Source organism: Streptomyces sp. NPDC059875, assembly GCF_042731085.1.
Classification (GTDB): domain Bacteria; phylum Actinomycetota; class Actinomycetes; order Streptomycetales; family Streptomycetaceae; genus Streptomyces.
Map to the genome: position 1 here is coordinate 1 of NZ_JBHWJZ010000021.1, position 57,671 is coordinate 57,671.

39 protein-coding genes, 1 tRNA gene and 9 pseudogenes (1 of these 49 running past the window's edge) are annotated in these 57,671 nt (G+C 70.3%); 28 read left to right on the forward strand and 21 right to left on the reverse strand.

From position 1 onward, the window contains the following. Positions 1-277: 277 nt before the first annotated feature. Together ACFV9D_RS24245 and ACFV9D_RS24250 are read left to right on the forward strand one after the other, a co-directional pair. Positions 278-412: pseudogene (locus tag ACFV9D_RS24245) on the forward strand (IS110 family transposase); the annotation flags it as partial. Positions 413-859: 447 nt separating this feature from the next. After that, a pseudogene (locus ACFV9D_RS24250) lies at positions 860-1,618 on the forward strand (DUF817 domain-containing protein); the annotation flags it as partial. Between the two features lie 294 nt (positions 1,619-1,912). Here ACFV9D_RS24250 and ACFV9D_RS24255 read toward each other — a convergent pair. Next, positions 1,913-2,317 (reverse strand): annotated as a pseudogene (locus ACFV9D_RS24255) (hypothetical protein); the annotation flags it as partial. A gap of 499 nt (positions 2,318-2,816) precedes the next feature. Here ACFV9D_RS24255 and ACFV9D_RS24260 point away from each other — a divergent pair. Then, on the forward strand, positions 2,817-3,431 hold the full coding sequence (locus tag ACFV9D_RS24260) for a GNAT family N-acetyltransferase (RefSeq protein ID WP_385149912.1): 615 nt from the start codon (positions 2,817-2,819) through the stop codon (positions 3,429-3,431). Positions 3,432-3,615: 184 nt separating this feature from the next. Here ACFV9D_RS24260 and ACFV9D_RS24265 read toward each other — a convergent pair whose 3' ends face one another. Continuing rightward, positions 3,616-3,762, reverse strand: a complete 147-nt coding sequence (locus ACFV9D_RS24265) for a hypothetical protein (protein ID WP_385149915.1) — start codon at positions 3,760-3,762, stop codon at positions 3,616-3,618. 278 nt (positions 3,763-4,040) lie between these two features. Here ACFV9D_RS24265 and ACFV9D_RS24270 point away from each other — a divergent pair. Continuing rightward, a tRNA-Met gene (locus tag ACFV9D_RS24270) sits at positions 4,041-4,114 on the forward strand. Positions 4,115-4,798: 684 nt separating this feature from the next. Then, positions 4,799-5,998: a S1 family peptidase gene (locus ACFV9D_RS24275; RefSeq protein ID WP_385149918.1), complete on the forward strand. Its 1,200-nt coding sequence runs from the start codon at positions 4,799-4,801 to the stop codon at positions 5,996-5,998. A 554-nt stretch (positions 5,999-6,552) separates the two neighbouring features. On the opposite strand, the gene ACFV9D_RS24280 is transcribed toward ACFV9D_RS24275, so the two are convergent. Both ACFV9D_RS24280 and ACFV9D_RS24285 read right to left on the reverse strand, forming a co-directional pair. Continuing rightward, entirely contained in the window at positions 6,553-7,479 is a 927-nt protein-coding gene (locus tag ACFV9D_RS24280) for an IS5 family transposase (protein WP_385149920.1), read from the reverse strand. Between the two features lie 453 nt (positions 7,480-7,932). Next, entirely contained in the window at positions 7,933-8,733 is an 801-nt protein-coding gene (locus ACFV9D_RS24285; protein WP_385149923.1) for a maleylpyruvate isomerase family mycothiol-dependent enzyme, read from the reverse strand. Between the two features lie 356 nt (positions 8,734-9,089). Between ACFV9D_RS24285 and ACFV9D_RS24290 the strand changes: the two genes are divergently transcribed. The 3 genes from ACFV9D_RS24290 to ACFV9D_RS24300 all read left to right on the forward strand — a co-directional run bounded on the left by ACFV9D_RS24290 (position 9,090) and on the right by ACFV9D_RS24300 (position 11,690). Further along, positions 9,090-9,530, forward strand: a complete 441-nt coding sequence (locus ACFV9D_RS24290) for a hypothetical protein (protein WP_385149926.1) — start codon at positions 9,090-9,092, stop codon at positions 9,528-9,530. Positions 9,531-9,784: 254 nt separating this feature from the next. After that, positions 9,785-10,354: a hypothetical protein gene (locus ACFV9D_RS24295; protein ID WP_385149929.1), complete on the forward strand. Its 570-nt coding sequence runs from the start codon at positions 9,785-9,787 to the stop codon at positions 10,352-10,354. A 577-nt stretch (positions 10,355-10,931) separates the two neighbouring features. Beyond that, a complete protein-coding gene (locus tag ACFV9D_RS24300) occupies positions 10,932-11,690 on the forward strand; it encodes a MerR family transcriptional regulator (protein WP_385149931.1) in 759 nt (252 codons plus the stop codon). Between the two features lie 356 nt (positions 11,691-12,046). Here the strand turns inward: ACFV9D_RS24300 and ACFV9D_RS24305 are convergent. The 3 genes and pseudogenes from ACFV9D_RS24305 to ACFV9D_RS24315 all read right to left on the reverse strand — a co-directional run. Continuing rightward, positions 12,047-12,316, reverse strand: a pseudogene (locus ACFV9D_RS24305) (serine/threonine protein phosphatase); the annotation flags it as partial. Between the two features lie 204 nt (positions 12,317-12,520). Beyond that, positions 12,521-12,982 carry a hypothetical protein gene (locus ACFV9D_RS24310; protein WP_385149934.1) on the reverse strand — a complete coding sequence of 154 codons (462 nt, stop codon included), beginning with the start codon at positions 12,980-12,982 and terminating at the stop codon, positions 12,521-12,523. Positions 12,983-13,075: 93 nt separating this feature from the next. After that, positions 13,076-13,540, reverse strand: a complete 465-nt coding sequence (locus ACFV9D_RS24315) for a DUF6086 family protein (protein WP_385149937.1) — start codon at positions 13,538-13,540, stop codon at positions 13,076-13,078. Between the two features lie 48 nt (positions 13,541-13,588). On the opposite strand from ACFV9D_RS24315, the gene ACFV9D_RS24320 reads away from it, so the two are divergent. Then, the gene (locus ACFV9D_RS24320; RefSeq protein WP_385149940.1) at positions 13,589-14,227 is read left to right on the forward strand and encodes a DUF6292 family protein; all 639 of its coding nucleotides are present in this window, start codon (positions 13,589-13,591) and stop codon (positions 14,225-14,227) included. 77 nt (positions 14,228-14,304) lie between these two features. Here ACFV9D_RS24320 and ACFV9D_RS24325 read toward each other — a convergent pair whose 3' ends face one another. Further along, positions 14,305-14,487: a hypothetical protein gene (locus tag ACFV9D_RS24325; RefSeq protein ID WP_385149943.1), complete on the reverse strand. Its 183-nt coding sequence runs from the start codon at positions 14,485-14,487 to the stop codon at positions 14,305-14,307. Between the two features lie 611 nt (positions 14,488-15,098). Here ACFV9D_RS24325 and ACFV9D_RS24330 point away from each other — a divergent pair. Beyond that, positions 15,099-16,327: pseudogene (locus ACFV9D_RS24330) on the forward strand (RNA-guided endonuclease InsQ/TnpB family protein). 489 nt (positions 16,328-16,816) lie between these two features. Here ACFV9D_RS24330 and ACFV9D_RS24335 read toward each other — a convergent pair. After that, entirely contained in the window at positions 16,817-17,353 is a 537-nt protein-coding gene (locus tag ACFV9D_RS24335; protein WP_385149946.1) for a hypothetical protein, read from the reverse strand. A 195-nt stretch (positions 17,354-17,548) separates the two neighbouring features. Here ACFV9D_RS24335 and ACFV9D_RS24340 point away from each other — a divergent pair. Further along, a pseudogene (locus tag ACFV9D_RS24340) lies at positions 17,549-17,812 on the forward strand (Ku protein); the annotation flags it as partial. Positions 17,813-17,906: 94 nt separating this feature from the next. After that, positions 17,907-18,485, forward strand: coding sequence for a Ku protein (locus ACFV9D_RS24345; RefSeq protein WP_385149949.1), 579 nt, complete (start codon positions 17,907-17,909; stop codon positions 18,483-18,485). 383 nt (positions 18,486-18,868) lie between these two features. Here the strand turns inward: ACFV9D_RS24345 and ACFV9D_RS24350 are convergent, their stop codons facing one another. Beyond that, entirely contained in the window at positions 18,869-20,524 is a 1,656-nt protein-coding gene (locus ACFV9D_RS24350; RefSeq protein ID WP_385149952.1) for a hypothetical protein, read from the reverse strand. Between ACFV9D_RS24350 and ACFV9D_RS24355 the strand changes: the two genes are divergently transcribed. Beyond that, positions 20,523-20,699, forward strand: coding sequence for a hypothetical protein (locus ACFV9D_RS24355; RefSeq protein ID WP_385149955.1), 177 nt, complete (start codon positions 20,523-20,525; stop codon positions 20,697-20,699). The two genes, ACFV9D_RS24350 and ACFV9D_RS24355, sit on opposite strands and share 2 nt — an antisense overlap. 19 nt (positions 20,700-20,718) lie before the next feature. Here ACFV9D_RS24355 and ACFV9D_RS24360 read toward each other — a convergent pair whose 3' ends face one another. Then, a complete protein-coding gene (locus ACFV9D_RS24360) occupies positions 20,719-21,654 on the reverse strand; it encodes a hypothetical protein (protein WP_385149958.1) in 936 nt (311 codons plus the stop codon). Positions 21,655-21,657: 3 nt separating this feature from the next. Next, positions 21,658-22,026, reverse strand: coding sequence for a hypothetical protein (locus ACFV9D_RS24365; protein WP_385149960.1), 369 nt, complete (start codon positions 22,024-22,026; stop codon positions 21,658-21,660). A 59-nt stretch (positions 22,027-22,085) separates the two neighbouring features. On the opposite strand from ACFV9D_RS24365, the gene ACFV9D_RS24370 reads away from it, so the two are divergent. The 4 genes from ACFV9D_RS24370 (at position 22,086) to ACFV9D_RS24385 (ending at position 31,730) form a co-directional block, all read left to right on the forward strand. Then, positions 22,086-25,970, forward strand: a complete 3,885-nt coding sequence (locus ACFV9D_RS24370) for a CHAT domain-containing protein (protein WP_385149963.1) — start codon at positions 22,086-22,088, stop codon at positions 25,968-25,970. Between the two features lie 375 nt (positions 25,971-26,345). Continuing rightward, positions 26,346-26,531 (forward strand): cold shock domain-containing protein, encoded by a 186-nt coding sequence (locus ACFV9D_RS24375; RefSeq protein ID WP_385149966.1) that lies wholly within the window; start codon positions 26,346-26,348, stop codon positions 26,529-26,531. Between the two features lie 907 nt (positions 26,532-27,438). Next, positions 27,439-31,278: a glycosyl hydrolase gene (locus tag ACFV9D_RS24380; protein WP_385149969.1), complete on the forward strand. Its 3,840-nt coding sequence runs from the start codon at positions 27,439-27,441 to the stop codon at positions 31,276-31,278. 44 nt (positions 31,279-31,322) lie between these two features. Then, positions 31,323-31,730 (forward strand): TSUP family transporter, encoded by a 408-nt coding sequence (locus tag ACFV9D_RS24385; RefSeq protein ID WP_385149972.1) that lies wholly within the window; start codon positions 31,323-31,325, stop codon positions 31,728-31,730. 410 nt (positions 31,731-32,140) lie between these two features. Here ACFV9D_RS24385 and ACFV9D_RS24390 read toward each other — a convergent pair whose 3' ends face one another. Then, the gene (locus ACFV9D_RS24390) at positions 32,141-33,292 is read right to left on the reverse strand and encodes a hypothetical protein (protein WP_385149975.1); all 1,152 of its coding nucleotides are present in this window, start codon (positions 33,290-33,292) and stop codon (positions 32,141-32,143) included. Positions 33,293-33,327: 35 nt separating this feature from the next. On the opposite strand from ACFV9D_RS24390, the pseudogene ACFV9D_RS24395 reads away from it, so the two are divergent. After that, positions 33,328-33,474, forward strand: a pseudogene (locus ACFV9D_RS24395) (hypothetical protein); the annotation flags it as partial. A gap of 303 nt (positions 33,475-33,777) precedes the next feature. Here ACFV9D_RS24395 and ACFV9D_RS24400 read toward each other — a convergent pair. Next, entirely contained in the window at positions 33,778-34,263 is a 486-nt protein-coding gene (locus ACFV9D_RS24400; RefSeq protein ID WP_385149978.1) for a DUF4265 domain-containing protein, read from the reverse strand. 128 nt (positions 34,264-34,391) lie between these two features. Here ACFV9D_RS24400 and ACFV9D_RS24405 point away from each other — a divergent pair, with 128 nt between their 5' ends. Both ACFV9D_RS24405 and ACFV9D_RS24410 read left to right on the forward strand, forming a co-directional pair. Further along, a complete protein-coding gene (locus tag ACFV9D_RS24405; protein ID WP_385149981.1) occupies positions 34,392-35,897 on the forward strand; it encodes a PE-PGRS family protein in 1,506 nt (501 codons plus the stop codon). An 89-nt stretch (positions 35,898-35,986) separates the two neighbouring features. Next, positions 35,987-36,502, forward strand: coding sequence for a hypothetical protein (locus tag ACFV9D_RS24410; protein ID WP_385149984.1), 516 nt, complete (start codon positions 35,987-35,989; stop codon positions 36,500-36,502). 390 nt (positions 36,503-36,892) lie between these two features. Here the strand turns inward: ACFV9D_RS24410 and ACFV9D_RS24415 are convergent, their stop codons facing one another. Together ACFV9D_RS24415 and ACFV9D_RS24420 are read right to left on the reverse strand one after the other, a co-directional pair. Further along, positions 36,893-37,537, reverse strand: coding sequence for a DUF1843 domain-containing protein (locus ACFV9D_RS24415; RefSeq protein ID WP_385149987.1), 645 nt, complete (start codon positions 37,535-37,537; stop codon positions 36,893-36,895). Beyond that, positions 37,420-38,361, reverse strand: coding sequence for a radical SAM/SPASM domain-containing protein (locus ACFV9D_RS24420; protein ID WP_385149989.1), 942 nt, complete (start codon positions 38,359-38,361; stop codon positions 37,420-37,422). The genes ACFV9D_RS24415 and ACFV9D_RS24420 overlap by 118 nt, the downstream gene beginning before the upstream one ends. Positions 38,362-38,996: 635 nt before the next feature. On the opposite strand from ACFV9D_RS24420, the pseudogene ACFV9D_RS24425 reads away from it, so the two are divergent. Beyond that, a pseudogene (locus ACFV9D_RS24425) lies at positions 38,997-39,092 on the forward strand (RacP protein); the annotation flags it as partial. Positions 39,093-39,840: 748 nt separating this feature from the next. Further along, positions 39,841-41,010, forward strand: coding sequence for a hypothetical protein (locus tag ACFV9D_RS24430; protein WP_385149992.1), 1,170 nt, complete (start codon positions 39,841-39,843; stop codon positions 41,008-41,010). 373 nt (positions 41,011-41,383) lie between these two features. Here the strand turns inward: ACFV9D_RS24430 and ACFV9D_RS24435 are convergent. The 3 genes and pseudogenes from ACFV9D_RS24435 to ACFV9D_RS24445 all read right to left on the reverse strand — a co-directional run. Further along, a pseudogene (locus tag ACFV9D_RS24435) lies at positions 41,384-41,832 on the reverse strand (transposase); the annotation flags it as partial. Positions 41,833-42,457: 625 nt separating this feature from the next. Continuing rightward, positions 42,458-44,143 carry a DUF4157 domain-containing protein gene (locus ACFV9D_RS24440; protein ID WP_385149995.1) on the reverse strand — a complete coding sequence of 562 codons (1,686 nt, stop codon included), beginning with the start codon at positions 44,141-44,143 and terminating at the stop codon, positions 42,458-42,460. A gap of 67 nt (positions 44,144-44,210) precedes the next feature. Next, positions 44,211-44,561 (reverse strand): hypothetical protein, encoded by a 351-nt coding sequence (locus ACFV9D_RS24445; RefSeq protein ID WP_385149998.1) that lies wholly within the window; start codon positions 44,559-44,561, stop codon positions 44,211-44,213. A gap of 237 nt (positions 44,562-44,798) precedes the next feature. On the opposite strand from ACFV9D_RS24445, the gene ACFV9D_RS24450 reads away from it, so the two are divergent. From ACFV9D_RS24450 to ACFV9D_RS24475, 6 genes are all read left to right on the forward strand, one after another. Beyond that, positions 44,799-46,349, forward strand: a complete 1,551-nt coding sequence (locus ACFV9D_RS24450) for a phage tail sheath family protein (protein ID WP_385150001.1) — start codon at positions 44,799-44,801, stop codon at positions 46,347-46,349. Positions 46,350-46,372: 23 nt separating this feature from the next. Next, positions 46,373-46,894 (forward strand): phage tail protein, encoded by a 522-nt coding sequence (locus tag ACFV9D_RS24455; protein WP_385150004.1) that lies wholly within the window; start codon positions 46,373-46,375, stop codon positions 46,892-46,894. After that, positions 46,891-47,688 carry a hypothetical protein gene (locus ACFV9D_RS24460; protein WP_385150007.1) on the forward strand — a complete coding sequence of 266 codons (798 nt, stop codon included), beginning with the start codon at positions 46,891-46,893 and terminating at the stop codon, positions 47,686-47,688. Before ACFV9D_RS24455 ends, ACFV9D_RS24460 begins: the two co-directional genes overlap by 4 nt. Before the next feature lie 638 nt (positions 47,689-48,326). Beyond that, positions 48,327-49,397: a hypothetical protein gene (locus tag ACFV9D_RS24465; RefSeq protein ID WP_385150010.1), complete on the forward strand. Its 1,071-nt coding sequence runs from the start codon at positions 48,327-48,329 to the stop codon at positions 49,395-49,397. Continuing rightward, the gene (locus ACFV9D_RS24470) at positions 49,394-50,653 is read left to right on the forward strand and encodes a DUF4255 domain-containing protein (RefSeq protein WP_385150013.1); all 1,260 of its coding nucleotides are present in this window, start codon (positions 49,394-49,396) and stop codon (positions 50,651-50,653) included. The genes ACFV9D_RS24465 and ACFV9D_RS24470 overlap by 4 nt, the downstream gene beginning before the upstream one ends. Then, positions 50,650-52,638 (forward strand): ATP-binding protein, encoded by a 1,989-nt coding sequence (locus ACFV9D_RS24475; RefSeq protein ID WP_385150016.1) that lies wholly within the window; start codon positions 50,650-50,652, stop codon positions 52,636-52,638. Before ACFV9D_RS24470 ends, ACFV9D_RS24475 begins: the two co-directional genes overlap by 4 nt. A gap of 12 nt (positions 52,639-52,650) precedes the next feature. On the opposite strand, the gene ACFV9D_RS24480 is transcribed toward ACFV9D_RS24475, so the two are convergent. After that, complete coding sequence (locus ACFV9D_RS24480; protein ID WP_385150019.1) at positions 52,651-56,217, reverse strand: DUF6519 domain-containing protein; 3,567 nt, start codon at positions 56,215-56,217, stop codon at positions 52,651-52,653. 5 nt (positions 56,218-56,222) lie between these two features. Beyond that, positions 56,223-57,671, reverse strand: partial view of a phage tail protein gene (locus tag ACFV9D_RS24485; RefSeq protein WP_385150022.1) — the 3' portion only. It continues 825 nt past the right edge of the window; only the last 1,449 of its 2,274 coding nucleotides appear in the window; its start codon lies beyond the right edge, outside the window; the stop codon is at positions 56,223-56,225.

Genomic DNA, 57,671 nt, shown 5'->3' on the forward strand with positions numbered 1-57,671 from the left:
CGGAGCGATCAACGCCCACGACTCATCCGTCAGTTCATGTCGACGCACCACGAATAGAGCAACGAGCCGACGACTTTACGGACATGGCCTAGGGGTGCCGTCGGCCCGAGCCTGCTTCTCGACCATGGCGGTGTGCATCCCGTGCGTGCCCATGCTGACGTGCCCAGCCTGCGCCCACGTGGCGCCCGCCGGCCGAACTCGTCCCGGGCGGGCGTACCCGCCGACGGTCCCAACTACGTAGCTCTCCGGGATGGATCCAGCCGTAGTCGGCGCAACGCCCGTTTGTCGACACCCTGCCGTTCCAACTCTGCTGGAGCGGTTCGGGTCCCCGGCCCAGATCCGCAAGGCCGGCAGGCGCCGACTGGTCACGCTGTTACGGCGGAAAGGCCCGAGGATGGCCGAGCGGCTGGTCGGCGCCCCGGAATCACACCCGGCCAGCTTGACCAAACACAGTAGGGGCCCCCGCCCACGCGCCGATGAGCCCGGCGATCCCCTCGGCCCGTGCGTATGTCGTCCGAGGTCGGATCGGGTGACCAGGGGAGAGGCGGGGCCGGGGATGGTGCGTGCGCGTGATCGGAATCTCTCGGGACTGCTGTGTCGATCGGTCCACCGGTTGGTCGACGCACCGGTGGGAACGGCCAGCCGGCTTCTCGGGCGGCATGACGCCTTCCGGTGAATCCGCCCCGTTGGGATCGGCCGGCACCAGAGGGGCCTCGCCTGCATCAGCGTCAGCCTGCGCGTCGGTGGGGGCAGGCAGCATCTGATGCTCGCGGCGCGCACACTGCGGAGGCCGGGCCGTACGCGAGGTTCTGGGAAGGCTGATGGAACCAACCTTCGCCGGTCGGGAGTCTGCTCGGTCATGACCTTCAAGCGGATCGCCCATGGCTGCGCCCAGTTCTGGCGCTTCGGGCTCAGCCAGGTGCGGGCTGTCGCCTTCGCCGTCGTCCTTGTCGGTGGCATCGGCGCCTCGCGGCTGCTTCCCGGCGATCTGCCGGTAGCGCGCTACGACCTGCTCCTGCTCTACGGCGTGGCACTTACTGTCCTGGCCCGTAAAGTCGGATGGGACGGCCCCCGGGACACCGCCGTGATCCTGGGCTGCCACCTCGTGGGCTTGCTCTTCGAGCTTGTCAAAGTGCGTATGGGCTCGTGGAGCTACCCGGAGGACGCCATTTCCAAGATCGCGGGAGTTCCTCTCTACGGCGGATTCCTCTACAGCGCCGTGGGCAGTTACTGCTGCCGGGCGTGGAAGATCATGGATCTGTCGCTGACCGGGTACCGACCGCGGCTGATGGCCGCCCTCGCGGCCGCGGTGTACCTGAACTTCTTCACCCACCACTGGCTGCCGGACGCACGGCTGCTGCTGGCCCTGCTGCTGCTCGCCGCGATGGCCGGCACCTGGGTCCGCTTCACGGTGGGCGCCTCCTGTCACCGGATGCCGTTGGCCATGGCCTTCGCGTTGATCGGGTTCTTCCTGTGGGTCGCGGAGAACGCGGCTACCTACGTCGGTGCCTGGAGCTACCCCCACCAACTCGACGGCTGGCAACCCGTTCCGCTCACCAAGTTCGGCGCCTGGGCTCTCTTGATCAGCGTCACCTTCGTCCTGGTCGCGCGTACCCGGGGCACGCCGGATCAGCGCGACCGGGTGGCTCCCGACGAGGGGACACCGAGTGCTGCGGGGAAAGGCCGGGTCCAGTGGGTTCTGCGGGACACCGATCGCGCGTCACGCGTGCGGCGGCCGCCGGCGCCGCCCCCTACTGTCACTGGTTCGGCCGTGAGGGCCTCGGGCGCCCCGGCGGCGCCTGTTGAAGCGGCGGGAGGAGCATTCCACGGCCCGACCGGCGGCGGCTACCCTGCGGGCGGCCGTCCGTGAAAGGGGCGACCTAGGACGCCGTTCAGGGAGCGGCCGCGACCTCGCGCCAGCCCCCGTTTGCCCGCGGACGGGAATCAGGGTGCCGTCCACGATCCACAGCCGTTCGACGGCGTCGGCGGGCCGGGAGGCCGGCTCGAGGGCGGGGAGGGGACGCGAGCGATGACCCGGCACATGGTCGCGGGGGAGCAGCCGAGTAGGGGCGCGAGTGCCTCATGGCGAGGTTCGTGCGGTGGTAGACGGCCACCAGCAGCACCCGCTCGGCCGGCCGCGGCACCCACTCGGCCACCAGCGGCATCCGGTCGGCCGGCGGCAGGCTACGGACGGCCGCCGCCGGGCACATTCCCGCCCCGCTCACGCCCCACCTTTCAGCAGCGGCTCGAGCTGCCGCGTCCGCGGCCGGGTGAACGTCTCCACCTGCAATAGCTCAGCTCTCAACACCCCATCCATACACGGGAAATGCCCACCTCGCAGCGTCTGCAGCACGCATTGGGTTCCGGGCTGATGGGGCCCTACGTTTTTTTCCCGGGTCGATCGAGCCACTCGTAAGGTTCTGTCACCCAGGGGTGCCGAGTATGGCTTTGATGGCGCTGCCGTTCCTGTGGCTGAAAGAGCTTGGCCGCTTGGTGCCCCGCGACGACTCGACCGCTGATTGGGATGTGCGACCAGATCGCTGAGTAGGGCCACGACGGCGAGGTCGTCTGCGGGACCACGTACGGAACGAAGCTCTTTGAATTTCCCCACCCCGTACACAGGGACTCCCCAGACCCGCTCACCTTGGTTCCCCACTCACAGCGCCGCCGAAGGCGCCCTTGACGGCTCGGCCGATGGTGTCCCGCCGGGTGGTGTAGGCCGTGAGGATCTGCACAACTGGTCTGGCATGGGCGAGCACCGCAGGGCCCGACATAACCGATCGACCCCCTGATCTTGATCGGGTTGGCTAGATGGCATGCCTGAGCTGCGAACCGATCGTCTTCTGCTCCGCCAGTGGCGGGAGTCCGACCTCGAACCGTGGGCGGCTATGAACGCCGATCCTGAAGTACGAGAACACCTGGGGGAACTGCTGACACGGGAGCAAAGCGATGCCGCGGTGGCACTCATGCAGGCCGAGTTCGACGAGCGAGGTTTTGGGTGGTGGGCGCTCGAAGCACGGGAGACTGGTGAGTTCGTCGGCCGCGCCGGATTGGACGAGGTGGGCGAGGACATGCCGTTCGCGGGGGTGGATATCGGGTGGCGGTTGACGCGTTCGGCGTGGGGTCACGGTTACGCCACTGAGGCCGCCCTGGCCTGCCTGGCTTTCGGCTTCGAGGCACTCGGGCTGCGGGAAGTGGTTGCGTCGACGACCGTCGACAACCTTCGTTCCCAGGCAGTGATGCGCCGGATCGGCATGACCCGGGACCCGGCCGACGACTTCGAGGATCCGAGCGTGCCCGAAGGACCGCTTCGCCAGTGTGTGCTGTACCGGACCCCCGCAGAAATGGTCACGGCCTACACCACGCGGCGGAACACGACCCTCGGCACGGCCCGCACACTTCACGAGCGGGCGGCCCCGACCCGTCGTTGATCGCGTAACTGTCTGGGTAGCGAAGAGCGGACCTGGTGATTTTCAAGAATTCCCATCAGGGCAAGGTCCGGGGTTCGCCGGTGGGCGTGATCGGGGCAAGACGATGGCGATCCTGGGCAAGCTCTCCCCGTGCGGGGGGTTTGCCCTGGCCGCGCCGGGTCGGCCGCTGGGCTGGACGCCGCGATCAGTACAGCCCGGCCGCGGTGACGGAGGAGCGGTGCGCGGCTTTGAGACGGGACAGACGGTCGTACGGCGCGAGGTTCACCGCGGCGGCCGCGTGTACCGCACCCCGGGTCCGGGTCGTCGTGAGCGGCGCCAACTGATCCACCATGTCGGCTGGCAGCTCGCGCTGCTTGGCGAGAGCCTGCCCGTAGTCCGGGATGTGCTGGAGCGGCGAAGATCCGCCGTGCCGTCCCCGGCTCCGCCGCCGTCCTCCCTCCGGCTATGCCCACTCCATCTCGAGCGAGGCACCGGCTGCTCGGGCGGGCGGACGACGAAGCTTCCGAGTCGGCCGATGGCCACGCCTGCTGCAGCCGGCAGTGGGCCGCCCGCGAGGCTTGTGCGGAAAATCCTTCGCTCGGGGCGGTGTTGGCGTCTTACTGTGGAGGTCGCCGGGTGGAGCAGGTCGGTAGCTCGCTGGGCTCATAACCCAGAGGTCGCGGGTTCGAATCCCGCCTCGGCCACGAAGAGTCGGGCCCGTCGCGCATGGTGCGGCGGGCCCGACCATGTACTGAGGGTGGGCGTTGGCAGTGGCCCCCGCCTGGTCACGCGCACTCAGCACATGGAGGTGCCCTGTTCGAGGCGCTGGGGGAGTAGGTCTCGCGCGAGTTCGGCCTGGCTGCGCCCCCGTGCCGACATCGACAGACTCCCACCCAAGGTCACCCGCACGGAACAGCGCAACGTGGACCTGGCAGCGTCCCTGGGAAGGGCGGGAGGCCGAGCCGGCAGCTGCCCCAGAAGCCGACCGCCAACTGACCCGGGCCCTCAGGCTGGCGCGAGTGAACAGCTTCAGCCACAGCGCCCCCGCGCGATCTGCGGCGCAGCGGTGACGTGGTGCGGCGCGGAGGTATCTCCGCGACCTTCGGCTCGGGTTGAAGGTTCGCCGTCGGCGTTGAGCGAGGCCGTCATGCCGAAGATCGGCAAGCAGCGTCCCCCTTCGGGCGACGGTGCGGTGCGTGGCGGAAGAGGCCGAGGACCGGCAGGAGTGAGTACCGCCGGCGCGCCTGCGCGGGGAGGAGGGGTGAAGTACGGCCTGCGCGCGAGAGTTTGAACGGATCCTTCGCGTCATCCGTATGGAAGGCCGGACGCGTCCCCTGGTCGCCCCGTCGGCGGCGATCGTAGTCCGTACCCCCACAGGAGGCGAAGAGTTGAGTCACAGGCGAATACCCAAGCGGAATGCGGTTCTGGCGGGGGCCGGGGCGGTGGGCATTGTCGCGACGGCGATCCTGCTGCCACAGGCCAATGCCTCGCAGGACGGTGCGGGGGAGCGGTCGGGCTCGCCGAGAGCGATGAGTGCCCCGGCGGCCGCGGAACTGATTCAACAGCTGGGCGGGCAGCTCGGTGACTCCTACGGTGGCGCGTACTACGACGCGGACAGGCAACAGCTCGTCGTCAATGTCGCCGGTGGTGACACCAGTGCCAGCGCCGAGGTCGAGAAAGCCGGCGCTGTTGCGCACCGCGTCCAGAACAGTCTCTCGGTCCTCGCCTCGGCGATGAACTCTCTGAGCGACAAGGCATCGGTTCCTGGCACCGCGTGGGCCATCGATCCCAGGACGAACGCGATCGTGGTCACCGCGGACCGTACGGTCAGCGGTGAGCGTTGGGACACGGTCGAGAGTACTGTCCGCTCGCTGGGCGATGGCGTCGCCCGCATCCAGAAGTCCAGGGGCGAGTTCAAGCCCTTCATCGAGGGCGGCGACGCCATTTTCGGCGGCGGTGCCCGCTGCTCGCTCGGCTTCAACGTCACCACCCAGGACGGCCGTCCCGGCTTCCTCACGGCGGGACACTGCGGCGTCGCAGCCGAGCAATGGTCGGAGCAACAGAACGGCCAGCCGATCGGTACCGTGCAGGAGGCCGTGTTCCCCGGTGAGGGCGACTTCGCACTCGTGACCTACGACGACCCGAACACCCAGGCCCTGAGCGCTGTGGACACCGGCGACGGCCAGATCGTGGAGATCGCACAGGCGGCCGACGCGGCGGTCGGCCAGCAGGTCTTCCGCATGGGCAGTACGACAGGTCTGCGCAACGGTCAGGTGACCGGTCTCAACGCCACCGTGAACTATCCCGAGGGCACGGTCTCCGGGCTCATCCAGACCGATGTCTGCGCGGAGCCCGGTGACAGTGGCGGCGCCCTGTTCACCCGGGACGGAACCGCCGTCGGCCTCACCTCGGGTGGCAGCGGCGACTGCACCCTGGGCGGCGAGACATTCTTCCAGCCGGTGACCACCGCCCTGGAGGCCGTCGGAGCCCGGATCGGCACGGGTGCCGCCGGTGACGCGGCCGCTGACAACGGCAGCGTCGATGACAACAGCGGTGCCGGCGGCGGTGACAGCGAGGAAGGGTGGTGACGGGAACAGCACCGGCTGACGCTCGCTGAGAGAGCGGCCCTGGGCATACGTCGCATGTTCAGGGCCGCAGCCGTGCCCATGCGCCTCGATCGACGCGGAACCCACGGCGGTCGTCTTCGCCGGCCTGCCGTGCACGACCGGGGCAGCCGCAGGGTGACCCGACGGGCGGGTCAGGGCACGCGCTCGCCGCACCGGCACTCGTCGGGATTTCGGCCGCGGGCAGTGCGACCTTGGTCCGGCTCTGGGTTCCGTCGTCGAACGGGACTCGACGTCGGGTGCGGCTCTTCCTGGCGGCCGCAGAGTCCTATGGCCTCGCGGTCGTCCGATGCAGATCGAGCTTCTTAGGGCTCAAGTTCGACTGCCGGGAGCCGGGAGCGGGGAGCCGGGAGCCGGGAGTGGTGGATCCTGCCGTGTCCGTTGATGTGACGCCTTGACAGCAGCGGAGAGCCGCCTGGCCGGTCCGACTACCCGGCGGGGAGGCAGCTCTCCGCTGTGCCCGTGTGTGACGGCGGGCTCCGTCCAACCCTTACCGCGACTCCGCCTCGCAGACCCGCTCAGTGGCGCGTCCCGCTACCGGAAGTCGTCCCGCACGCGCCGGGTGGGGTGAGGCCAAGGCGGAAGGGGAGGTGCCGGAGCCGCAGTTGCTCCCCATGGTCAATGGCGGTGTGAGCGAGGCCGTGCCTCGCCTTGCCGACATGGAGGCGGATGTGACGTGCCTCGTCGAGTCGAACCCGGAGGCGCTGCTCCATGCGCGCTTCCTGGCGCCGGAGTACAACACGTGGCTGCCATGGCGCAACTCCCTGACCCGTTCCGGCGGCACCCCGGACCCCCAAGAGCCGGCCGTCCCCTCCCGGGAGGGGGTCTCTCCACTTGGGCAGCACGACGAAGCCGCGCATGTCGTCGCTGCGTTTGACGATGGCGAGGACCAGGGCGAGGGCCGCGAGGCAGTACTCGACGAGGCTGCTGGTGTATCCGCCGTCGGCCCAGACCAGGGCCAGCAGGTGGTGCGCGGCAGTGACCTGGGTGAGCAGTACCTGGGCCGCGGCGCGGTCGCCCACATCCGCTGCGGTGACCATCACCGCGAGCAGCAGGCCAAGGGTGTCGACCACGACGTGCCGCTTGCGCCCGTTGATCAGCTTGCCGCCGTCGAAGCCGCGGCTGTCAGAGCCGACGACCGCGTCCGCTTTGACCGACTGCGAGTCGATCACGCCCGCGCCCGGCTCCGAGTCCCGCCCGGCCCGCTCGCGGACCAGGCGGCGGAGCCGGTCGTGGAACTCGCGAACCAGATCGTGGTTGCGCCAGCGCCGGAAGAACGCGTAGACCCGGTCCCACGGTGGGAAGTCGGCAGGCATGGCCCGCCACTTCGTGCCGGTGTCGACCAGGTAGCGGATCGCGTCCAGCATCGCGCGGTGGCAATAAGCCTCCGGTTGCCCGCCCCGGCCCCGCAGCCAGCCCGGCACCGGCAGCAGTGGCCGGACCACCGCTCACTCGGCGTCCGACATGTCGGTGGGATACCGACGCTCGCGCGCCCCGTGGTCTCTGGCGTTCCCGAACCTGTGAGCCAGACAGTCACACGCGAGAGTGGCTGAAGTGGACCCCACTCCCGCGTTGCCGTAGAAATGCGACAACAGGGCCTCCTGGACCGCACGTTGGATTCGACACCCTTCGAGCTACCAAGAGGCGCTGCTCTCATGCACGGCAGCCGCCGCAGTCACCCGATCGACTGACTTCTCGACGAGAGCGGGACGACGGCAGTCGCGTTGCTTCTCGTGATCGCTGGGACGGACAAATTCGCACTGCCATCCAGGTAGACGGTCGGCTTGGTGACGCCCCGAGGCCGCTTCGCGGGTTTGAGCCCGGTGCCGCGACTGACGAACCTGGCGAAGAGTCGTGTCCTACCGGCTCGAGGCGCGGCCAACCGCCCCCGCTACGTCCTACTTCTCCTCCGGCTCCCAGGCGCGGAGCAGGTCGAGCAGCCCTGCGTCTCCGTCAACGTGCAAGGAGTCGGCCTGGATCCGGTCGTACAGGTAGAGGACCAGCTCGCTGGCCGTGCCGTGGACGGAGGCGCCGGCTGCGTCCGAGTCTTCGCCGGTCGCGGCGGTGGGCGCGGGGATGCGGGTGATGCGTGCGCCGTCGCCGTCGACGGTGAGGCGCCAGGAGCGGCCCTCGGCGGCGTGGAAGGCGAAGGCCGTGGGCTTGTGCGGCCAGGCACTCGGCGTTGCGCAGACGGTGAACAGGAACTCCTCCACACCGTCGAGTGCCAGCTCGACCGGCAGCGGCTGCGGGGAGCCCCCGGCGAGCTGGGCGTCGTAAGTGTGCACCGCGGTCTCCTGGACCCGGTGCCGGGCGGTGCCGCCGGCGGTCTGCGGTGACTGCGACGCGGGCCACCACGTCCAGCAACCGCTCTCCGGTCCCGCCGCGCGCAGGGCGCCCAGCAGAAGCTGCGTCGACGCGTCCAGCCAGGCCAGCAGGGCCTCACGCTCCTGCGGCACTTCCAGCGCGGCGCGCGCGGCGACGGCCTCGGCCGGGGGAGCGTCGGCAGACCCCGCGCCTACGATGGCGGCCCAGAAACGGTCTCCCCCACCCAGGTGCTTCACCAGATCGAACAGCGTCCACCCGGGGCAGGTCGGCACCTGCGCGTCGAGACCGGGCGCGGCGGCGACCACGGCGCGGAAGGCGGTCGACCGTTCATCGATCAGTCGCAACAGGTCAGGGAACCCGAGATTCTTTTCCACGCCGGATGTCTATCACCGTGCTCCGGTGATCGGACAGCGATTTTCGCAGTCGCCGCCGGTTGGCCATTGCGGACGTCCTCGCCTCCCACCGCTCGGGTAACAAGCTGCGCACTGCTGCGAGGACGCTGGTGGTGGCGGTACGCCAGGCGTCGTGCCTGTGGGTGCTCTGGCCTCGCCGTGCGGCCGGGCACCTCGGCGACGTGACGTCCACCCGGTGCGCGCGGTCATGCTGCCACTCGATGTGATGGACGCGGAGGTCACGACGGCGGGGGAGGACCGGTCGGGTCGGGAGTTCAGGTGACTCCCGTTCGACCAGCGCTCCTCAAGTTCGGAACAACAACAGCCACTTAGTCGCTATGACGGCTCTGGCCGTCTTGTCCACGGCTCTGATCGGGGCCGGTTCAGCAGACATACCGGCACCAGTAGTCCGTCCGGGCAACGCCGTCCCTAAGGAGGTCCTGGTACGCCAGCACCAGCTGGACGCCATCGCCAACAAGATCACGCAGAACCGCCCCGAGCATGAGCGGCACCGCCTGCCCGGGTACGCGGGAATCATCGTCGACGCGGACCACGGTCAGCTGAACGTCTACTGGAAGGGCCAGGTTCCGCAACGGGTCCGCACCCTGGCAGCGCAGGCACCCCAGGGACTGAAGGTCAGCCTCCACCCTGCTCGCTATTCGGCTGCCGAAGTCTCGGCCGCCCAGAAGAGGTTGCTCAGAAACGGCGACGGTCGCGGCGGCGGTTCACTTGCCGGTGGCCGGAAATGGACCCGCCTGGCTACGTCCCCCCACAGGTGACGGCTTAGTCATCGGATACGAGCCCGAAGCGGGGATTGCCGGATCCGAGCAGAAGCGTGTGGCGTCGGACGTCGCAGCCGAGGCTGAGAAGGCTACCGGCGTAGCCGTAACAGCCGTGCCCACGGAGCGGGCGCAGATCTCCGCCCGACAGGACGACTATTCACCGTGGTGGGGCGGCGCAGGTCTCATAAAACCCCGACCGTACATTCTGCAGCAGCGGATTCAGCGTGCTGTTCCTCTCAGGAGCCGCGGGCATGCTGACGGCGGCGCACTGCGGAATGGACGGGGAGTTCAAAGCCAGGACCGGCGAACGCATAGGCGACGCGATCCTCAAGAGGCGTGACCTCGATATCACCGTCATCGGCGTGGACGGTGCGGTGGGCGGCTACTACTACGACGGCCCGTGGAACACCGACAACGGCAAGCACGTTGTCGGTTGGAACACCAACTACATCGGCGACTATGTGTGCACCTCCGGCGCCATGTCGGGAGTCCACTGCAACAACAAGGTCAGCTCGATCGAGGACTCGATCATCCAGGACGACGGCACCAAGGTCGGTCCAGTCGTGTTCGCGCAACGCACGAATTTGCAAGATGTCTCCCATTCCAAGGGGGACAGTGGCGGCCCCGTCGTCACCAGTCCGGACGGGACGTACGGCTTCGACATGGAGGCCCGCGGAATCATCAGTGTCGGCCGCGGCGAACCCGTCGTATGTATCCCGAACGAGACCGTGGACCCCACGGTCAGATGCTTCGGCACCGTCGGCTACATCCCCATGGGCACGATCATCAACACCTTCGGGATCAGGCTGGCCACCGAGTAGGCGCCGCGTCCGTTGGCGGTGCTGGGCGATGTCCGGGTGATTGACTGGTTCCGGTCGGGGTTGGGCGGCTTGCGGGTGACGCTGGCGTGGCCGGCCGGTCTGCGGAGTCGGAGGGTGGGGTGGTCCGGCACGGGGTGCCGTACTCCGCTCCGGGGGAGGGCTGCTGGTGCGAGCGACACGACTGCGGCGGCCTGGTCCCGGTGTCCTGGTGTGAGGAGCACGGGGACGCGGCCGGCCCGGTGATGGAGTGGCATCCCGGTGGCGGAATCCGCTGCATCGAGCTCGCTTGCACCTGAGTGTCGGACGGCCCGGAAGCGGTGGGAGGGCCGCCGTGGCTCTGCTCATGAGAGACGACAGCATTTCTACGGGGATTCGGGCGGCACCGGGGCTCTGGGCAGGGTCCAGATGTTCACGTGTTTCGCAGCGGGCGGAGGCCATTCCGCCTGGGGTGTAGACCGTGCCTGTTCGATTGCGAGGATCTTGGGTCTCAGGGTTGAAGTTGCCGTTGCGGCAGCTCCTACCGTCGTGACCAGGGCCGGAGACACCGGCCCGGCGACACACACGTGCAGGAGTCGTGATGGACTGGCCGATTGCGGAGGTGGCCCGGATGTCGGGCGTTACCGCCCGGACACTGCGCCACTACGACGAGACAGGGCTGCTGCCGCCTGCTCGAATCGGCGCCAATGGGCGCCGCTACTACGAGGAGCGCCAGCTCCTGCGGCTGCAACAGATCCTCGTGTTGCGGGCGCTGGGCGTCGGGCTGCCGGAAATCGGCCGGATCCTGTCTGAACAGGTCGACGAGGTGGATGCCCTGCGGGGCCACCACCAGCGCCTCCTCGCGGAACGGGACCGGCTCGACGCACTGGCCGACACCGTTTCCCGCACGATCGCCGAACTGGAGCAGTCCAGAAAGGACGGCAACCCCATGACCATCAACCGACCGGAGAACCTCTTCGAGGGCGTGACGCCCTCCCAGTACGAGGAGAACATGCGCGACTTCCCCGAACTCGCCGAAGAGGTCGGACGACGCGCCGTCGCGATGAGCCAGGCCGACGCCGACGCCGCGCACCGTGAGCGCACCGCGCAGATGATCCGGCTGGCTGAACTCATGGCCGCAGGCCACCCGGCCGACGCCGACCCGGTCCAGGCCGAGATCGACGCCCAGTACCGGGCACTGACCGAACTGCGCGCTGTCTCCGCCGAGGACTACCGGGCCATCGGACGCTCCATCGTCGACAACGAGACCTGGCGCGCCGCATACGAGGCCATCGTTCCTGGCCTGGCCGCGTACCAGCGCGACGCCATCGAGGCCTACGCCACCACCCGGCTGAACTGAGACACGGCGCAACCGCCATCGAGGGAGGACCGCGATGGCGGTTGCGCCGCGTCACGGCGTGCCGGCGAGCGTGTGGTGTTGCGCCTGCGGGTCCGCCGGTTCACCTGCGCGGACACCTCTTGCGGGCAGCAGACCTTCGTTGAACAGGTACCTGGACTGACTCGCCGTCATGCCCAGCGGACTGAACGACTGCGTGCAGCCTTGAGCGAGGTGGGTCTTGCTTTGGCCGGCCGCGCTGGAGCCCGTCATGCAGACGTCTTCGGCATCTCCGTGAGCCGCAGCACGGTGCTTCGGCTCGTCGATGCGATGCCTGACCCTCAGCCGTCGGCCCTGCGGGTGGTGGGTATCGACGAGTACGCGATGTGCAAGTGGTTCGGCTCGAAGCCGGGCCGCTCGGGACGGCGGAGGAAGACCGCGGCGCCGATCACCCGGCGGCGGCCCCGCAGCGGGGCGAGGATCGCCCGGTGCCCGCCGGGCAGCACGTGCTCGTGCCCGAGCAGCTCGGGCAGCGCGGCACGGGCGGCGGCGGAGTCGCCGAAGACCGGCCGCACCCCGCGCAGCACCTCGGCGAGCGCGCCGCCGGAGCGGACCTCGCACAGTTCGGCGGCCGGGGTCGGGTCGGGATCGGGGACGAGGATCAGCTCCTCGCCCTCCACGTCCCAACGAGGTATCAAGCGCGTGGTGTTGACAGTGGTGGGGTACCGAAGAGGCCGAACGCCGCCGCTCTACCGCGAGGGAACGGACAAGCTCGCCCTCGCCTACCAGGCCGCACTCCGCCTCGCCGCCATCCTCATCTGGGCACGGCAGTGAGGATGAAGAGACGGCGCCTTTCAGTCGTAGAAGAAGAGCTCAAGGTCCTCGATGGACCCCGGCCCGGTGAGGAAGCCCTCAGCCTTCGCGACCTCGTCTTCTGGTGGCAGTTCGCCCTTCATGAGCTGCTGCATCCAGATTTCTCCTTGCTCGCCGACCGCGTAGATGCCAGACAGCAACTCGGTCATGCCGGCAGGGTGCGGCGGGTTGTGCCCGGCGACCGGTTGGAGCACCCAGCCGCCTGACCGGGCCGCGAGCCGCAGCACCCCGGCCCAGTTCGCGATCCTCCCGATGCGTACGTGCCACGAGTCCTCGGTGAACGGGGCCATCCGCCCACCATGAAGAGGGTTCGTGGCGGCGCCGATGTCCTCGATCACTTGCCGTTCCACGACGTCACGGACCCAGCGCCCCTCCTGCGCTTCTTCGATGGCGGCCTCCCACCACCTCCACCCGCCGTCGAGTCGGTCCGCGAATGTGTCCATGTGGAGAGGCTTCCATGCACGATGCCGCAAGCATTCAGAGGGGCGCCGATCAGTGGATCGACTGATCAAGGAGACAGGCTCTAGCCGGATCGGTCAAAGGTGGTCGTACCGGCCGCTCTGAGGCCCTGGAGAGACGCTATCGGACGGCGTCGGTTGCTGGGGTTGTGGTACGGCGCTGCTGTACCGCCTCCAGTTGGCAGCCCCCATGGAGCGTCCGAAGGAGGCCATCTCGCTCCGGAGAGCCTCCTCATGTTCGGCCCTCAGCGTGAGCGAGGCCCCTGCCATGTCCAGGAGAACGAGCGACGTGACCAACAGGCCGCGTGAGAGTCCATGCAGCACCGGGTTCTGGGTCGAGGAGTAGGACTTGTACAAACCCTCTACGAACACACGAAAGGTCGGCAGATCTACGTCACAGCCGCCTATCCGAGCGTTTTCGATCAAGCCGCTCGGCAGTTCCACATAGTCCTCTGCGGCTTGCGTAAGGGAGATGTAGAGCCGACCACTGTTGTAGCCCGCGTCCCAAAGCGTCTCGCCGTCCAGTTCGTAGGGGTAGCTCAATCTTCCAACTCCACATTTCCGTATCAGTCGTAAGGCTGCTGGTGAGCTGTGGGCGTTGATGTCAGACATGGATGTCACGTCCGTGGCCCCCGCCGGATCGCCGAACTCCTCGACGACAACCCCGCGATCACCCTCACCGAAGTCGCCGACACCCTGGGCATCGCGAAGTTCCCCACCGCCCAGGCCGGCCTCGCCCAGCTCCGAGGCCGGCGCATCGCCGACCTCGTCGAGGCCGAGCCCGAACTCACCCCGATCGAGGCCGCCGAGCGCCTCGGCTACCCCACCGTCACCCACCGCGGCGCCGCGACGATCGCCGAGGCAGAGCTGCGCACCCGACGTGCCCGCCCGTACCTGCAGAAGGTCGCCGATGCTCTGAACGAGGCCGGCGTTGCCGAGGCAGTCCAGGTTGAGGTGCGCCAGTTGGACGGCGACCACCTGACGGCCGCGATCCCGCTCACCGCAGAGCAGAACACGCCGGCCCTGGTGTGGGACGAGCGGTGGGGATGGCGCACCGCGACTAGCCGCCGCCACCCGATCGGCAAGGACACCGGCAGTGCTCCGGAAGGCGACGGAATCCGGTACATCGGCGACGGCCAGCAGCCCGATCCCGCTGACCTGCTCGAGGCCTTCACCAACAGCCGCAATGGATCCCGACGCCCCAAAGCCGTCTATCAGGCGCGGCTCTAACCCACGTCCTGCGGATCCGCGTCGCCGGCCCCTGACTCCGATTGTCGACTGCGCTCGCGTCACCGCGCTCCTTGTCGTCATCGTCGCGGCCGCCGACGAAGTCGCAGGATCGTCGCAGTCAGCTCCGGCAGGGCCTTCACCACGGCGACGGTGTCAGTTCGATGGGCCCGGAACAGCGCGACGACGCAGACAACGGCCGCGCACATGATGCCGAAGCAGATGACGATCAGGGGCAGGGTGAACAGAGGGTCGATGTGCATGGAAGTCCTCCTGAATCGTGCCCGGCTCGTCCGGGCGGTCAGCGGGGTGGGGGATCAAGCGGTTAGCCCTGCAAGGCCCCCCACCACGACCGGTTTGGTGGCCGGTCCGGATCGTCGTAGAGGAGAGCGAGGCCGACGCACCACATGCGAGAGCTGGAACTCTGGAATGCGGCGCTTGGGTCTGCACCCGCGTTTGCCGCGTTCTCGCAGGTGTGCACCCAGCCGGGGGCGATGAAGAAGCCGCTGCCCCAGACCGCGGTTCGGGCCTGGGGCAGCGGGTGGTTCGGGGAGTCGTAGAAGCGGACCAGATCGCGGCGCATTCAACAGCTGGAGCTCACGACCTATCGCGAGTTAGTTATGGGGAGCTGAAGCCGCGTCATTACGCGACTTTGACGAGATCCGGGACGCGAGCCGGCAGCCGGCCGCTAGTCCGCCGTCCTGGGTGCAGGCCTTCACCCGACTCCGCCGGAGGCCACGCGGCGAACTCGCGGTAGCAGATTCACTGACTGCGCACGTGTCCTGTTCGCTGGCTCACAGAAACCAAGTGAGCGTGGAGGACGAAAGCGCAGTGCCGACCAGTTCCGATGTGCTGATACTCGGCTATAAACCAACTGCAGTACGGTGATTGGTATGCGGCTCCGGTCAGCTTCCGTCTGTGCCCGAACGGTCCTCAGCGCTCGGCGCTGGCCCAGGCGTTCGGGTGTGCGCGGGTGGTCTAGAACGACGCGCTCCGCGCCCGTGAGACCGCCCGCGCCGCCGGTGAGGCGTTCCCGAAGACCGGGGACCTGTCCAAGCTGCTGATCACCGAGGCCAAGCAGACCGGCGAGCGCTTTTGGCTCGGCGAGGTCTCGGCTGTGGTCCTCCAGCAGTCCCTGCGGGACCTGGACACCGCGTACCGGAACTTCTTCGACGGCCTCAAGGGGAAGCGCCCGCGCATGGGCGCGCCCCGGTTCAAATCCCGCAAGGACAACCGGCAGGCCGTACGGTTCACCGCTAATGCCCGCTGGAAGATCACCACTGGCGGGGACCTGTCCTTGCCGAAGATCGGCGATGTGCGGGTCAAGTGGTCCCGCTCACTGCCCTCGGTCCCGTCCACGGTGACCGTGATCAAGGACGCCGCCGGCAGGTACTTCGCCTCGTTCGTGGTCGAGACCGAGGTGCTGCCCGCCACGGACGCCGTGGTCGGCATCGACCTGGGCCTGAAGCACTTCGCGATCCTCTCGGACGGCACGAAGATCGACAGCCCCCGCTTTCTCCGGCGTGCCGAGAAGAAGCTCAAGCGGGAACAGCACCGCCTGGCCCGTAAGACCAAGGGCAGCAGCAACCGGACCAAGGCCCGTATCAAGGTCGCCCGCGCTCACGCCCGCGTGGCCGACGCACGGCGCGAGTTCCACCACCAGCTCTCCACCGGATCATCCGCGAAAACCAAGCGGTGGCAGTGGAGGACCTGGCGGCCAAGGGACTCGCCCGTACGCGCCTGGCCAAGTCCGTACACGACGCCGGATGGTCGGCGTTCACGGCGATGCTGGAGTACAAGCCGGCCAGGTACGGGCGCACCTTCCACCGCATCGGACGGTTCGAGCCGACCACCCAGGTCTGCTCCCTGTGCGGCGTCAAGGACGGCCCCAAGCCCCTGCACGTCCGCGTGTGGGAGTGCCAGGCGTGCGGGGTCTGGCTCGACAGGGACATCAACGCGGCGGTCAACGTCGCCAAGGCCGCCGGACTGGCGGTGTCAGCCTGTGGAGCGCAGGTAAGACCAGGACTCGTCCCGGCACAGCGCGGCGAAGCAGGAACCCACCGAGACGGTCAGCCGACCCTGGTAGGAATCCCCGCCCTCTAGGGCGGGGAGCGGAAGTCAAAAGCTGCAGTGGACGAAGGCGGGCAGGGACGAGCCGCAGGAGTCCGCCGTCTCCTACAGCGCGTCGGCCGTCGAGGACTACAGGGTGCCGAAGGCAGCCGAAGAGGGCGTCTCCGCCGTCGAGATCGTCAAGGTGAAGATGGGCGTGTAAGTCCAGGCCCCCAGTGCCCGCCCGGGCAGCACACGGGCGGGCGCTGGCATATGCCGAAGGTTCTTTCGTGCACGACCCTGTTGCACCCGGGACGCCGGTGGCAGTGTGTCGGTACGCGGTCCTCGCAGACCACCCCCGGAGAGGGATCGCGCACCTGGTCCCGCCTGCCGCCGAGCGGGCGGGACCGCGCTGCCCCCTTCCCGGCTCCCCACGGGAAGGGTCCAGGCGCGCCCGTACACCTGGCTCCGCACGCCGACGGCCCGGCTCCCGCTCCACGCGGGACGCCGGCCCGTCGGCGTGTGTGCTTCTGATCGTTGGTTTCAGGGGCTGTCGACCGATCCCGGGTCGACCAGGGCGCTGATGTTCTCGATGGCGCCGTCCGGTGCGAGCGTCACGTCGACGATGACGGGTTGGACGGGGTGCGGCGGAAGGATGGGGTGCGGCGGGACGATGGGGCCCGGCGGGTAGACCTTGAAGAAGGTGGGGTTGAAGGTCAGTGGGGCGACCGGGCCGGGCGGGTAGGTGACTTCGTCGGTGTCGCTGCCGACGAAGCGGTAGGCGTCACCGCTGACCTCGCCGGTGCCGGTGGTGGGCAGCAGGGTGCTGGTCACGCGGGCGGTGCCGCCGCCGTCCGGCTCGGTCTCGGTGACGACCCGGACCCGGATGCTGCCGGTGATGTCGATCGGCTCCGAGAAAAAGGCTCCGAACGTGCCGCTGAGGGGCAGCACGACGGTCTGCCGGTGGATGAGCTGTGCGGGCCGGGCCGCAGCGGTGGTCGTGGCCGTGGTGGTAACCAGGCCCAGCACGGCCAGAACGAGGCTGACCTTCGTGGCGGCGCGCGTGAGATGACCGCGCATGGGTGCTCCCATCGGTGATGCGGGACCGCGTCGCTACGCCCGTCCCGCAGACGGAGCCCCAGCCTGTCCAGCCGACCGGACACGTGTCGCGCCGGACGGGACCGGTCGAGTGACAGCGCCCCGCCCGAGGGCGTGCGATCACGGGCGGAGTCTGCATAGCCTGAGGCCAGACCCCAGGGGGCTCCTGGAGGAACGATGCCCGGTCGTCCGATCTGGAGCGGCGCCATCTCGTTCGGGCTGGTCACGGTGCCCTGCCGGCTCGAGGCAGCAACCGAAAGCCACAGCATCAGCTTCCGCCAGATCCACCTCGACGACGGCGGCCGGATCCGCTACCGCAAGGTGTGCGAGCTCGACGGCCAGGAGCTGACCGAGACCGAGATCGGCAAGGGGTACGAGGTCTCCAAGGACCAGGTCATCCCGATCACGGACGAGGACCTGGCCGGCATGCCGCTGCCGACCGCGAAAGCCATCGAGATCGCCGCGTTCGTCCCCTGGGACAGCATCGACCCCCGCCACATCGGCGAGAGCGTATTACATCTCGGCCGACGGCCCTGTGGCGGCCAAGCCGTACACCCTCTTGCGGGAAGCGCACGGCCGGACCGAGCAGGTCGCAGTGGCGAAGTACGCACTCCGGGGCCGCGAGCGCCTCGGACTCATGCGTCCATATCGCGACGCACTACTGCTCCACGGAATGCGCTGGAGCGACGAGGTCCGCGACCCGACCGAACTGACCCCCGACGACGTCGACCTCACGGAGAAGGAGATCGACGAGGCGCTCACGCTCCTCGAGGCCATGTCCGTGGAGCGCCTGGCCGACGTCGACGAGTCGGCGCTGACCGACCACTACCGCGAGTCGCTGCTCGAAGTCATCGAGGCGAAGGCCGAGCACCGCGAGCCGAAGGCGGCGGAGGGCGAGGAAGCGGCGCCGACCGGAAGGGTCATGGACCTCATGGCCGCACTCGAGGAATCCGTGGCCAAGGCCAAGGCGTCCCGCGGCGAGACCGGCGAGCACGCGACCGTGCACGAGATGCAGAAGCCGAAGAAGAAGGCCGCGGCCAGGAAGGCGCCCGCGAAGAAAGCAGCTGCCAGGAAGACCGCGGCGAAGAAGACGACGCGCCGGAAGAGCGCCTGATCGTCCTACGCGGGCGTCGTCCTCTGCGGCTTCTGCAGGGCGAGCACAGCCTCGCGGCAGACCGGGCAGAGCGGGTTCTCTGGGGCAGGCTGTGTGGCGCGAGGCAGGGGCGCACAAGTCATTGCAGCTCAGCGTCGGTACAGAAGGTGATAGAGACCGCAGCACCTGTGGCGCTGTCACAGCTGATCCGGACCCGCCGCGGTTGCTTTCACGCCGTGCTGAGGACCAGATGGCTGCGTAGGTGAGAAGGGAGAACGTTTGTAGACCAGTTGCAGGAGCAGTCGTTTGTTGCTGATGTCCGGAATGTTGATGAGATTTGGCAACGCTGGTCTGGTGTGTCGGCGTCAGTCGATGGTCCACGGAGGTTGCCATGCCCGTGATCGCTACGTGGGTGTCGTCTGTCCGCGCTGGACGGCCCCCGGCTTGGTGGCGGTGCCGTTCAGGCAGTGGTCGAGGAGTGCGTGCATGCGCGGAACGGGGAGGGACGGGTTGGAAGCAGCGCCCTCGGCGGTACGGGGGTCGGCGAGGAGGGCCTCCAGGGCTTCCGGTGACAGATTCGGGTTGGCGGCCGCTGCCCGGCGCACCGACGCGTCGGGATCCTCGATCGGGGGGTCGGGCAAGGCGGGATCGGCTGCGGCCAGGGCCCGTACCTCGGGATCCGGGTGGTCGACGAGGTGAGCCCAGCCGGTACGAGGGAACGCGGGCAGGGCCAGCAGGTGCGGACGGTGGACCGGGCGGGTGACGAAGACATCCAGGAGGAGGTGCGGCGGAGCCAGCGGGTGGTGGCAGGCCAGCCGGATCCTCACCTCCTCGTCGTCGTCCTGCGCGAGCGTCTCGGCGAGTTCCGCCGACAGGCCCGGCCAACTTGCCGCAACCCGGCGGAGCACCGGTTCCTCGGACACGGCACAGGCGGCCAACCAGTCGGGTGACGGCCCGACAGCCGGCTCAATATTCGACGTGGTGAACGGCTCGCCCTTCGGGCACATGCAGTCAGGACCGTGCCCGATGACCTGATCGATCGCCCAGTGCTCCGCCCAGGTACGGGGGAAGGGGTGGAGGCGCGCGCACATCCGCACGTCCTCGTCCGGGTCCTCTCTCAACTCCGCCACCAGGTCCGGTGCCACGTCGGGCCGGGCGGCGACCGAGGCGCGGACCCCCGCGTCGGGGTGGCGGGCGAGCCGGGCGAGGGCGTAGGACGGGGTGTGCGGGTTCCGGGCCAAGCGGAGCACCGTGCCGTCCGTGAAGCACTGCTCGACGAGCGAGGGGGACAGAGCACACGTTTCGAACACGAATGCGTTGCGCGAACCGAAGGACGGCAGCATGGCCTCCACCCGTTCCGGGTCCAGCGCCCAGTTCCTGTCCTGCGCCGCTTCACGGACCGCGGGGTCCGGATCGTCGAGCAGCCCCGCCCGCTGCGCCGGGGTGAGGGACTGCCACCTCCAAGTGGCCCGTATCCGGAGTTCGGGGTTCTCGTGGCCGGCGATGGAGCGGAAGAAGGACAGCGGGATCTGCCGGGACGAATCGAGCTCCCCGATGATCTCCTTCGCGGTGACCTTGCCGTCCTCGCCCCCGTCCTGGGCCATCAGGAGGCTCACGAGGATGTCGTCCGGCAGCGGTCGGACCCATCGGAGGTAGTGACGGGGGCCGGAGGCGAGCCACCCGCGGACGACCCCCGACGGGTCCGTCGCCAAGGGGGCGAGCCGCGCCGGGTCGACGTACCGGTTGCGGGCGAGCGCGCGGCGGATGACGTAGTCCGGATGGCGCAGGACAGAATCGATGGTGGCGTCAGGCAGGTCACGACCCTCGCACATCAGCAGGCATGCCTCACCGGCCGCTCGATCCAACAGTCGTACCAATACGTCGGAGGGCGCCGCCGGATTGAAGGCGACGCCGCGCAGCCACAGTTCACGCAGAGAGTCGAACACCGTGTCATCCTGCCACCTCGCCCCCTGAACGGGCCGCGCGACCACGACCGCGGCGGCGCTTACCGGCGGCTCCGTCCGCAGGGCATCGGACCACGTGGCGAGGGTCTTGCTCATGATGCGCACGCTGACCGTCCCCGGCACACCGCCAGGCTCCGCATCCACCCCGCCGGGGGCCACGCACTACATCCGGGGCAAGTCAAGCAACCGGGCGTTGCTGAAACTCGGCTACATCGTCTTCCGTGCCCACGGGGTGTTCTCGCTCTTGGGCAACAAACGCTCTCGCTACTGACCGACAACGCCAACCAGACTCAGGCGGACGGCGTGTGGGGCTGGGTGCGGAGCAGGGCGGTCAGGGTGGCGCCGAGCTCAGGGGTGGCCGGGCCGGTGTGCTCGATGCCCAGGTGGCTGGCGAGATCCCCGGCGTGCAGCCGGGTGGCGGCCTCCAGGAGTTGGGCGTAGGTCTCCGCGGCCGCGCGGGTGTGGTAGCGGGAGACGAGCGCCAGGGCCGTGGCGAGCGGGACCGCGGGCCACCACCAGGAGGCGAGAGGGGCGTACAGCAGGGCCCAGGCGCCCAGGGCGAAGGCGCGGGCGAGGGCCGCGCGGGCGGCGGTCACTTCGGTCCGCACCTGTTCCGGGAGATGGAGCCACAGCGGTGGCCACACGACCGCGAGGTCGAGGTTCAGATCGCGCTTCAGCCGGATCGCGACCGCGTGGACGCGGTCGCCGCTCCACGTGGGCCGGTCGGGGGCCTCGGCGGCGATACGGGCCCTGGCCCGGCGGGCGTCGTGGCGGGGCGTGGGGTCCAGGCGTTCCCCCCGGGTGCGCGCGGCGGCGGCCGCCGCGCGCAGACGGTGGTACGTGGTGTGGTGATCGGCCCATTGGGCGGCGCGTGCGTCGACCCGCCGGGCGACCCGCTCGCGCAGCGGTCTCGGCCACGTACGCCAGTCGGCGGCCAGGACGAGGTGTTCGGCAAGGGAAGCCAGGGCCTGCGCGGCGAGTCCCACCGCGGCTGCTCCGGCGAGGACGGCGGCCAGCAGCACCACTTGGCCGCCGACGGTGGTGGCGGGACGTGTGCCCGCCCAGCCCGTGATGGTGTCGATCAGGCGGCCGATGTCCAGGGCGTGGGCGTGGCCGAGGGTGTGGGCGGTGACGGCGACCGCCAGATAGAGGGCGCCGGGGAGCACCAGGAGGGTGAGCCAGCGCTCGGCCAGCTTCTTCCCGAGTTCGCTCAGCAGGCTCCCCATGGACTACAGCCCGTCCGGACGCAGTGGCTGTCCGGTCAGCGTGCACTCGGGTGGCGCGACGCCCGGCTCGGGCCAGTCGTAGCGCGAACACCGGTGTGCGGGACACAGGTACACGCTCTCGTCCGCGTCCTCCTGGTCGATGCCGGCCGGCTGAATGCCCCTGCTTCCGTAGATCCCGATGTGGTCCCCGGCGGCCAGCAGCGTCGTGTGCAGGTCGTCCAACGGGAGGGCCGGGTCCTCGCCCCGGCGCACGGCCTCTCTCAGCCGGCGCACCGGAGCGGCCTCGACGCCGCCCGGCAGGACGGCGCTCAGCTCGTCCAACCGCTCGCACACATAGGCCAGTTCCGCCGCCGCGTTCCTCTCCCCGTCCACGAATCCCCCTGTCGACCGAAGGTGGTGCGCGCAGTCGCCTACGGTACTAGCGTCGTCGCGTGGACGAACGCGAGCAACTCGTAGCGGCGGTATGGTCCTTGCTCGACGAGGTCGACTCGACCGGGGACCTGACCCCCGTGCTGGAGGACAGCGAGACCCTGCACCAGGCCTCACGCCTGGCGCGGTACGCGGAGGAGCACGGCGACCTCGAGGCGCGCCATCTGCTCGGCCACCTGCACTGGTACCGCTACCAGGCCCTGCCGGAAGGGGAGGACCAGGCCGATCTCGCCGCCGCGGTCGAGCAGTTCCTCCACTCCTTCATGGCGGCCGAGGACGGCATCCCGGAGCCGTTGCTGCCGCTCGTCGCCGACCACGCGGCCCCGATCGTCATCGCCCTGGTCGACCAGGGTGACATGGACGCCGCCGATGACAGCACGGTCAACGCCATCGTCGAGCTGTTCGAGAACATCGTGGATGCGACGGCCGCCGGCGACGAGAGCCTCGCCGCGCGGCTCTCCTACCTGGCGCGCACCCTGATCATCAGGTTCGATCGCGCGGATGCGCCGGAGGATCTGGAGGCTGCGAACGAGGCCCTGCGCGCCGCAGCGGCGGCCACGCCCGTCGGCCATCCCGCCCACGCGCCTGTACGGAACAATCTGGCGCGGGTGCTGCACACCAGATACCAGCGGCTCAACACTCCGGAGGACCTGGACGGCGCGATCGAGGCCCTCGAGGAGGCGCTCGACGCCTCAGCGCCGGACGCCCCCGAGGGACAGCTGTACGAGAAGAACCTGGGCAGGCTGCTCCGGGAGCGCTACCTGAGCGCCTACCCGCACGGGTCACTGGATGACCTGGAACGGGCCGTCGGGATCCTCCGCCGAAGTCTGGACGGGACCCCGGCCGACGACCCGGAACGGTCACGGTGGCTCTCCGACTTCGCGATCCTGCTCCGCGTCAGGTTCGAGCACACCCGTGACCCCAGGGACCTGGAGGACACGGTCGCCGTGTTGCGCGAAGCGGTGAACTGCGCCGCCCCCGAGGATCCGCAGCTGGTGGACTACCGGTTCAACCTGAGCAACGCGCTGCAGACGCGCTTCCAGACCATCGGTTCGGCCGACGACGCCGACACCGCCGTCGCTTACGGACAGGACCTGGTCGACGTCACCCCCTCCGACGACCCGCGCCGCGCGCTCTACCTGGAGAACCTGGGACGGGCACGACGTGCTCGGTTCCAGCAGACCGGCGCACTCGGCGACGTCGACGCGGCGATCCGCGCGTACGAGGACGCGGTCGCGGCCACGCCGGTCGAGGGACACCAACACGCCAGGTGTCTGGTCGAGCTCGGGAGCGCCTGGCGGGACAGGTTCCTGCGCACCGGCGCCCTCGCCGACTCGGATGCGGCTCTCGCCGTCATCCGGCGCACGGTGGAGTCCACCGCCGACGATCCGTCGGAGCACGCCAGGTGCCTTTCGAACCTCGGAGGCGCACTCCAGGAGCGGTTCCACAGAACAGGTGCCCTCGACGACCTCGACACCGCGATCCAGGCCCATCGGGACGCCTTGGACGCCACTTCGGACGATGACGACGAGCGCCCGGGCGTCCTCAACAACATTGGCATCGCCCTGGGCGCGCGGTTCAACCGGACCGGCGCGCTGCGCGACCTGGACCGAGCCGTCGACCTGCTCGAGGCCGCGGTCGAAGCCATGCCTGAGCATGACCGCACCCGGGGTGGCACCCTCTCCAACCTCGGGGGCGCCCTCCTGGCCAGGTTCCGGCGGACCGGCTCGACCGAGGCACTGGAGCAGGCGATCGGGAGATACCGGGAGGCCATCGACGCCGTGCCTGGCCATCACCCGAAGCGGCCCGAGTTCCTTCACAACCTGGGCGTCGCGCTGAGCGACCGGTTCGAGCGCACAGAGGACCCCGGGGACGACCTCGCGGACCTCGACGCCGCGATCGCGGCCATGGGGGATGCGGTCGACGGCACGCCTCGCGACGATCCGGACCGTGCCCGGTTCCAGGGCAACCTCTCCGAGGCCCTGCACGTCCGTTTCCTGCGGTCGGGGTCGGCGGAAGATCTGGAGGCCGCGATCGACGCCCTCCGCGAAGCGGTGCACGCCACACCCGTCGACGACCCCTTGTACGCCCGGCTCCTTCTCCGGCTGGGTTCCGTCCTGCAGACCCGGTTCGAGGAGACGGAGGACACCCGTGACCTTGAGGCTGCGGCGGTCACCTGGGCGGAGGCGGCCGAGAACACCACGGCCGAGCCGTCGGTCCGTCTTCGCGCCGCCCGAGCCGCGGCCCGGCTGCTCGCGGCGACGCGACCGGAGCGCGCCGCCGAACTCCTGGAGAACGCCGTACGGCTGCTGCCCGAGGTGGCGCCCCGCCGGATCGAACGCGGCGACCAGCAGCATGCGATCGCCACCTTCGACGGCCTTGCCGCCGATGCCGCCGCGCTCGCCCTGGCCCACCCCGGCATGCCGGCCGACCAGCGCGCGGTCAGGGCGCTGCGGCTCCTGGAAGCCGGCCGGACCGTGATCCTGAGCCAGGCTCTGGACGGCCGGGACGACGTCGGCGAACTGCGCGACCGGCACCCCGAGTTGGCCGCCCGTTTCGTGGAACTGCGGGAGCTCCTGGACCGGTCCGCCGACACCAGGCCCATCGCCACCGACCGGACGCCGATGCACCTGCCCGACCGCCGATCTCTCGCCGACGCGTTCGCCTCAGCCCTCGCCGAGATCCGCGCGCGCGAGGGGTTCGCCTCCTTCGGTCTCCCGCCCACGACTGCGGAGCTCCTCGCGGAGGCCCACGCCGGCCCGGTGGTGACGCTCAACGTCAGCTCGCACCGCAGCGACGCGCTTCTCCTGACCCCCGGCGGCATCGTCCACGTGGCCCTGCCGGAGCTCGACCACGACACGGTGGTCGACCGGGTCAACGCCTTCCACCAGGACCTGGCCGCGGTACGCGATGCCGCCGTCCCGCCCGTGACCCGAGTGGCCGCCCAGGCGCGGCTGCGGACCGTCCTGGGGTGGCTGTGGGACGCGGCCATGGGCCCGGTGCTCGACGCCCTCGGGTACACCGGCCGCCCTCCCGGCGACACATGGCCCCGCGTGTGGTGGTGTCCCACAGGGCCGTTGGCGCTCCTGCCCCTCCACGCCGCCGGCCACCACACCGATCCGAGCCCCGCAGGGGAGGAGCGGGAGCCGCGCGCGGTGATGGACCGCGTCGTCTCCTCGTACACCCCCACCATCCGCGCCCTCCGGCACGCTCGCCGGAAGGCCCGGGCCCACCCCGCGCCTCGCGACCGGTCCCTGATCGTCGCCATGTCCGCCACACCAGGGCTTCCCGACGAGGGCCGCCTGCCGAACGTCCCGGCCGAAGCCGCCAAGGTACGGTCCCTCCTGCCCCGACCAGTCCTGCTCGCTGACCCCGGCGCGTCAAGAGGCGCTTCCGGGGCGGGCGTGGCGACTCGGGCCGGCGTCCTGGCACACCTGCCGGACTGCACGATCGCCCACTTCGCCTGCCACGGATACAGCGATCCCACCGACCCGTCCAGAAGCCGACTGCTGCTCCACGACCACCTGGATGCGCCCCTGGATGTCGGAAGCCTCGCCGTGATCGCCCTCGACCGCGCCCGGCTGGCCTACCTGTCGGCGTGCAGCACCGCCCTCTCTGCCGACAAGAGCCTCCTCGACGAGGCCATCCACCTCGCCTCGGCATTCCAGATCGCCGGGTTCCCGCAGGTCATTGGCACTCTCTGGGAGATCAACGACGAAGTCGCCGTGACCGTCGCCGCCTCCTTCTACGCCGGTCTCACCGCCGACGGCGGCCACCTCGACACCGGTCTGGCTGCCCGCGCACTGCACGACGCTGTCCGGCAGGTGCGCGGGCGGTACCCCGGCACACCCTCCCTGTGGGCCGCCTACCTCCACACGGGCGGCTGACACGTCGGCTGGCAGAGGGCGTCCGTACTTTCAGGATCGTGCCGACGTACTGTTCGGCGGACATCACAGTGTCGCGTCGGAAGAGCGCCTGGCCAAGTCCTATGCCCAAGAGAGATGATCCAACGGATCCCAGCGACCAGCGGGCGGCCACCTCTTCGGCTCGTCCGGCGCAGGCCAGATTTCGATCAATGCGTCCCGGCATCCCGCACGCCGGAACGCGTCGCTCAGCAGGGCGGGCGTGGCCGGGGGCTGCTGGCTCCCTGATGCGCTGTTTCGCGCCCCTGCGCGCGCCCTTGGGGGTGGTGGCGCTCGGGCGGATGGTTCTAGGTCTGTCTCTGAGACGAGTGGGGGCGACGTTCATTGCCCAAGGGTGCGGTGAAGTGGTTCGACGCTGACCGGGGTGTCGGGGTGATAGGTCTGGGAGGCGACGAGCCAGACGTGCTGGCCGGGATTTCCGCAGTCCACGGGCAGGATCCGCGACTGCGCCAGGGCGAGAAGGTCGTCTTCGATATCACCGTGGATGCCGCGGGTCGCCGAGCGGACAACATCCACCGTGAGTGATCAGGGGGCCTGTGCGATCCGGGGTTGGGTGACGGGCGTTCGGTTGAGGCTCTTGCCCCGGGTGAGACGGCGGGGCATCAGCGTGATCGCGGACCAGGTGATTAGGGTCTCCGAGTGCTGGACGAGGCATTCGTGGGCTCGTGCATGTCGGTCCGGGCGGGCGGAGAGCACGGGGAGCCGTCGGTGACATGGTTCGACGTGGGCGGCAGCACGGAGCTCCCGCTGGCCGCGGACTGCCAATCGTTCGTCGAGCGGCAGACTGCGTCCGCGTTACTCGACCTCGATGACGCAAACGGCAGTCGATCGCGTCATGATCTGGCTCCGCCTGGTGGGAGGAGCCGGCACTGGCGCCAGGCCCGAAACAGACGATCGTCATCCCGCCGGATGACGAGTGTTCCGTCTCCGGGACATCGGACACAACGGACACGGCCATGCTCATCCCAGTCTTTCTTTGCGGCCCCCCCTCAGCCTGCGGAACAGGTCGTCGTGCGAATCGACCGGTCGTCAACTACTCAACCATTACGGCCGATCGGGCCGATCTCGGGCTGGGATGCACGGCACATGACAGGGACCTATGGTGAATACGTAACCCGAGATGCGTAGCGGTCTGACGTGTGTGATGCGGCGCAGGTCATCTCCCTCCCCCGCAGTATCCGTCAGCGCTCTCCCCGTACCCAGGAGTCGCGGCGCGGGGCCTGGTTCCCACTGCAGTGTGATCAGAGGGTGTATGGCCATGGATGTCTACGGGAGTAGCTCAGGAAGCCACCCGAACACGGACGACGCGAACACAACAGCCACCGTCGAGGCCTGCCCTCAGGAGCTTCTGCAAGGCACGCGCGTGGACCTCCGTGGAGAGGGATGGAACGGCTGGACAGTTGATCTCACCGTCGACGGACGTCCGGCCGTAGTGGATCGCATCCTGGTCGGCCTGCCCTCGGACGACGGCATACGGCCGGAGGGTACGGGTGACTTCATCGTCCGGATCTCGACGATGCACCTGGATCCGGGCGAGCACTCCGTCATGGCCGCCTCCTCGTTCGACGGGCAGCGAGTGAGGGCCAAGGCCGCCGTCGTCGTACGGGAGCGGGAGGTTCTGGATCCTGCTGGTCCCGACGACGCCGCCACTGGCTTCGATGTCACCGCGGCCGATGACCAGTCCGGCGCCCTCCCCGAGTCGTCGGAGCCCGAGGCCGGGCCCGAGGTCGGGGAGGAGGACCCCTTCGAGCGCGACCGGCAACTCTTTGCGCAGCGCTTCGGGCATCTCGGACACGTACCGCCTGGGGTCCGCGAGGCGCAGATCTCGCACATACGGTCGCTGCGCTCCCGGCGGGAGCGGTTGGAGGCAGGCCGCCGGGCCACGGAGGAGGCGGCTCCGGACGCTCTCGACCCTTCCGTCCCGGTACCGGGAGCGGTGAACTGGACTCCGGTCGGACCTGGGCCGATCGTCTGGGGCGGCGGCCACTCGAACAGTGGCCGCACCCTGAGCGTGGCCATCGATCCCACGGACTCGGCCACGATGTACGTGGGTACGGCGGGAGGTGGGCTCTGGAAGAGCACCGACCGGGGACTGACCTGGTCCCCGAAGTCCGACTACCAGCGCAGTCTGGCCATCGGGACCATCGCCATCGACCCCGACGACCGGCTGCACATCGTCGCCGGTACGGGTGAGTACAACAACGTGTACGGCGGCACCTACTTCGGCAACGGCCTGTTGCGCTCGCACGACGGCGGCGACACGTGGACCGAGCTCGGGACCACACTCTTCGAGCGGGACGAGGTCTCCCGTGTCCTCTTCGACCCGACCGACAACACCGGGCAGCGCCTGTTCCTCTCCTCCAGCATCGGCGTGTACGAGAGCACGGACGACGGCGCGAACTGGGTGCAGCTCATACCCGGCAACTTCAGCGACCTGGTGGCGATCCGGCAGCCGGGCCCGGCCGGCACCGTGAAGCTCATCGCCGCGCTCTACGGCTCGGGGCTGTCGACCAGCACCCGTACCTCGGGCAGCTGGTCGACCTGGACGCAGATCTCGTCCCCGGCTCTGCCGACCACGTGCGACCGGATCGAGCTCGCCCAGCAGCAGACCGATGCCACTGTCGTCGTCGCTGTCTTCGCCTATGTCAGCGGCCTCGCGGGAGTGGCCAGGACGACGGACGGTGGCACTACGTGGTCGGCGGTGACCGTCCGTCTCAACACCCAGATCGGCAGGTGGACGTCCTCGACGGCCGGCCATGCCCACGTCCTCACCGTCCCTGCCGCGGACCTGACCGCCGCACCCGCCGCTCATGTGTACACGAGTACGTCCGACGGCACCCCGGCGCACACGCACTCCCTGTCGGTCACCGCCCAGCAGATCGCCACGCTGGCCGGCGGGGGATCCATCACGGCAACCACCAATGCCGACGCCACCGGCCATACGCACACGGTCGGCTTCAGGATCACCGGTCAGACCGGATACGACCTGCACGTCGCCGTGCACCCCACGGACGCCAACACGATGTTCCTGGGCGAGGTGAACTTGTGGCGCACCACCGGTGGCGGAATCTTCAACTACACGCCCAACATCCACTCCGACCACCATGCGTTCACCTTCGACCCTGCCACCCCGACCACCTGCTGGGACGTCGGCGACGGAGGCGTATACGTGTCGGCGGACGGCGGTGCGACCTGGAGCCCGCGCAACCGCGACCTCGGAACGCTGCAGTACATCTCCGTCTCCCAGCACCCGGAGTGGGAGAACGTGATGCTGGGCGGCACCCAGGACAACGGGACGCACCGCTATGAGGGTGTTCCGGCGTGGCGAGCGGTCGCCGGCGGGGACGGCGGTTTCACCGCGATCGACCCGTCGAAACCCACCCGCATGTTTCACCAGTACATCTACACCACCTTCTACCGGTCCGACGACGCCGGCCTGACGTGGAACCTGAAGAACGCTGGAATCACGGGGGGCTCATTCTTCTACGCGCCCTTCGAACTCGACCCGAGCAACCCATCCGTCTGCTATTTCGGCGGTACCGAGCTGTGGCGAAGCGACGACAGCGCCGAGACCTGGTCCGCTGTCACCGCCGGTGTCGGCGACAACATCACCGCCGTCGCCGTGCACCCGACCGACAGCACCATCGTGTACATCGGGACGGACAGCGGCCACGTCTACCGCCTGGAGAGGACCGGGCCGACATGGAGTCCGGCGGACGTGACGCGCACCGATCTGACCGCCGCCCCGCTCCCCTTCCTCTGGGTTTCCGACCTGGCGGTGGACAGCTCCGGCACCGTCTGGGTCAGCTTGGCGGCCATCCTCTGGAGTGAATTCGGGGAGTTCACCAACCACCACGTCTACCGCCGGGGAGCGGCGGACACAACCTGGGCGGTGCGCTCCAACGGTCTGGCACAGGCCAACCCGGTCAACACGATCGTCATCGACCCCGAGAATTCCAGCAGGCTCTTCTGTGGGTGCGACGTCGGGGTGTTCCGCACCGAGGACGCTGGGCTCAACTGGTTCCCCTGGGACGAGGGAATCCCCAATGTGCCCGTCTTCGACCTCGCCCTGCACCGCAAGCGCAGACTGCTGCGGGCCGCGACCCATGGCCGCAGCATCTGGGAGCGGCCCATCGACGCCGTTCCGCCGCGCATGGTCGACCTATACGTGCGGGACAACATGCTCGACTCCGGCCGGAGTCAGCCTTCCCCTTCGGGCGTGGTGGACCCCTTCGATCCGGCTGGACTGCGGACCTTGTGGTGGTGGCAGAGCACGGACATCCTGGTGGACTCGCCCGAGCCGAACTACCAGACCCCGTCGCCGGTCGGCGACTACGTCGCCCTGACGCAGCTGCAGCACCGCACGGCCCGGCGCGGCCGGGTCAACCGCATCTACGTGCAGGTGCACAACCGCGGCATCAGTACGGCGACCAACGTGCAGGTGCGTGCCTTCCTCGCCGATGCCTCGGCCGGGCTCCCGGCCCTGCCCGCCGACTTCTGGACGAGCGGCAGACCGTTCACCGGCACGCCGACAGCCACGGTGTGGACGCCGGTCGGACCGACCCTCACGATTCCGCGGCTGGAGCCGGCCGAGTCCGGTGTCCTCGAATGGGACTTCACGGTTCCCCCCTCGGCCGCGACGCACTCCTGCATCCTCGCCGTCGCCACCTGCGCGGAGGACCCGCTGAACGGCGCGGGCGAGTTCGACGTCGGCACGCTGGTGACGTCGAGGAAGCATGTCGCGCTGAAGAACCTCCAGGTCGAGGACGCCCTTCCCGGCACGACGACGCCCGCGGGGGCCTTCATCCTCCAGCTGAACAATCCCGCGCTGGAGCGGCGCCCGTTCAACATCTTCGTCCACTGGGCCGGCCTGCCGGCGGGAAGCCGACTGTTCGCCGTCTTCGAGAGGGGGCCCGGCGCGGGACCGCGGCCCGGGGAGGGTGTCCGGCCGATCCACCATGGAGAGGAACTCTTCCCCGACCGGTTCACCGACCGGCAGGGCCGGCCCCACTTCTTCGACTTCGACCACGCCTACGAGATGTTCCCGCAGGAGGACCGGCACAACGTGGTGCGCGCGGTGCACATCCCGCAGCGCGGATCGCGTGCCGTGGCCCTCAACGTCCAATTGCCGCCTTCCGCGGAGAACGGGCACGGGGAGCTCCACGTCCTGCAGAGGGACGTCCAGGGGAAGGTGGTGGGAGGCACTACGTACGTCGTGCGCGCGGCGCCCCACGGCGACGGCGGCCACATCGGTGACTACGCGACGGAATGAGCGGGCGGACGGCGACTTCCCCGTCCAGGGATCGAGGAGCCCTGATGGAGTGGTATCTGCTTGTCACGGTGTTCGCGGCCGTCACCACAGCCTTCATGCTGTCCGCCTCGGCGGGGTTTGGCGGCAGTCTGATCCTCGTTCCCACGCTCGCCCTGGTACTCGGCACCAAGTCAGGGGTGGCACTGGCCGCTCTGCTCCTCGCGGCCAACAACGTCGTCAAGGTCTTCGCGTACCGAAGAACGCTGCCGTACCGCAAGGCCGCCCCCGTGATCGCCCTCGTGGCTGCCGGGGCGTTCCTCGGTGCAAGGCTTCTGGTCTCCGCGTCGGAGCGCGTGGTGACAATTCGTCACGGCGCTTCTGATCGAGTCGGTTGGCCTCACGCGCTGGCTGCGGTCGAGGGAGACCTGCGAGCCCAGGCCATCGAGAGCGCGACGTTCGAGCTGATCGCATGACCGCAGCAGCCACCCAGACGTTCACCGTTATCGGCCTGACCTGGACGTCGACTGCACCGAGCTGCTCATCGCCGCCGTCCTGCCCGGCCCCGTCGCCGACCAGGCCGACGCGGCGTACACCGCCGCTGGCCGCGCCTGCTCCCAAGCCACCCAGACCGTCGTGGACGCGCTCACCGACATCCGCCGCTGCGAGCAGCAGCTGGCCGCCACCCGCGGCCGCGCCCGAGGCAGGCCGCCGCGGACGCGCTGGAAGCGGCACGGGCCATCGGCCAGGGCGGGGAGGGCAAGTGGGCCCCGCTCCGCGGCTCGCCGCCTCTCGCGTTGTTCAGGATTCCCAGGGCGTGGTGCCGTTCGCTCTCCCGTCAATTGCACCGACGGTGGGGACGGTGCTGGATCTCCCATCCGGCCGTCTATCGGTTCGGGCTGCGGAAGAAGGCGAGCGTCTTCGTGAGGGTCTTCAGTGGTGAGGTGTCCTGCTCGGCCGCAGCCGGCGTGGGCGTCCGGGGCGCGTCGTTGCCGCTGGTTGCCTCGGCGAGCGCGGCGAGCGCCGACTCGGCCGCCTCACGGTACAGGTCACAGGATGCCGTCATGGCCTCGAGCGCCTTGGCATACCTGGTGACCATGGCCCGTGCGTGGACAAGCTCCTCGTCCGGGGTGAGCAGGTGCCAGCCTTGGCGCAGTCGTGTCAGGACCTGTTCGGCGTCGGCGGGCAGTGGTCGTGGCAGGGAGGCGAACTCCGCGATTGTCTGGAGGAGTTCGGTCGGTTCCGTGCCGTCCAGGAAGACATGGCGTACGGTGAAGCGCTCCGCGTCGTAGCCCGGGACCTGCGGCGTCGGGGGCAGGACGACGGCCCCGCCGCGCGGTAGCCCCACGCCCAGCTCACGCTTCATCGCGAAGTCGGCGATCAGCGCCTGCTCCGGCGTGGCCCGGTGCTCGACCACCCGGTGCCGCAGGCTCGGTGGCAGGAACGCCGTGATCGGCCGCTGCCCCAGCGCGTCCGGCGTCATCGCCTCGTGCACCACGACATGGATGAACCAGCTCTGCCGGGTGCAGCCCCGCAGCAGGCGCCGCAACTCGCTGTCGTCCTTCGGTAGGCGGTTCGTCGTCCGCAGACGCACGCCCGGCACCCTCTCGTGATCCCAGGCGACGTGGTCGCTGTCGGGCCAGAACACGGTGGCGGGTGAGGGCCAGCTCGCTTCCCACGCCGACTCCGCCTCGGCGGCGAGCACCCAGGTGACGCCCTCGCTCTCGACGCGGCGGGACTCCGCCTCGTATGTGGTCAGTTGAGCGCGCACTGTGACACCGTCGGCCACGCGCCAGCGGGCCTCGAAGAGCCGGCGGGCAGACGGGCCGGCGTCGGCGGACTCATCCCGAGGGAACAGATCGGTCGAGCGGGCCGCCTCGATCGGGTCGAGGTCCAGGAAGTCGTCGATCACCCCGGCCGCCTTGAGGGCGATCAGGTTGCGCCGGACGTCCCGCTCGGCCTCGGGCCCGAGGTGACGCCCACGCCCGAGCCACACGGTGTCGGGGACAGTGGTCGATGAAGAGATGTTCTTGGCCATGGAACCGTCCAGTGGGTGATCAGGGCTCGACCAGTATGGTCCGCGGCCCGAGCGGCGGAGTCCATCAGGCCGCGCTGACCCGGTCGGGCACGCTTCCTGGCGGCGGACCACCCGCGTTCGTTGCCTGGTGCGGTGACTCGCGCGCCTACCTCGTGGACTCAACCGGCGCCACGCGGCTCACTACCGATCACAACATGCGGCCCTCCTCCTCGACACGGGCGCCGAGCCCGGCCCCTCCAGCCGGAACATCGTCACCTCCTACCTGGGAGACACGGCCGAAGCCCCGTCCATCGGCACCGCGACCGCGCGGCAGTCCCGGCCGGCTGCTTCTGGTGAGCGATGGCGCGTATGAGCCCATCGAGGACGCGGGACTCGACCTGGGCGAGTTCCTCCCCGGCGCCCCGCGGCTGGCTGCCCGCACGCTGACCGGTGAGGCGGTTGGGACCCTCCTCTTGAAGGCGGTTGGCAGAGTCCGGGCACGCGGGTCAGGCGTTCCACCACTCGTCGTTGGCGCAGCCGACCTCATGGTGCCACCAGCCTTCTCCTTCACCTTGAGCCAGGAGCGCCTTGACGCCGGCGAAGTCTGCTCCAGCGGGAACGGTGAAGGCCACCATGGGGAACTCCTCGCTGAAGACCTCCCCTCCGAGCCCGAACGCTGAAAGGCGCTGGTGGACCGCATGAGGGCTGCGTCCCAGGGGGCCATCGGGGACGGGTACAACGCGAACGGTGCAGTTGCCGGAGGCGCTGACCCGCCCCACAGCCCAGTGGAGTCCATCGGAGTCGGTGGCGAACCCCACCACGTCGCCTTCAGCCACTCCGTCCTGGAGGAAAGGGACGTTCTGCACCCTGGCGGTGTCCTCGCTGAGTTTCGTCCCCCATAGGCCCTCGGTGTCCTGCGGAAACCATCCCTCGCGAGGAACGAACCGGAACCAGATCTTGATCTTCTCGCCTGCGCCGCCCATGACGAGCATGATGCTGCCTCGTTCGGGACCGCCCCGCACCGGGAAAGCCGGGGATCGCCTTCGCTCTGCGGCCGTTGCGTCGCGGAACCGGCAACGCGCGAAACCAGAAGCGCAGGAGTAACCGCTACCGTGTTCGAGTGTCGATGCGAGGTGCAGAAGATGCTGCGGACGACTGGGCAGGGTTGTTCGCGGGGATCGAGGCTCTGGTTGCACTGCCATCGATGCGACGCGCGTGGTTGCACGGGCTGAGCCATATCGCGCCGCCGGAAGATCTGGTGCGACTGGTGGGCGTGGTGAATGGCCTGGCAGTCCTGGACCTGCCGGCTGAGGTCGTCGACGCTGCAATCACGCATCCCGATCGAAAGGTCCGGTTGCAACTCGCTGAGCTGCAACGGGGCATGAGTATCAATCAGTGGGCACGCCTGATCGCCAGCGAACCCGCCGGCGCCTACCGCCGCCGCTTCCAAGCGCTGGCGGTCTGGCACTGCCCGAGGGTGACCGAGGACGACTTCGAACGCTGGGCCCGCGACCCGGATCCGCGGATCCGCCTGCAGGCCCTGTGGTTCCGGGGCCTTCCGGAGCGGCTCGCGGTGGCCCTGACCGCCGACCCCGATCCGCAGGTGCGTGCGGAGGCCTGCAGATGCGCTTGGCCGCACCTGGACGCGGGTCGGCGCTCAACGCTGGTCGCCGACCCCTCGCCACAAGTCCAGGAAGTCGCCCGCCGGCAAGCCGACTTCGACCGGCCGATGTCGCACACGGACTTCGACGCCCTGGACACGACCGGCCAGTGGCGCGCGGCCCGTTCCCAACTACTCGATCGCGACCTCGCCGAACATCTGGTTCGCCACCCCGACAGGGGTTTGCGTGAAACTCTGGTCGCGAACAAGTGCCTGGACGCCGGCCTTCTCACCGTGCTGGCCCAAGACGATGACCCTAGGGTGCGCGCGGCGGTGGCCGTCCGACCCGACGCCACCGAGGCGCTGCGCGCCGCGATCAGCGCCGGACTGCCCCCGGACGCCCCCTACTGGCGTGTGGACTGGGTCGAGGACCTCCACCACGACCCGGAGGCGATGCGCCGCCTGGCTGCCTCCGCGAGCGTGGCCATCCGACGCACCGTCGCGCGCGCCCGCCACCTCCCCCCCGACGCCCTGGACCGTCTCTCCCGCGACCCCGACCCCCAGGTGCAGTCCAACCTCGCCTACTTCTGCCAGGACGCCCCCGCCGAACTACTGCTGGAGGTCGCGCTCAGGCGCCAAGATCCCTACCTGTGTCTTACCCATCCGAACTTCCCCCGCCACACCCTCCTCCGTTTCGCCGATGATCCCGTCCCTCGGCGGCGCCGGCTGGCCCTCGACTCCCCGGAATCGACCGGCGACCTCGCCGAGCGCTTCGCCGACGATCCGCACGAGCTGGTGAGGGCACGCGCCGCAGCCGACCCTCGACTCTCGCCCGCCACCGTCCTGCGACTGCTCGACTCCACCCACCGGATCCGCGAAGCAGCCATCAAAAACCCGCAGCTCCCGATCCACCACCTCATCCGCCTACTCCGCGACCCAGCCACCGCACAGGCCGCGGCCAGCAACCCGGCGCTCCCGACAACGGTCATCCACCGGCTGATCGATTTGGCCTGCAACGCAGAGTGACCAGAATCCAGGCGGGTCTCCACGGGACTCCGCCAGGCATCGGGGTGCCAGGGTTGTGACAGGCTTCCATCCCGAACCAGGTGAGAGGGGTGACGGTGGAGACGAGCGGCGAGGTGTCAGCGGACGATCCTGATTGGGGCCCGGACGAGCACGTGCGTTTTGCTCGCTACCGGAGGGCGTTCGACGAGGTGGCCCCGCCGGATGCAGCTGCCCTCATCGCCCAAGTACTCACCGATCCTGATAAAGGGATGGCGAACAGCGCCGTTTGCGCGTACCTCGACAGACGAGCCGCTGAACTGCTCACGGATCCCGGCTATCCAGCCTGGCGCCTGGAGATGACTGGCCCTGTTGGAGGGGACGACTTCTCCACACGGCGCCTCAATGAGTGGACTTTGCTGCGGGCGATGACCTTGAACGAGCCGTGGGATGCCGAGAACCTGCTCGCGGCCTCCAACTGGCTACAGCTCCTCACAGCCGAAAAGTCCTCAGCCACGACCGTTCTGGAAGTTCTGGCCGAGAGTGGCCGCACACGCCGCATCCGCAACATTGCCGGGTCCCGGCTGTCCGCCACCCAGCGGTCGATGCCAGCCGGACCTGAGCACTGAGCCCCCTGGCCCTTCACCGGAGCCGGCGCAAAGGGCCCGATGCTCAACCGATGACGGGCAGTCGAACGCGGGGACTTACGTGAAGGGTGAGAATCCGGCCTGTTGACAGCCCTTCGGAGACGGGCATGGATGACGGCCTGCGCATTTTTCAGCCCCCAGTCCTCTGCTTGCAACAGGGCAGAGTCAGGACAGAACCCCGGTCAGCTCCGCGCCGCGCCGGGACTGCAGGTAGGGAACCGGCGCACAGCGTGACCGTGATCCCCAGCTGAGGTCACCGTGGCCGCCCGGCTGGGGCGGCCCACGGACTGAATCCAGATCAGCCTGTGACGATGGCGACGTCCCTGATGCACGAGCGCAGGACGCCCGTGCATCACTCGTCCGGGCAGGACGTTAGTGAACCCTCACGGCGACGTCGTGGACCTTGATGTACTGCCTGTCAGAGTCGAGCGAGCAGGGGAGCGAGGAGCAGTGGCCTGAAACACGAAAGACCCAAGCTGCATCGCCATGGCCGAGGCCCTGGCCCCATTGCTGCGCCGTGCCTGTCTTGAGGGAGCCGGCGGATATGGCGGTTCGTACCAGGTGAACCTGGACGACGAGACCGCGTCGTCGAGGCGGACGCTGAGCGGAGAACTCAGCTCCTGGAAGCCCAGCGTCGGGGGTGGGATCACCCATCCGTCCCGCCGCCCGGCCGGTCCAGTCGGGTGGTCGCCCACTCCAGGGCCTCCAGCGCTCCTTCACCTCGTGGTACTGGTCTGCGGTGACGGGAGTGAAATCCACTCCGTAGAGGGCTCTTCTGGCCGCCTCGGCGACCGCCTTCATCTGCTGCAGGTCGTTGGTGGCGATCGCGTCGTGGATGGGCGGCCCGTACGGGGAACGGGGCCGCTCTAGGCTTCGTCTTCGCTGTGAGGCGTGGCCGGTCACCGCTGCTGCGTGGGGCCGCAGCACTTGGGGCAGAGGAGAGGGTCGCACGGGCAGGAGAGGTCCGGCCCGCAGGTCTGGGGGCAGCGCTCCGGGTCGGTGGTCGCCGAAAGCCACACCGTCTCGTGGATCTCACGTCGGACCCGGGCGAGTTCGGCACCCTGCAGGATCTGGCCGAGCGATTGAGTGAGGATGTCTCCGACCGGCCAGTCCCGTGCCATGACGCAGGTGAAGACCTTTCCGTCCGGGGCGACCGCCAGCTTTCCGCTCCAGCAGTGTCCGCACAGGCCGGACATGCTCGATTCCTGCCCGAGGAGGTCCTTGCCCCGTCCGAACTCCCGTACGTCAGAGGACCGGGTGGATCCGCTGACTCCGAGGTCGGTCAGGAACTTCACCGTGCGGTCCGCAGCCTCCGCGTCCTGGTTCACATCGATGACGGCGGCCCGTGTCCGGACCCCGCGCTGGACGAGACGACGCAGGTTCTCGATGGTGCGCCGGTGGCTGCCGCGTACGGTGGTGACAGCATCGTGTGCGGCCGGTTCGTCGGCGTAGACCGAGGTGGCGAAATGCACTCCGGCCTCGGACGAGAACGTGATGGTGTCCTCGTCGAGCATCGTGAGGTTGCTGAACACTTCGACGAACTCGAATCCGAGTTCCACGCTACGGCGCAGCAAGCGCCCGAATTCCGGGTTGAGCTGTGGTTCGCCGCCGATCAGTTGCACCTTGCGACAGCCGAGGTCGTAGGCCTGGGCCATCACCGCCTCGTAGTCGTCGGCAGTGAGGACGTCGCGGTCGCCACTATGCGGATGCGAATTGGTGTAGCAATGGACACACTGCAGATTGCAGCGGTTCGTCAGTTCGAGCCAGAGGAATTCCAGGACTCCGTCGACGTCATCGGGTGTTCTGGTTTCCGTGAGGTGGGTGGTCTCGCTGGCGTGCACGTGATTCCTTCCGGCCTTGAAGGGGAGGGCAGGTCAGTCCTGTGAACTTGTCTGGAGATCCTCCGAGATGGGAATCAGGAGCAGGTCCCCGTCCCAGTTCACCGGTGTCATCGTCATGCTGATCGCGTAGGCCGGGCCGTCCTCCGAGTCGTACTCCCATGCTTGCCCGCAGGTGAACCAAACCTCCCCACCGGGCAGTGTCCGCGACCGAACGGCGAACTTCGGGGGGCCTGAGACGACGGGGAGAGCACCCTTTTTTGCGCCTGGGGACATGGCCGTCCTTCCTTCCGTGCACGGGGATTGCCATGGGTAAGCGCACACCAAAAGCGTGCCGCTTCCGTGCAGTGAAACGTCCATGGCATCCGAACGGGGGAGGGAATGACGGCGATCGGGTCCGTCGCGGTCCGACGATCCGACCGTTGGCCGTATTGGCGTTCGGCACGCTGGTGCCCACAGCACCGGTCCGCCGTTGAGGGTGCCGCCCCGAAGTCGCCGTCAGTGCGTTTCGTCTCCGATTCCCCTGCCGACGTACACACCACTTAGCCCGGGCTGATACGTGGCAGACCGCCCCCGCACTTGTCTGGTTGCGCCGATTGGGGCACTCGTGGGGATGAATTTCCCAGGGCCAGTGAGCGGGCGCCGAGCGGGCCGCCCTGCAGGCATACGAACGGGCGGTGGTCAACGAGAAGTTGACCGAGTTCCGCCGGTTCATCACCGGCACCGTCGTCCCGCCGCACCATTGAGGACCCGTGATGCGTCGCTGCCGCTACCCCTCGGGGGGCGGCGGTTCCGCGCGCTGTGATCGTGTCGAAACCCGGCGTTCTCGGCGTAGCCAACGCCTTCCTCGAGGCTGTCAAATACCTGCCCCATGCAGGTTCGGGACGTGGACGGTGTGTCCGGCCCGTCGCAGCTGCTCGGCGAACTCGCGAACGCCGGCGGTCAGCCCGTGTCCATGGTGGCGGCCAGCACCTCAGCCATGTTGCTCTCCTCGTGTTGCGGTGCGCGGGTGGTGCGCGGCAGGAGTATGGCCTGCAGTACTGACATCCGCGGGCCTCGGCGGGCTACGCACCCCGCTTCCCACGAATCTTGAACCGGCGCACCACCGAGTGCCGCCTATCTCCGGCTCGGGTTGCGCGTTCCTGCGGGCGAACTCGGGTGCCGTTCCTTCTTGCCCATTCAACCGGGGCCGGCCGCGCCGGCAATCGAGGAATTCGGTCACTCCTCGATGCGCATCACAGGCTGGGAGGCGGTGGGAGCCCGGCGGCTGCTGGGCGTCCTCATGGAGTGAGATGACGTGCCGGTGGGTGGGTTCTCGTGGCTATCGGCCACGCACCCGCTGGATTGGTACGAGAGCATGTCCATCATGACAGGTCAGCGGCGTTTTTCGTAGGACGGAACGCACAGTTCACGAGCCTTGTCCGGTCTGCTTCCCGACTCCCAGAATCTCCTTCGTGAATTACCCCGGAGAACAGGGGGAATATGGGGAAGATCGATCATGACGCGGTGCTGCGGGCACGGGTGCTGCTGGGTTCCGGCCGGCTGCGCCTGCTCGAAGAGGTCCACGCATACCGGGTTCTGGCGGAGGTGAGCCCGAAGGCGTATCTGCCGAAGCTGGTCGACGCGCTGCTCTCGATGAGCTACCGCAGCCGGGACCCGGAGGTGAAGTTGACGCTGTCCGCCGAGGCGGTCGAGGCCGCGCGGAGGATCGAGGCGGGGGCGCCGTCCCGGGCAGAACGGCTGTGCAGGGCCCTGGACGCCTACCAGAGGGCCCTGTTCGCTCTCGGACGCCGGCCCGAGGGACGCGCGGCCTGCGAGGAAATGGCTGAGGCCGGACAGAGTGGGCGGCTGGCGAACATCCTGGCCGAGGAGGGGCGGTTCCGGGAGGCCGCGGAGCTCAACGAGAAGACAGCCCGGAACGGCATACCGGAGGGCTCCTTCTGGAACATGGTCGAGTGGGCGGCGAACCTGGAGGGCGCCGGCCTGCACGACGCGGCATCGGCCGTCTTCGGCGAGCTCCTTGACCAGACCCGGCGCAAGGCCGCCGGACAGCGCACCTCGCTGTCTATCCTCACCTGGGAGCTGGTGCACCTCTCCCGGATGCGCGAGGCCGCCGGGCACGGGGCGGACGCCGTGGCCACCCGGCGGGAGGCCCTGACCGTCCTGGAGGAGCTGGCGACGACGGGTGAGCCGAAGAACTGGAGCTGCATCCTCGCGTGGTGGGTCACCTTGTTCGCATTGTCGGGGCGGGTCGACGAGCCGGCTGCGAGTGCCGAGTCCCCGATGCCGCCGTTCGGCACCAACCTTGGATGGTCGAGCGACACGCGGAAGGCCTTCCTCGGCACCTTGCCAGAGCTCGAAACGAAGGCGGCGGGACTGCGAGGGGCAGGCAACCTGCCCGAACTGGTGGACGTCCAGCGCAGAATCAGCGTCCGCGCGGCTCTCCGCGAGGGCAACGACCCTCTTCGGTTCGGGGAGCGGCTCGGGCCGTACTTCGACGATGGCGTGGCGCTCGCCCGCCGCGTGCCCGACGATCCGGCGCGCCTCGCCCGGGCCTTGACGGACCGCTCGATGTTCCTCGTCGCAACCCGCACCTTCGAGCCCGCGTACGCCGACTTCGCCGAGGCCGTCGCCCTCCTCGACGCGCGGTAGCCCCGTCCGGGCGCACCCGCAGTCCGGTGCCCTCCCCGGCACCGCGACCGTGCGGCGGTCTGGCCGTCTGCTTCTGGTGAGCGATGGCGCGTATGAGCCCATCGAGGACGCGGGACTCGACTTGGGTGAGTTCCTCCTCGGTGCCCGCGGCTGGCTGTCGGCGCGCTGACCGGTGAGGCGGTTGGCCGGGCGACCGGTCGGCCGGACAACGCCACTGCCCTGGTTGCGGACTTGGTCTGACGAAGTCGTTTGCCGTTCCTCGGCATCCCGAGGTACGGCCCACGCCCACGCCGGCCTGGGAGCGGCCCGGTGGTCGGCTGCGGGTGCATGGGCGCGCCTTGTCTTCGTGTCGCGTCGGGGTGCAGTGCCGGGGGAACGCGGACTCCTCATCAAAGAGTTCTCGCCTCTGAAGACAGTGGTAGAGCTGGCCGATCATGCGGTTGAAAAGGTTCCGCTGAGCGGACGCGTGCCAGGGCCTTGTTCGTGTCGGCGCCGGCAGTGGGCGTTGGCCCCAGGCGAGCGGCGGAGGGCGGCGAATGCCCAGAGGTAGCCGGCGTGGTTGAGCCGGTCGTTCTTTACCCAGCGTCTGGTGATGGCGGACTTCTTGCCAGACGCGCGGGTGATGGGAGAGGAGCCGGCGTAAGCCTTGAGGCCGCGGGCGTCGGCGAAGCGCGTGCGGTCGCCCCCCATCTCTGCCAGGATCCGGGCGCCGAGCTGCATACCGAGCCCTGGGAAGCTCAGAAGGATCTCGGCGTCCGGATGCTGTGGAAACACCTCTTCAACCGCGTCGGCGAGGTTGTCGGCGGCGGTGCAGGCCGCCTCGAACGTCTCGGTCGTTCCACCCTGGGGCATCTGGTCCGGGGTGAGGAAGGAGTCGTGCAACAGGCGCAGGCGTGGGCTGGCGGGGGGCGTGCCGCAGTGGCGGCATCCGCTGATGGTGCCGTGGCCGGGTAAGCCGTCCATCTTCCGGGCACCCCAGCCTTCCGGTTCCCACATGCGCGTTGCCAGGCTCTCCAGCACTGCTCGTTCAATGGCCTCAGCGTCGCGGGCGGTCGGCGTGGTGAAATCTGCGAGCAGTTGCCATCCACGCCGCCCGTGTGTGCCGATCCTGCGCTGCCTTGGTTCGTAGCACGCTCCGGTCTTGACTGCTCCATAGCCGGGGTGGTGCATCGTGCACACCGCTGCAGGTCGATCTGGTCGGAGTCCCATGCCTCAGGGGTAGCAGCTCTCACTGACACCCGGGATCTTGGTTGGGACTGATGTCTACTCCGGTGGTCAAGGCAGGCAGGTCGCCCGTACGCCGGCCGACGAAGGCAAGGCCTGTGGGTGGGCCGCGCGGCCGCGGTGAGCGCGGCTTAGTGGATCGGTGCGCGTGCCCGTCCCCGAAGTCGCCGGGGAGGGCGGCGAAGATGTGATTGTTCCGACCCGGCATGCTCCATGTCCCCGACTACATTGCGCGGAGCAGGAGCTCCACCTCCGGTTCCGCCGCGGCCAGTTCGTGGAGCAGAAGCTCCGCCTCTAGCTCCGCCGCGGCCGTTATCTCTGCCTCCGTCATGAGCGCGTCCGCCGCTAGCATCTTGGCGTCGGCCTCCGCGACCACCTTGGCGATGCGCACGGCCAGCTGCCCGGCTTCCGGCGCCTTCTTCGTGAGGAGCTGAGGCGCCACGAAAGCCGCGATCGCCGCGACAGCCAAGACGCCGATGGCGGTCTTCGCCTGCCTGCCAGCCGGCTCGATGCCCTCCTTCCAGGTCAGGTAGCGTCGCTGTGCCAGCAGGAACGCCCGACGGCCCCGGACCAGGCTCGCCATGGCGCGACGGACGTCCCCGGTCCGCACCGAGGAGTCCACCGCCGCGAGCGAGGCGAAGGCGTTGAGCCAGATGGTCTGTGGCGGGACGGGCCCGTTGAAGAGCTGGTTGGTCCAGTAGCCGGCGAAGCCGGCGAACGACGGCCGGTCGATCAGCTCGGCCTGGACCCGGTGCTCGCCGGAGTAGTGCTCGAGCTGCCGCCGCAGCTTCTGCGCGCCCTCGGCCAGCGCAGCGAGCGCCTTGGCCTTCGCCGCGGCCGGGGCCTTCTCTTTCTCCCGCTCCTCACCGCTGCGGCGGTAGACCCGATAGAGAATCAACCCCTCTTTCCCTACGGGGTGTTCGGTGGCGGCGGTGCAGATTGTGCAGTCGGGGTTGCCCTCCAGGGGGCCCAGCACGTGAGGCGGGAACCACGTGGCGTGCACCCGGTTCCAGGGTCGCCCTCCGTGCTTGATCTGGAGCGCCTCGGCCAGCCGGTAGTCCTCCGCGAGTTGGCGCTGGCCCTCGTCCGCGTAGCCGGCGGTCTTGATCTCGTAGATCGTGCGGGCGGTGAAGTCCATGATGTCGGGCGCACGTTGGCGTCTCAGTCCGCGGAGGTCCGCCATGAAATCCTGGGCGAAGCTAGCGTCCTCCGCGTCCTTCGGGAGGGTGATCCCGTAGTCCGGGTTCCCGCCGTAGAGGAAATCGGAGCCGACCAGAATCTGCTCACGGGGCCCAGCGTGGGTGGCCCGATAGGTCTTTTCGAGAAGCCGGTTCGCCGGGCCGTAGATCGTTTGCGGCGCCGCGCTCTCGGGCTGCCACTCCGGGGGTGCCGGGCACGGTTCCCCGGGGTGGAGCTGGACCGTTCCGGCCGGGGGCGCATACCGGGTCCTGGGCAGCGGCCGACCCGGGTCGGCCGGGCCCGCGGCCAGGTTGGCGAGCCGGTCGGCCTCCTTCTCGGTGGCGGCGTCGGGGCTCCCCACCGACCACGGTGGCGCGGTGCTCCCTCGCTGCTGGCGCACATGGGCGAGCTCGTGGGCGAGGAGCCGACGGCCCGACGCGGTGCCGGGCGTGTAACGGCCAGGCGCGAAGACGATCATGTTGCCAGCCGTGTATGCGGCGGCGCCCAGCGCGGCCGTCGAGACCGGGTCGCTGTGGACCCGGATGTCGCCGAAGTCGTGTCCGAAGCGGCTGTCCGCCCAGGTCCGGGTGACCGGGTCCAGCGCCGCACCGCTCGTCCCGGCGGCATGCGCCACGGTCCTGGCGACGAGGTCGCCGGACCGCGGGGCTTCGCTCGTTCCGCGTTGCCGTGCCGCGGGACGCAGGGCGGCCGGAATCTGGTGCGATTGCACATCCCCATCGTCCCGCCAGCCCCGGGCAACGGCAACGGCAGCGGCGTGGATACCGGCACCGCGAACGTCAGGGCACCGCCAGGCACGCAAGCATGTCGACCCGTACACTCTCGTCGCCGCTGTGGCCGACCGACAGCGTGCCCAGTCCACCTGGCAGGACAGCCTTCACCGCGTCGGCCCCCCACACCAGCAGCACACCGTCGACGGACAGTGGCGGCGGCGGTGTGGCGCCCGTTGTCGTGGCGGTGAAGACCACGGTGGCCGGCTCCCCGGACTCCGTCCGCGCTCGAACGGCCAGCAGGACCGGCGCGCCATTGCTCGGCAGCAGCACCACCTGCTCCTCGTTGCCCGCCTGCCCGGACGGCGCGAGCGTCACGGACGTGAAGGTGTAGGACTCCGGATCCAGCAGCGTCGCCATCGGCAGAGTGGGCCCGTCTGCGATCGCGACGGACGTGTTCACGGACACCTGCACCATCGGAGACCTCCACCTCGTCTGTCGGTCCGTACCGGTGGCGAGCCTCGCACCCTTCATGTCAACGCGACGTCACACCGCCGTCACCAGCCTCGGGTGTGACGCGGCGGTGACGATGACCTGACGACCGGTTGACGGGGCGCTGGCACGATCCGGCGCGAGGCCGTTGCCGAAGGAGCCACCATGCCCAAGCCCTCCCTGGGCGCCCCCGGCGTCTACCTGACGGAAGCCCCCAGCGGGAACCGGACCGTCACCGGAGTCACGACCGCCGTCACTGCCTTCGTGGGACGCGCCCTACGCGGGCCGGTCGACGAACCGGTGACCCTCACCTCGCTGGCCCAGTTCGACCAGGTCTTCGGCGGATTGTGGCGCGAGAGCGCGCTGGGGTACGCCGTGCGCGACTTCTACCTGAACGGCGGCGGGACGGCGCGGGTCGTCCGGCTCGCCGGCGGTGCGACGCCCGCCAGGCTGGACGTCAACGGCCTGCGGCTGATCGCCTCGGGACCTGGCTCGTGGGCCAACCACCTGACCGTCGAGGTGAGCCACCCCGAGGGCCGGGACGCCCATGAGGTCGCCCTCAATGAGACCATCGACGGCGGCGACCTCTTCCACCTGGAGATCCGGGACACCCGGCCCGGGAGCACCGACGTCCCGGAGGTCTTCCTCAACGTCACCCTGGTCGACGGGCCGCGCCGGGTCGACCGGATCCTCGCGGAGTCCCGGCTCGTCCGCGTCGAGGGCATGCCCGAGGGCATCACCCGGCCGAGTGCCGGGACATACGACACCGGCGCAGGGAAGGGCGACGACGGACACGACCTCGGCCTGGCGGACTACCTTGGCGGGGAGGGTGCGAACTTCGAGGCCGACGGCAGGGGCCTGCACGCGCTCCGCCGGGCCGACCTCTTCAACCTGCTCTGTCTGCCGCCGTCCCGCCCGGACGGCACCCTGCCGGCTGACATCTGGTCGGAGGCCCTCGCGCTGTGCACGGCCCGGCGGGCGTTCCTGCTGGTCGATCCGCCCGCCGCCCAGCCGCCCGGCGGCTTCCCCCAGTGGCTTGCGGGCCTGGGACTGGCCGGCGAGTCCCTGCGAAACGCGGCGACCTACCTGCCGCGGATCCGGCGCTCCGACCCGCTCCGGGACGGCGCCATCGGCGAGTTCGTGCCCTGCGGGGCACTCGCCGGCGTCATGGCGCGCACCGACGCGTCCCGCGGCGTGTGGAAGGCACCGGCCGGGTTGGACGCGGGCATCGTCGGTGCCACCGGGCTGGAACAGGTCATGGGCGACGGCGAGAGCGCCCACCTGAACCCGCTGGGCATCAACTGTCTCCGCGCGTTTCCCCAGGCCGGGGTGGTGGTCTGGGGCGCCCGGACCCTGCGCGGCGCGGACACGCTCGCCGACGACTACAAGTACGTACCGGTCCGCCGGTTCGCGCTGTTCCTGGAGGAGAGCCTGTACCGGGGCACCCAGTGGGTCGTCTTCGAGCCCAACGACGAACAGCTGTGGAGCCAGATCCGGACCTCCCTCGGCTCGTTCATGCAGGACCTCTTCCGCCAGGGCGCCTTCCAGGGCCGGACCCCGCGCGAGGCGTACTTCGTCGCCTGCGACGCCGAGACGACCACGCAGTACGACATCGACCGCGGCGTCGTCAACATCCTGGTCGGCTTCGCGCCGTTGAAGCCCGCCGAGTTCGTCGTCATCAGTGTCCAGCAGAAGACCGCCGCAGCGGTGGGCTGACGTCCTACGCCAGAAGGAGCGAGATGGCCGACTTCACGATCAACGCGACGCGCTTCGACCCGTACAAGAACTTCAAGTTCAGGGTCAAGTGGGACGGCCGGTACGTGGCCGGTGTCAGCAAGGTGGGTGCCCTGCGGCGGACCACCGAGGTGGTCAAGCACCGGCACGGCGGGGACCCGAGCACCAGCCGCAAGTCCCCCGGGCGCACCGAGTACGAGGCGATCACCCTCGAGCGCGGGGTCACCCACGACCCCGACTTCGAGCAGTGGGCGAGCAAGGTGTGGAACTGGGGGTCGGGGCTCGGCGCCGAGAGCTCGCTCAAGGACTTCCGCAAGGACGTCATCATCGAGGTCTACAACGAGGCCGGACAGCTGGCGCTCGCGTACACCGTCTACCGATGCTGGGTCTCGGAGTTCCACGCCCTGCCGGACCTCGACGCCAACGCCAATGCGGTCGCGATCCAGTCGATCAAGCTGGAGAACGAGGGCTGGCAGCGCGACTTCGCGGTGACCGAGCCGACCGAGCCCTCGTTCGTCGAGCCGTGACCAGCGGCCGGCCCGCGCAGACCCGCGATATCACGGTGCGCGAGACCGCGGTACGGCAGACCACGGTGCGCGACCTCGCCGATCCCGCGCGCTTGCTGACGGTGTGGGAGGAGGCCCTGGTCGCACTGCCGGCGGCACGGACGGCCGTCCTGCTGCAACTGGCCGGGCTCACCGCCGACCTCGACGGCGCGCTCGACCTCACGATCGGGCCCTGCGCGGCGCTGGCGGCCCGGGCGCACCGGGCCGCCTTCGGACCGGACATCGACGGACTGGTGACCTGCCCGCACTGCGGCGAACTCCTGGAGACCCGGGTGCGGCTGCCGTCCTGCGACGACGCGGCAGGCGGGACGCCGACTGCGGATCCGGGCGAGGCGCGGGTCGGCGCGTACGCCGTCCGCGCGCCCACCGTCCGGGACCTCCTGGCCGCCGCGTCGTCGCAGGACGGCGACGCTCGCGCCGTGTTGCTGGCCCGGTGTGTCCGACGGCTCGACGGCCGGTCGTTCGACCCGGCGGCGCTGACCCCGGCCGAAGAGGCGCTGGTCGACGAGGCCGCCGAGCGGCTGGCGGGCGAGACGGATCCGGTGCTGCGCGCGGTCTGTCCCGCGTGCGCGGGCGGCGTGGTCGCGGCGCTCGACGTCGGTGCCGTGCTCTGGGACCAGATCGACGCGGCCGCCCCCGCGCTGATGGCGGAGGTCGCTGCGCTCGCCCGCGCCTTCGGCTGGAGCGAGCGCGCGGTCCTCGCGATGTCACCGGTCCGACGGCAGGCCTACCTCACCCGGGTGGCGGCGCTGTGACCGGCTACTTCGACCGGATGGCAGCCCGCGCGCTCGGCCGGGAGCCCCGGCTCGTGCTGCGGCGGCGCTTTCACTTCGAACCGGCCGACCTCGCGGTCCGGCCGTACCCCGCCGATCCGGCCGCCACACTCGCGCCGTCCGTGGTCGGCTCCGCCGCGGCCGGCCTTCCTCCGTTCGGAGGTGCAGTCGAGGAGGAGAGCGAGGGCACGCGTGGGGACACCGTTCAGGACGCGGTCGGTAGCGTACGCGGGGCGGAGCGCGAGGGCGCGCGTCGGGACGTGCGGGATGCGGTCCGTCGCGTACGCGGGGCCGAGGCCGAGGACGTCGCCGCCGGGGGCGCAGTCGAGGGCACCGTCGTGTCTTCGGCCGCAGCCCCGGCCGGAGACACGACCGGCCCCAGACCCGGCGATGGTGCTGCTGACGACGGTGGTGCGTACCCGCCGGCGGGGGCAGCCAACGGGAGCCCGGCCTCCCGAGGCGCCGGTGCCAGGAGCCGCGTTCCCCGGGAGCCGGGCCGCACACCCGCCGAGGCACCCGTCCGGTCCGAGTCAGCGCCCGAGCCGTCGGCTCCGGGAGCCCGGACGACGTCCGAGCCGGTTCCGGCGGCGGAGCGGACTGATGGCCAGCCATTCGGCCCGGTGGTTGCTCGGGACAGCAGCCTGTTCGGCGCGGCGGCGTCGCGGTCCGCGCCGACCGCCCGGGAGCGGTCCGCCGAAACAGAGGCCGCCGGAACGAGGCCCCCGGGCCCCGGGCTCGGCGCGGGCACGTCCCGCACCGTCCGGTGGCTCGGCGACCGCGAGCCACCGGGGACGACCGTCGGCAGGCGCGAGGGCGACCTCGGGCTGCCCGTCGAACCACTCCCGCACCCGCCTGCCGGTGACTCCGCGCCCGTGCCGGGACCGCCGCCCCCCTCCGGGCGGCTGGACTCCGAGCGCCCGTGGGCCCTGCCTCCCAGCGTGCGCACGGACGCCCCTCGCACCGCCGCGACCTCCTCCGACGTGCCGCCGGAGCGCTTGCCTGGCGGATCTCCGGGCGAATCCGCGCCGGCCTCTGGGCAGACCGCGCACCCGGCCACCGACCGTCCCGGCCTGGCGCCCGGCATATGGCGTACGAAACCACCGAGGACGGACGACGGCCCCGCCCGAGACCGGCTCGACGCGCCACCGGCGGACGCCGGCCCGGTCCGTTCCCCGGAGCCCGACCGACCGGGAACCGGCACCCCCCACGGCACCGGAGCCACTCCGCTCCCGCCCCGGGCCGGTGCGCGCCCGCCCGCCGCCGGTCCGTCGGCCCCGCCCGTCCCGGACCTGCTGGAGTTGGTCCGCGAGCACGTGGTGCCCGCGCTCGTCGAGCGGGGGCTGATCGCACCCGGCGCGCGGCCGGCCGTTCGCCGGGCCGACGAGGAACCCTCCGGTCCGGATGTCTCCCCGGACCGGCCGACGGTCGTCGCCGGGCGGCTGCGGATCTCCTCGGTACCGGAGAGCGACCCGGCGTGGCCCCAACCCGGCCCCGGGGATGTCCACGTACACATCGACCGCATCGAGGTGCACCCATCCCACCCGCCCGCACCATCACCACCACCACAGCCACCACCGTCAGCGCCACCGCCGGCGCCGCCCCCGGCCGCCGGACCGGCGGCAGCACGCCCCGCCGCACCCCACGTCGACCTGGACGCCTATCTGGCCGCGCGCCGGGGGGAGCGCCGATGAGCAACACTCTCGCGATCGCGGCCACTACCTCCGCCTTGCGGTACGTCCTCGACAAGTCCGTCGGCAGCAGCCGTTGCGGCTCGGTCGACGGCGCCCGGGTCACCACCCTGCGACCGGACCGGATTGGCGCCGACGACCTCGCCCGGGTGCCCGGCATCAATGTGTTCCTGTACCTCGTGACACCCAACGCCGCCTGGCGTGACCGCGACCTGCCGAACCGCAGTGCCGACGGCGTACCCCTCCGGCGTCCCGTCACGGCCCTGGATCTCCATTACCTGATCACCTGCTACGGCCAGGACGACGCACTGGAGGCACAACGGCTGCTCGGACGGGCGGTCACCGCCCTGGCAGTCACCCCCGTGCTCGGGCGGGACGTCGTCACCGCCGCCGTGCGCGCATACGGCGAGGCCGACGAGACCGCCTTCCTCAAGCACACGGACCTCGCGGAGCAGATCGAGTCCGTGCGCCTTTCCCCTGCCGCGCTGTCCGTCGACGAGCTGTCGAAGATCTGGTCCGCCTACCCCCAGTCGCCGTACCTGCTCTCGATCGGCTGCACGGCCGGCGTCGTGCTCCTCACCGGGGAAACCGCCTCCCACACCGCACTGCCGGTCGCGCAGCGGGCGATCGCCGTGGGCGTGTCGGGCGCGCCGCTGCTGCGCTCCATCGCCACCGATCCGCCGGACGCGGCCGTCTTGGGCGGCACGGTCCTCGTCCTGCACGGCAGTCGGCTGCTCGGCCCGACAACGCGGGTCCGGGTCGGCCCGGCACATCTTTCGCAGGGGCCCGGCGGGACGCCCACCGAGCTGACCGTCACCCTCGGTGCGGAGGTCCCGGCCGGGGTACACCCCGTCCAGGTCCTGCACTTCGCGCCGCCCGGGGTGCCGGGCCCGCCGTCGCCCCGAGTGGTGGCCGCTTCGAACTCGCTGCCCGTCGTGGTGCGGCCGACCGTCGTGGGGGTGACGGTGGGACCGACGGACATCGTCCTCGCGCTGAACCCGCCACTGTTCCCCGGGCAGCGCGCGACGGTGTCACTGCTGCGCCTGGACGGGGACGCCGCCCGTGCGGGCGGCGAACTCTCCTTCGTCCTGCCGCCGATCCGGCCCGGAGCCCCGCCGGAGCCGTTCGTCACCGTCCCGCGCAGCGGCGTTCCGGATGGCAGGTGGCTGGTCCGCGCCCAGGTCGACGGCGTGGAGAGCCTTCCCGAGCAGGTCGACGGCGCCTACCGGGCCCCGGCGATCACTCTCCCGGCACCATGACCGGCAGCGAGGCCGGGAACCGGGCCGTGGCCGGGACCGTCTCCTGGGAGCACGCCAACCGCGACCACCTGATGGCCGAACTCGCCGTCCTGCGCTCCCTGCTGGCCGAAGCCGGCGAGCACCGCAGGCCGGGAGGCCGACGGGCCGAGGCGGAGCGCACCGGGCTCGAACGGGAAGGGACCGTACGGGAGGAGGCCGAGCGGTCCGAGGCCGCGGCCCGGCAACGGCTCCCAGCGGACAGCGCGCTCGACCGGCTGGCGACCGGTTTCGGGCTGTCCGGCTTCGAGCGCTCCCTGCTCCTGCTGACCGCCAGCCCCGAGCTCGTCGCGGCGGTCGCCGGTGAGCTACATGCTGCGTGCGGCTCACCACGGCCGTCCTTCGGCACCGCGCTCGCCCTGCTTCCCGGGGCGCACTGGAGTGCCGCCACACCGGAGGCCCCGCTGCGCCGATGGCACCTGCTGCACCTGCTCGACCCCTCCTCGCCGGTCAACAGCCCGCTGGCCGTTGACGAGCGGGTGCTCCATCACCTGACCGGCACCGGCTACCTCGACACCGGCCTGGCCGCGATCGCCCGCCCGGTCCCGGTCCGGCCGGAGCTGCCCGCCCCGCTGCGGCGCGCGGCCGACGCGGTGGTGCGGGCGTGGAGCCGGAACCGGGCCGTGCTGCTCTCCGGACCGCAGCCGGCGAACCTGCGGCTGATCGCCGGGGCAGCGGGAGCCGGCCTCGGACGCCGGGTCCTCCTCGTCGCCGCCGCTGACCTGCCCGCGGACGCTGCGGCGCGCCGACGGACGGCCCGCCTGATGGAGCGTGAGACGGTGCTGTCCGGGCCCGCCTGGGCGGTCTCCCTCGACGGCGCGGACCCGGCGGAGTACACGACCGTGGTTCGGGCGGTCGCCGATCTCGACGTCCCGGTGGCCGTCCTGTGCGACGAGGACGCCGTGGTGTCCGCCGACGCGTTCGTCCGGGTGCCGGTGGGCCGGCTGGCGGCTGCCGACCGCGTCGATCTGCTCCGGTCGGCGCTGCGGCTGGCAGGGGCATCGGACCACCTCGCCGAGGACGCCACCGAGGACGCTGCCACGACCTTCGACCTCACCGCGGACGCCGCCGAGGAGGCCGCCCGGGACATCGCGCTCGGCACTCCGCTCTGGCAGGCATGTCGGGAGCGGGCGAGGTCCTCGCTCCCGGGGCTAGCCCGGGTGCTGCGGCCGACGGCCCGGTGGGACGACCTGGTGGTCCCCGACGCCCAGGCCGCCCAGCTCCGCGCCCTGGTCGCGTCCGTCCGACACCGCACCACGGTGCTCGACGACTGGGGGTTCGCGGACCGCACCGCGGTGCGGGACCAGGGCGCCACGGCGCTGTTCGCCGGTCCGAGCGGGACGGGAAAGTCCTTCGCCGCCGAGGTGGTCGCCGGCGAGCTCGGGCTGGACCTCGTGCAGGTGGACCTCAGCCAGGTCACGAGCAAATACATCGGCGAGACCGAGAAGAACCTCCACCAGGTGTTCGCCGCGGCCGAGGACAGTGCGGCGGTCCTGCTGTTCGACGAGGCCGACGCGCTCTTCGGCCGCCGCGCCGAGGTCCACGACAGCCACGACCGGTACGCGAACCTGGAGACGGCCTACCTGCTCCAACGGCTGGAACGATTCCGGGGGCTGGCGATCCTCACCACCAACGCTCGCTCCGAACTTGATCGGGCCTTCACCCGCCGGCTCCGGACCGTGGTCAACTTCCCGCACCCGGACCTGTCGATGCGCGAGGCACTGTGGCGTCGGGCCTTCCCCCCGGAAACCCCCGTCGACGGCCTGGACCCGGCCGACCTGGCCCGCCTGGACCTGGCCGGCGGTGAGATCTCCTCGGTCGCCCTCGCCGCCGCCTATCTCGCCGCCGCCGACCAGAGCCCGGTCACCCACCACCACGTGGTGACCGCGGCCCGGTGGGAGCTGGCGAAGTCCGGCCGATCGGCCTTGACGAAGGGGGCCGGAGGCTGAGGGTGTGTGCGGTCAGGTGGGAAGGGTCTTGTCGAGGAAGAACGTGAGAACGAATCGACCGCCGACGACGCTGTCATCAGTGGGGAACTGAATGCGGGTCACGCCTGCCTCGTCGAGGACGAACGGGGCGTGGCAGTTGAGGCGCAGGGTGGAGTCCTTACCAATGATTGCCGAGCCCTCGATGACGAAGCGTCCGACGATCGGTTTGACCTCGTCCGGGAGCGCGGTCAGTTTGGCCGTCAGCTCGAGGTCGATCCATCGGAGCGTGTGCTCCAGCGCGAACCACTGTACGAATGGGGGAGACGAGTCGAATTCCCTGGCAGGCAGCTGGACCGTGCGCACCCCGATGAAACGCTCAGTGCTCCAGGACGACGGCTCATCGACCACCGGCCATGGCAGGTCGAGCTCGACGTAGCAGACCCCCTTGTTATTGATGCTCCTCTGATCAAGGTCCTGATCGGCGCGGGCGAAGATGCCGCGGCGCAAGAGGGCCGGGGTGAGCGCGTCGCCGTTGACCAGGTTCATCGAGGGGTTCCCGTTGAGCTTCACCTCGGTGATGTGGATGCCCCTTCTGGGTGCCTGGGCGGTGACGATCAGTGGGGCGGCTGAGCTCGTCGTCGCCAACTGGAGGGTGTCGCTGGGTTTGCCGGGTGCGGGTTGCCACCAGAGGGCGACGGATCCGTCCTCGCCCGTGGCCGCCGTCAGCGATGTCTGTCCGCCTGCTGTGGACAGGTCGGCGGGTGGTTTTGCGCTGGTTGCCTTGAGGACCAGGCCCCCGGCTCCGGGGGTCGCGCTCACCGGTGCATCCTTCACAGGGCGGCAGATGCTGTCTACCACGACACGTACCGGTTGCGGGAGCACCTTGTCATGCGCGCCGAGGTGCTGACCGTCACCACCCAGCAGCCGCAGCTCCCTCCGGTCCACGACCCTCTGCAGGGCACCCTGCACGGTCTCGGAGGCGGCGAACCCCTGGCACCCCGAGGGCGGCGCGAAGGAGATGTCGACGGCCGCGGTCCGTTCCCTCGGCAGTGTCTGCGCGGTGACGGTCAGCGGCGCGCCCGGGGCGCCCTGCAACGCCAGCCGCAGGGTGTCACTGGCCGCACCGGTCGCGGGCTGCCACCAGAACGCGAGGGACCCGTCCGTACTCGTCATCTCTGTCTTCGACGCCTGCCCGCCGGCTGACGACATGTCCGCGGGCGGCTGCGCGCTCGTCGCCTTCACCACCAGGCCCCCCGCCCCGGCGGTCGCCACGACCTGCGCGTTGGCCACCGGGCCGCAGGCGTCGTCCACCACCACCCGTACCGGCTGCGGCAGCACTTTGTCCTGCGCCCCCCGGTGCTGACCGTCACCCCCCAGCAACCGCAGTTCCTGGCGGCCCGCGACCTTCTCCAACGCGGTCTGCACGCTCTCCGACGCTCCGAAGACCCCGCACCCCGTCGGCGGCGCGAAGGAGACCTCGGCGGCCGTGACCCGTTCCCGGGGCAGTGCCTGCGCGGTGACGGTCAGCGGCGCGCCCGGGGCGCCCTGCAACGCCAGCTCGAGGGCGTCGCTGGCAGCCTCGGAGGCGGGCTGCCACCAGAAGGCAGCGGTTCCGTCCGCGCCTGTCGTCACCGGCAGTGACGTTTGTCCGCCCGCCGACGACAGGTCCGCCGGCGGCTGCGCAGCCGTCGCCTTCACCACCAGGCCCCCCGCCTTCGCCGTGGCTACCACCGACGCACCGGCCACGGGACCGCAGGCGTTGTCCACCACCACCCGCACCGGCTGCGGCAACACCTTCTCCTCCGCCCGCAGATGCTGACCGTCACCCCCCAGCAACCGCAGTTCCTGGCGGCCCGCGACCTTCTCCAACGCGGTCTGCACGCTCTCCGATGCTCCGAAGACCCCGCACCCCGTCGGCGGCGCGAAGGAGATCTGGTCGGCAGTCCTGAGCCGGCCAGCCAGCACGACGGGCTGGGCGTCCTCGTGGTCCAGCAGTGTGGCGGTCACGGTCTGCGTCGCTGGGCCGTGGGCGTCCAGGGTCCAGCGGATCCGAGCCACGCCGTGGGAGTCGGTCCGCGCAACCCGGTCGGTGTCGATTCCCCCAATGCCTTCGAGCCGTCCACCCGACGCGACGAACCGAACGCGGGCGTCTACGATCGGCAATCCGCCGTTTCGGGCGGCCACCCGGAGCGGCTGGGGCAGCGGGCTGCCGGGCGGAGCCTCCTGGCTGTCGCCGCCGGCAAGGTCGAGGGTGGTGAGGTGGATCAGCGCTGGGAAGAGCCGGCGGCAGTCGGCCTCCAGCGTCCAGCCGTCGTCCGCCTTGCGGAGGATCGCCAGCGCCGCGGTCCGCCGGACCGGGCCGGACGGGGGCAGGGCCTCGCCCAAGTCGTCGACGCCGGGCGGCCAGTCGATGGATCCGGCGGTGGCCGTCTGGCCGTGGAGCAGCCGCATCGTCCGAGCCGGGACGAGCCAGTGGTCGCCCGTCGCCCTGGTCCCGCCGTCCGCGGGGAAGCGGACCTGGATGCCGTCCTCCAGGTCGAGCGGCCTGGTGTCCAGGGGACGCGCCGGGCCCTCCCAGCGGCGGACCAGCGGTGTGCCGCCGAGGGCCGCTCGCGAGACCGGCGCCGCGCCGGTCCAGTGGACGGTCAGGCGGGTGCCGCGCCGCGCGGTGACGGTGGCGAGGAACCCGGCCCGGCCACGCAGCTGAAGGTCGACGCTCGTCACCTCGACGGTGTCGTCCGGCCCGATGGAGAGCTCCTCATCGGGGCCTTCACGGTCGAGGGTCAGTTCCGCGCTGCCGCCGTCGACCGCCGCCGTGATGGCCAGCAGTGAGGCGACGACGCTGCCGTTCTCCCGGGACCAGACGAATGCCGGTCCGCCGTCGCCGGTGTCGCGGATCTCCACTCGATAGAGCTGGTTCTCCAGCCCCCGGTAGCCCCCGGAGTACGCCGCCGGCCCGCAGGGGTCGGACGTCGTGCCGGACTTCCTGAGCAGCGCGGCCATCGTCCCCCGGGTGGTGGCGAAGGAGTCGGGCGCCCGCAGCGCGGCCACGCCCTGGTCCGCCTGCAGGGGCACCAGGCGGACCCCCCAGACCGTCTGCGCGCGGGTGGTGGTGTCCGGACCGCCGAGGGCCGGTTCCCGCAGCGCCGCCCGCTCGTCGGCGGTGACGTGGTGGGTCCAGACGTCCAGCAGCACGGCGTAGCGGTCGTTGGCGTCGGGCTCCGCGACGGCCGGATCTTCACCGATCGTGCGTAGGTACAGCTGGTCGCCGAGCGGCCAGCCGGCTTTCTCGGGAGCGGCCGACGCCGGCGCCTCGACCAGCGTGCCCCCGACGTAGTAGCGCCCGGGGGTGATCCGCAGGTCGTGCCAGGGCGTCGCGGCGGGCTTCGCGAGGGCGGTGGTGACGACGGCGAACCCGGCGCTGTCCGCCGGGCCTCCGTCGGGGCCGACGGCGTCGCCGGTCCGGACCTCGTCGTGGTGCGCGGTGATCGCGGTCTGCTCGTTCCAGTCCGCGTCGAGCAGCACGCGCCCCTGCTGAAGGAGGACGGCCCGGTAGGCCTGCTGCGGCTCGAACGTCCAGCGGGTGAAGTCTCCGTGCATGCGTGTCAGCTCCCGATGATGCCGATCTCCAGTCCGGCCGGTACGTAGGCGGCGAGGTGCTTGCGTACCGCCCCCAGACGCAGCGGCCGGTGCAGGTGGTGGTGGACGCCCGGTTCCGTGCCGCCCTCCCCGCCGCGGGCGATCGGGGTGGGGCAGTCCGGGGCGAGTGCCAGGTAGTAGGGCGAGCCCGGGTCCGTCGACAGGTACACGGGCTCCGGCGGGGTCCCGGTGTTCTCCGGCACGCAGCGGAAGCGGCGGGGCAGGCGTGAGCCGGGCCGGGCGTAGCAGTGGCGCAGGCATCCGGTCTGCCGTTGCTCGGCGAAGGCGATGCCGTCGAGCAGGCTGTTGGCGCCGTCGATGGTGCGGGCGGTAACTGCGCCCCGGAGGGTGCTGCCGTCGATGGAGACGGCGGTGCCGGGCGCCGAGACCGCGCTCTGGTCGGGCCGCTCGCCGCCCGCACCGTCGGCCTTGACAGCGGCTTCGGCGTCGATCACGGAGTCGATGACGGCGAGTGCCGGGACGCCGTGGGCCAGGTCGATGGCATGGGCGGTGCTGCGCAGCACGCCCACCCGCAGCCGGCCGTTGTCGCTGTCGGCGTCCGAGGTCACCGCGATCCGTCCGGCGACGGTGCTCTGCGAGACCGTCAGCTCGCCCAACTGCCCTGGCAGGACGGTCAGATCACCGTCCAGGAGAAAGCCGTCGAGGACCAGGCCGCTGTCCGCTCCGCCGCGGACGGCGAGCGGGCCGGCGAGGTGTGGGCGCAGTCCGCAGGGCGTGTAGAACGGCGTCTGGGCGGCCGGGTGGCCCGGCACAGGTCGGGCCGCGGCGACGAGGACGAGCCGGGCCCCGGCGGGCACGGTGACCGTCAGGCCGCCGGGGTGGCTCGCGTTGTCCCCGACCGCCACCACCACGGTCGTTCCGGCGGCCGGCACCGTGGAGTCGCGCCACAGACGGTGGGCGAGGTCGAGCCCGTCGGCCATCGAGGCGGACACCGTACCGCCGGGAACGGCGTCGGCGCGGACGGTGATGACGCCCAGCACGTTCCCGTAGCGGCGGCCCTCGGCCGCGAGCACCCGCGCGTGGACCGGGCCCCGGTCGTAGGTGCCGGCGCCGACGTCCGCGAGGCCCGCGTAGTGGTAGCGGACGAAGAGGTCGAGCGACGAGGCCGGCTGGCCGTCGCGGTACGCCGTGAGGTGTCCGGTGACGGTGTCCACACTCACCTGGACGCCCGGGAGCGTGGCGAGGTCCTCCAGTCCGCCGACCCGCAGCCGCTCCGGGCCCAGCACGATCGGCTGCTTCGCCGGGTCCCCGGTCGGCTCCTCGGGCTTCGCGCCGGCGGTCGGACCGGGCCGGCCGATCCGGACCTGGACGGGCAGCTCCTCGGGGTCCAGCTCACCGGCCCGGGCGGCTTCGAGCAGGGCCAGCAGGCGCCGCGGCCGCAGGGGGACGGGCAG

Coding starts and splice junctions, on each gene's coding strand:
- ACFV9D_RS24300 (WP_385149931.1), top strand. CDS start 10,932: ATGGACTGGCCGATTGCGGAGGTGGCCCGGATGTCGGGCGTTACCGCC.
- ACFV9D_RS24480 (WP_385150019.1), bottom strand. CDS start 56,217: ATGCACGGAGACTTCACCCGCTGGACGTTCGAGCCGCAGCAGGCCTAC.
- ACFV9D_RS24360 (WP_385149958.1), bottom strand. CDS start 21,654: ATGGGGAGCCTGCTGAGCGAACTCGGGAAGAAGCTGGCCGAGCGCTGG.
- ACFV9D_RS24450 (WP_385150001.1), top strand. CDS start 44,799: ATGCCCAAGCCCTCCCTGGGCGCCCCCGGCGTCTACCTGACGGAAGCC.
- ACFV9D_RS24455 (WP_385150004.1), top strand. CDS start 46,373: ATGGCCGACTTCACGATCAACGCGACGCGCTTCGACCCGTACAAGAAC.
- ACFV9D_RS24290 (WP_385149926.1), top strand. CDS start 9,090: ATGACGGCTCTGGCCGTCTTGTCCACGGCTCTGATCGGGGCCGGTTCA.
- ACFV9D_RS24470 (WP_385150013.1), top strand. CDS start 49,394: ATGAGCAACACTCTCGCGATCGCGGCCACTACCTCCGCCTTGCGGTAC.
- ACFV9D_RS24265 (WP_385149915.1), bottom strand. CDS start 3,762: ATGGTGGATCAGTTGGCGCCGCTCACGACGACCCGGACCCGGGGTGCG.
- ACFV9D_RS24260 (WP_385149912.1), top strand. CDS start 2,817: ATGCCTGAGCTGCGAACCGATCGTCTTCTGCTCCGCCAGTGGCGGGAG.
- ACFV9D_RS24325 (WP_385149943.1), bottom strand. CDS start 14,487: ATGCACATCGACCCTCTGTTCACCCTGCCCCTGATCGTCATCTGCTTC.
- ACFV9D_RS24475 (WP_385150016.1), top strand. CDS start 50,650: ATGACCGGCAGCGAGGCCGGGAACCGGGCCGTGGCCGGGACCGTCTCC.
- ACFV9D_RS24295 (WP_385149929.1), top strand. CDS start 9,785: ATGCTGACGGCGGCGCACTGCGGAATGGACGGGGAGTTCAAAGCCAGG.
- ACFV9D_RS24310 (WP_385149934.1), bottom strand. CDS start 12,982: ATGGACACATTCGCGGACCGACTCGACGGCGGGTGGAGGTGGTGGGAG.
- ACFV9D_RS24400 (WP_385149978.1), bottom strand. CDS start 34,263: ATGCTCGTCATGGGCGGCGCAGGCGAGAAGATCAAGATCTGGTTCCGG.
- ACFV9D_RS24335 (WP_385149946.1), bottom strand. CDS start 17,353: ATGCGCGGTCATCTCACGCGCGCCGCCACGAAGGTCAGCCTCGTTCTG.
- ACFV9D_RS24355 (WP_385149955.1), top strand. CDS start 20,523: ATGATGCGCACGCTGACCGTCCCCGGCACACCGCCAGGCTCCGCATCC.
- ACFV9D_RS24385 (WP_385149972.1), top strand. CDS start 31,323: ATGGAGTGGTATCTGCTTGTCACGGTGTTCGCGGCCGTCACCACAGCC.
- ACFV9D_RS24390 (WP_385149975.1), bottom strand. CDS start 33,292: ATGGCCAAGAACATCTCTTCATCGACCACTGTCCCCGACACCGTGTGG.
- ACFV9D_RS24445 (WP_385149998.1), bottom strand. CDS start 44,561: ATGGCGACGCTGCTGGATCCGGAGTCCTACACCTTCACGTCCGTGACG.
- ACFV9D_RS24430 (WP_385149992.1), top strand. CDS start 39,841: ATGGGGAAGATCGATCATGACGCGGTGCTGCGGGCACGGGTGCTGCTG.
- ACFV9D_RS24350 (WP_385149952.1), bottom strand. CDS start 20,524: ATGAGCAAGACCCTCGCCACGTGGTCCGATGCCCTGCGGACGGAGCCG.